Here is a 57,671-nt window from a genome sequence, read left to right as displayed (position 1 = left end):
TTGGTGCATATTTCTTGCTTTCAGCAATCGTCATACCAAACATTGCAGGAGTATTGTCTAAAACTCAAAGTCCTATTACATTGGGTTCTCCTCAGGATATCCTGATGGTCATATTGGCCTTTGCCATTTTGATTGTTGGCGGTATCGTTTTAAATAAAAGAGGCAGAAATATTTTAAGATAAAGGTGAAAAAATATGGTTTTAAACATTCCGGGTGGAGAGTTTTTAACAGGTTCTCTTGATGTAATTTCACAAAGCTTGACAATACCTGTATTGATTATTCTGCTTGTCATTGTAATCATTACAATAATTACATTGGGTGGAGTTATAGCCGAGTATACTTCAAGGCGTAAGGTTCCTGTTGGAACAATCAGGGATTTGATTTATGAAATTAATCGTGCACCGTCAATTGATGCATTAAAAAGCGTAATCGAAAATGCTAAGATTCCCAAATCACAAAAGAAGGTTTTGGCGGAAATCGCATCATCCAGTGAACTGGGAAATTCCTCAAGAGAAGCCCTCGCACGTAAGTTATTCGAGTTTGAGGAAGAAAAGACAATGAGTAATTTACAGAGAACAGACATAATTACCCGTATCGGACCGACCTTAGGGTTAATGGGTACATTGATTCCAATGGGTCCTGGTTTGGCTGCATTGGGTGCCGGAGACATCAATACATTGGCATCATCTCTTACCGTTGCATTCAACACAACCATTGTTGGTATCGGTTCCGGTGCATTGTGTTATGTGATGGGTAAAATTCGTTCCGGATGGTATGACAGATACCTGTCCGATTTGGATGCATTGATTGATGCAACACTTGATAAAATGAATAATCAGTGATTCTTATGGTAAGAAAAGGCGGAAGACGCAGATCAAAACGTGTCGAAGAAGACCCGATGGCCGGTACATCCAACCTTGTGGATGCGATGCTGGTCATTGCCGTTGGCTTTCTGGTTTTTGTTATCATAAGCTGGAACATGCAGGCGATGATTGACCCTAGTGAGAATGTTCATGAACAGATGCAGCAGAAAATGACGGAAGTGGATCAAGGCCAACAGTTGAACGACACTCCTGACACTTCAAATTCGTCAGGTCAGGGATATACCGAGATGGGTAAGGTTTACAAGGATCCTTCTACGGGCAAACTGATAATGGTGGAAGGTTGACCCTTTCACGAAAAACTTTTTTTTTAAAACTTTTTTATATGTTGACAACTAATATATTAATTAATGTTGGACAGTCACTTATCAAGGGTCATAATAATAAATTTTATTTCGGCACTAATCATTTCATTGGTGGGATGTTATTTTTTAATGACTATAACTCTCACAGATGTAATGCACATTGCCAATCTATTCGGTTTATATTTCCTGGTTATCTTTGGAATTGACATTCTGATAGAATCAAGAGACATAAGAAATGACAGCCAGAGGTTTATTCTAGCCATTGCTCTGATCTTGATATTTGATTTGGTCTTTTTGATTGTTGTGCCATTGTTCTTCGGCAATGTTCTTGGCGTAACTGATTCGATGATTTTTGTTTTCAATGGCGCAAGATTCGATTTCTCGTTCAATGTCTATACATATCTGGCGATTTATGCAATACTTATGATAATATTCAACATATTGCTGTATCTAAAGGATAGGCAAAAGGCATAGTATGGATAATTTTATATAACATTTGGATTAAATTAATATTTTTACGAATTTTTAAGGTGTTTTTTTATGGAATTCTGTCCAGATTGCGGTAAGATGTTGATGCCTAACAAGGGCAAGATTAAATGCAGATGCGGTTATGAAAAGGACCTCTCGAAAGAGGATATTGAAGAGCAGTATCATATGGAAGGCGAAAAGAATCCTGAAATGAAGGTCATTGTAAAAGAAGGCAATGATGTTGCATTGCCTACTACAACAATCACCTGCTATAAGTGCGGCCACACCAAGGGCTACTGGTGGACAGTCCAGACAAGATCTGCAGATGAGGCACCTACCAATTTTATACGCTGCGCCAAATGCGGCAACACATGGAGAAGCTCAAACTAGAACATAAGCTTCCCTAAAAAATATTATATTACTGTCAAATATATTTTTCAAAAATCACCGGCTATTTTCACATCTTTGTCAAATTAATCGTTATTTTGACACTATCATTTCTAAATGGTGATATATTATTTTGATATATTTAATTTTAATTTATTTATGAAAATATTCTTTTTAAATTAGTGTTTTAAGAACATATATATATTATGTATAACATAAACGATATATGAGTTAAATATTTGATAGTATTTAATTCAATGACGAATTGTTATTCGGAGAATCTCCGAGCAACTATTTTGTCATGGAATAAAGTTGAATAATTTTGTTATTTGGTGGGGGAAGGTAGTGGAAGGTGAAAATCTTCTATTATTTTCTTTAAATAATAAGATTATGTGAAAATGAACGACAGATAGATTAAAAGAGGTAAAAGATGAATAATAAAGTTAAACAAGTTTTAGTTTTATTATTTGTTGTAAGTACTTTGTTAATAATGATCGGATCTGTCAGTGCGAATACTGACAATTTGAACGAAAATTTAGAAGCTTCAAATACATTGAATGATGATTTGTCCGCTGTTCCGGATGTTGATTCCGGTGCGGATAAAGATGTTTCTAATCAACTTACAATAAGTAATATTGATGAAAAAACAAACGGTTCTTCCAGTTTGGGAGAATCCAATTCAGAAAATGTGGTTTCTAATTATGAAGATACCACTATCGATGCAAAAGATAGTGATAACAATATTATCAAAGCAAGTAATGAAGGCAATGATGTTTTATCAGCCGCTAATTTGGTCGTAAAAAATACAGCATCAAATTCTATTGTAGGTCCTGGTGATATTGTCACTTTTGAAGTGTTTGTTAAAAATAACGGTGATACCTATATTGGTTATGATTGGGGTAATCTTAAATTTATCGGTATAAATTTCGACTATATGTAAGTTATTCTTATGATAATCCAGGAAATTATCTTGATGCAAGGATAAATCCTGATGGTAATAAAGATTTCCTGCAATTTGCTTATAATACTGGTAAAAATCCTTTTAATTATGGAGATAGTTTTAAATTCAATGTCAATTTCAAAGTTAGAGACAATTGTTATGGAACATTTGAAACTACTGCATCCATTACAGATAATGGCCAGTTCCGTTCAAAAGGTCAAACCACTTCAAAAAGGCCCGAGTTGATTATAACAAATACAGCATTGAATCCTATTTCAGGTCCTGGTGATTTTGTCACTTTTGAAGTGTTTGTTAAAAGCAACGGTAGTACCTATATTGGTTATGATTGGGGTTGGGTTAAATTTACTGGTATAGATTTCGACTATTGTAAGTTATTCTTATGATAATCCAGGAAATTATCTTGATGCAAGGATAAATCCTGATGGTAATAAAGATTTCCTGCAATTTGCTTATAATACTGGTAATGATCCTTTTAATTATGGTGACAGTTTTAAATTCAATGTCACTTTTAAAGTTAGAGATAATTCTTATGGAACATTTAGTACTAAGGCATCCATTACAGAATCTAATGGTAATGTCAAATCAACTGCAAGTATTATATCAAAGGATTCTGAACTTGTTATAACCAATACTGCTGTATATCCTAATATAAATAAGGGTAATGAGGCAATTTTTGAGATTTCCGTCAAAAATAATGGTGGTACCTATAAAGGTCTGCAAGATAGAGCAACATACTTTTTGCCTGTGCAAGTAAATTATGATACCAATCAATTAGAGTATACTGGTGTTTCTTATGATACTCCTAACAGGTATCTTGATGTAAGAGACAACAAGCAGGGTAATAATGTACAGTTTGCTTATAATACTACTGGTGCATTTAGAAACGGAGAATCTATCAAATTCAACGTTTCCTTCAAAGTCAAAACCACCGGTGCATTAAATACTAATGCGTTTGTAGTATTGTATAATGGTCAAGGTTCACAAGCATCTGTTAATGCGGTAAATCCTCCTGAGTTTGAGATAACCAATGTTGCTTCACTTCCTATTTCCAATACTGGAGACCAGATCTCCTTTGAGCTCACCGTAAAAAATAATGGGGATACTTTCTATCCTACACATATTTTAGGTGAGCGTTTTGTGGGCGTGAACTTCTGGTATGATAATAACGGATTATATTATACTAATGTTACAAGCAGCAATCCTGATATGTATCTCACACCAAGGGTAAACCCTGACAATAACAAAAGACTTGTGCAGTTCGCTTACAAAGTCGGCGACGCAGGTTTTGCTAAGGGTGACAGTTTCAAATTAAATGTTATTTTCAATGTCCTAGCACATGGAACATTTGAAACTAATGCACAAATTACCCAATACACTCAGGTTTCATCAAGAGCTTCTACCACTTCAATGGCTCCAGTGTTTGAGATAACCAATACATTATCAAATTCATATGTAAACATTAATGATAATGTATCCTTTGAGGTTTCCGGTAAAAACGTGGGAGGAACATTCAGAGATAATATTTTAGGAGTAGGTTTTGAGTACAATGATACCCAATTGGAATATCAGTCATTAACTCCAAATGCTGATTCTGAAAAGTATAATCTCAATCCGAATCCAAATCCAAGTTTTGACTTGTATGAAAATGGTCTTGTAGTTGGATATAATTCCAGTCAAATGTTCTATCATGGTGATACATTTAACTTTACACTCACCTTTAAAGTTTTACAACATGGTAAATTTGAAACCACCGCATTCTGGTGGCAAGGATGGGGTGTCAGGTCCGTAGTTAGACTCATATCAAATGATACAAACTTATTAATGTCCGAAATTCCTAACGCTTTAACAATGAAAGTAGGTGATACTGTATTTTTCACCTATGTCGTTAAAAATGAAGGTGCCGGATATAAAGGAAGTGACATCACTCTTAACATATATTTCGATGCGGATAAAATGGAATACCTAGGTATCAGTGAAGTTGAAAATCTAAACGTTGAATTATTGGAATACATTTCAACCCACAATTCAGACAATTCTGTATTGGGAGCTACTTACGGTAGTCTTTTAGGTGCTGATTCAAGTGTTGGACATTTGAAACTTTCCTATACTCCTGAAGACGGTTTTGCTGGAGGGGATTCATTCAACTTTGATGTTCAATTCAATTCTTTAACTGATGGAAAACTTCAGGCCAACTCAGTTCTCGAATGGGATCATTCAAAATACTCAACCATGGTTTCCGCTTACACTTTTGCAGGAGACCCTAGTTTCAAGTTAACCAAGACTGCCGATAATCAGTTTGTAAATATAGGCGACCATGTTGCCTATGAGATAATCCTTGAAAACAACGGTACCCTTCAGTACACAGATAACGGTATGATTATATATATCAATGACTGGTATCCTGAAGGATTAAAGTATGAAGGTTATCAAATCAATCCGGGCAGTGATGGGGTTGTACCTATCATTGAAATCAATGACCGAGAAAGCGGTCATGTCCAATTAAAGTATGACCTATACAAAAATAACTTGAAAGAAGGTTGGGCTCCAGGTTCCAAATTGAACATAACTCTGTTCTTTGAAGTTGTAAAAGATGGTATCATATGTAACTTTGTGTTCAGTGAGTGGAATACAAGTGATGTGTCCAGTGTAGTTTCTGGAGAGCCGGAAATAAACCTGACCAAAAAATGTCTCAATTCAACAGTGGATGTAGGCGATTTGGTCTATTATGAAATATATCTTGAAAATACCGGTGACTTCGACTACTTTGACCATGCTACAGGTGGAGTAGTGGGAACTAATTACTTCATTATCGAAGATATCTATCCTGAAGGATTGGATTATGTTGGTTACTTAGTTAATCCTGATAAGAATGGAAACATGTGGAAAGATAACTTCGAATTTGTTGGAAAAGATGGCGACAATCGTGTAATCATCAAGTATAAGATATGGGATCAACGTTGGAGACCAGGTGACTCTTTAAATGTCACTCTTATATTCAATGCTACCCAAATCGGAAAATTGACCAACCAAGCTAATTTCTATTGGCTTTGGGATGACACTATCACTGGTAGTGGAACTTCCATCAATTTAACTGAAGAGGCAGACGTTATTGTAGGTCCGCCAACATTCAGCATTGATAAGATTTCCAACTATCAGGAAGCTAAGGTCGGAGATGTAGTGAGTTTTTCCATTGTCTATTCCAACACTGGTAATCGTACCATAACCGGAGCTTATATTAAGGATAGTACCTATTCTCAAGGTTTGGAGTTCTATGATTTCTCAGATAAGGAATTATGGACCTTCGATGGTAAGGACACCTGGTATTACAACAACAAACTTGGAGCTGGCGAATCAGCTACATTGGAATTGTTCTTCAAGGCATTGACTGCTGGTAGAAAATCCAATACTGCTACTGCCGGACACAATATCAACAATGAAACTTTGGAAGATACAGACACTGTTTTGATAAAAGAAGGAGTTAATGGAACAGCAGAAACTGAAGGAACAGGAATCAGTCCTGACGAACCTGAAGATGAACCGGATGAAGAACCTGAAGAGGAGCCTGTTGAAAAACACAATGAATCAGATACTGTCAAAGTAAAAGATTCAGTTGCTGCTAAAAACACTCTTCACGAAACCGGTAATCCGTTGTTTGTTTTATTGCTCTCTTTGTTAACACTATGTTTTGTTCAAAGAAAAGGTAAAAAATAATTCATGAATTTCATGCAATTATCTTTTTCCTTTATTTTTTTATTTTTTAAACAAAATTCTTTTTTTATTAATTTTTCTTAAAATTTTTCCCGTTATATCTTATTTTTTCCATTATATTCAATTATTTTCCCATTTCAATGCTGTTCTGGCAAATTATCACGATTATTTTATATACTATTAGATAAATATGTTAATATAATAATGATAAATTTTGGAGGAAATTATGATAAATGAACGAAAATTATTGGTGTTACTTTTATTTTCAATTATTTTAATATCTTCAGTTTCGGCCATAAGCGCTGCAGATTCAAACGTGACTGATGTGCAGACTGCCGACAGTGAAGAAATTGAAGTGGAACAAAGTGATTCAAATCAAGACGAAATACAGGAAAGTGATTCAAGTGATGAAAAGATTTCAGCGGGCAATCCCAAATCGTTTTCTGAGCTTAATCGCACGATAAACAATAATACGGATTCCTTGATTGTATTGGATGATGACTATTCCTATAACGGAGATACCGATTCCGCATTCCTGATGGGGATTACAATCAATCGTGCCGTTACGATAGATGGAAACGGCCATACAATTGACGGATGCAGCAATTCCGCTAAAGGATTTAGAGCATACAATTATGATATTTTGTTTAAGAACATCAAATTTGTAAATCTAGGCAAAACCACTAATTATGATTATTATGGCGGAGCCATTTACGGCAGTTCATACAATGGCATTGTTAAAGCGCAGAATTGTGAATTTATCGGATGTCAAGGATATCAGGGCGGTGCACTTTATTATGTGAGTGCGGATAACTGTACTTTCAAAGACTGCAAATGCGCTTATGTTTATCAGCGTGGTGGAGCTGCAATGTATTCGGGAATTGCTACCAACTGCCTTTTTGAAAATAACGGTGAGTCCTCATCCAATGGAGTAATGGATGGAGGCACTGCCATAAATTGTACATTTAAAAACAATCGGGGATCTGATTCAGGAGCCCTATATGGAGGTACTGCCATAAATTGCACATTCATAGGAAATAGGGCATATTCCGGTGGAGCAATTGGAGGTTATGACTGGAAAGCTTTCAATTGTACTTTTATAAATAACACTGCAACTTATGGTGGTGCGGTTTATGCAAACCAATTTAGTTCAGGTACTAGGAGGGGTTATGCAGTTGATTGTCATTTTGAAAACAACACCGCATCTTATGGTGGAGCCGCATATCGTCCGGTCATAGTTGTTTGCACATTCAAAGGCAATTCTGCATCTAATGGTGCGGATTGTTATAATGTCCAGTTCCCAACAGTATCCATGGCAACAACAACAGTTTATGGCAATTATCCTTCTGCTTCATTGCCTTTGGATTTATATTATTATAACTCATATGTCCCTTCCAATTACTATCCGGGCAGCTATTATCACTTCAAGGGCGCTCAACTTAACCTTGTAGTAAACAATAACAGCCAGTATGTTGGAACTTATCAAGGGATATCAGGCAGTTCCTATGATTTTGACTTGGAGCCTGGAACCTACACTGTGAGGGTCTCATTTACAAATTCAGCAAACAGCAATTCGATTTCTCCAAACACATACACCCTGGTTATCAAGGGATATAAGACTGCCATAAACGCTACGGATTTGGAGATTGAGTATAACAATACTTCAAACTTGACTGTAACTTTGGTAGCGGATTATGATGGAACTTCGTTGGCCAACAAGACTTTGACCGTAATCTTTAATGGAAATTCCTCTTATGCAAAGACTAACGAAAAGGGCCAAATCACTATTGATATTCCTAAGCTGCCTGCAGAAACCTATCCTGTAGACATTTCTTTCGGGGGGGATGATGTCTATGAGCCTTTCTTCAAGACAGTTTATGTAACAGTCGATAAGATCGCCACCCAATTGTCCTCAGCAAATGTAACCGCATTTTTCAATGAGGGAAAAGTCGTGGCCAGGCTGACAGATAAGGACGGCAAGCCTTTGGCCGATTCAAACGTGTCCCTGCATCTGGCCTATATCCACAGGACTTTCAAGACCAATCAGAGCGGTGAAGTCGAATTTGAAATTCAAGGTTTGGCTGAAGGAAACCACACCGGTCAAATCGTATTTGAAAATGATCCGGTTTATGCGGATTCGAATATTTCCATTAACGTATATCTATACAGGCTGGTTTCAAACCTTACTGCGGATAATCTCACATTCGTCTTTGGGGAATCCGGCATATTAACCGCATATCTAAAGGATTCGGATGGAAAACCTATTGGAAATGCTACAATTGATCTTGTCATCGATAGGATTTATGAAACATTGAAAACCAACTCTGATGGTCAGGTGGGCTTTGATTTATCTAATAAATTATCTGTCGGCACATTTAATGGATATCTTTACTTTGATATGACTAACAGATATGCAGATTCCAGTATTCCTGTGAATGTTACTGTAAATAAGATTTCTACTTCCATATCTGCGCCTGACGTGACCTGCACCTATGGAGAGGACAAATATGTTGTCGTAACCCTAAAGGACAAGTACGGCAATCCTTTGGCAAATGGGACAGTTTCAGTCAAGTTGGCTTTCAAAACATTGACAGGAAAAACCGATGCTGACGGTCAGGCCAAATTCAAAATTGATCTGGCTCCTAAGGAATATGTTGCCGCAATCAGTTTTGTAGGAAATGGCACTCATCTGTCAAGCTCTTCCAGTTTAAATATAGTGGTGAATCAAATCAATAATAAGGTATCCACTGAAATAACCGGATATAATTTGACAAGCGTTTATAATGAAGGAAAATATATGACTGTAACTTTGAAGGATGATTACGGAAATCTGATGGGCAACAGGCCATTGACCATTAATTTCAATGGCAAGACCAGGACATATATGACTGACGGCAGCGGCCAGGTCAAACTGTCGACCGCATCATTGATTCCAAACACTTATGTGGCTAATGTGAACTTTGCGGGAGACAGCAAGTATGGGAATTCATCATTCAGCATAAATCTGGTTGTCAAAAAGGCAAATCCATATCTTTTCGCTTCCAAAAAGAAGCTCAAGGTGAAGTCTGCTAAAAAATTCAAGGTCACTTTGAAAACCAATAGGAATGCAGCTATGAAAAAGGTCAAGATTTATCTTAAGGTCAAGGGAAAGACTTACGCTGCCAAAACCAACAGTAAGGGCCAGGCCATATTCAAGCTTAAGAAATTGACCAAAAAGGGAACCTATAATGCAGTTGTCACCTACAAAGGCAACAATTGCTATAATAAGGTTACCAAAAATGTAAAGATAACAATTAAATAATAATTTGGAGGAAAACTATGATAACTAAACGAAAATTGGCAATATTGCTTTTATTTTCAATTATTCTTGTGTTTTCAGTTTCACTCATCAGTGCTGCGGATTCGAATGCAACTGATGTTCAATCATCCGCTGGTGAAATAGAACTTGAAGGAAGCGATTCGAATGTTGCCGATATTCAAATGTCTGATGATGCAGAATTTGAATTGGGCGATTCAAATCAGGAAAAAATATTGGCTGATGGTGTCAAATCATTTTATGACCTGAATCGTACAATAAACGGCAATAACGATTCGTTGATTGTATTGGAAGACAATTATACATATGATGAGAGTACGGATTCCTCATTTTTAAGGGGAATTACAATTAATCATAATGTCACTATAGATGGAAACGGCCATACAATCAGCGGCGACAGCAAGGCAGCGGGATTCTACACTGTTCAAAAGGTGCTTCTGAAAAACATTAAATTCATAAACTGCGGCAATCCAAATAATGCCAGTTCAAATATAGACTATTACGGTCAGGCCGTACGTTCAGGTTTTGATATTGATTATGGTTACGCTCCGGTTGATGTGGTTAACTGTACTTTTGACAATTGCCAATCCGGTGAGGGCGGTGCCGTTTATGGGGTCACTACCAGAAACTGCACTTTCAGCAATTGCCGCGCACAATACGGCGGAGCTTCATTTGATACAGATGCATATAACTGCAGATTTTTAAATAATCATGCAAGATATAGTGGTGGTGCAATGGAATATGGTGGGGCATATGATTGCTATTTTGAAGGAAATGTCGCTGAAGGAACCAGTTCCGGTTCATACAAGGATGGTGGAGGTGCCATGTTATATGGATCATGCCATAACTGTACTTTTGTTGGCAATTCCGCAAGATACGGCGGTGCATTTTATTCTGACAATTCATATATGGAAATTTTAAATTGCACTTTCAAAAGCAATTCTGCCTATCAGGGAGGAGCCATATATGTAACAAACAATCCTGCCACTATAATTGATTGTGTTTTTCAGAACAACAAGGCTACAAATTATGGAGGTGCCATATACAGTGCCTCTTCTTCATACAGTAAAACTATCTGGTGCAGATACTCCGGCAATACAGCTTCCTCCTCATCTTATGCCAACACATACAAATGCAGTTCATATTCACCAAGCTTTACCTTTGCAAGCAATCCTCTGGAAGTCCACTATCCAAATGTTGCAGTTCCTATAAACATATCATACTCCTATACTTATTACCAGTATCAGAGAGTTTACAATTTCAATGGGATTGACGTTACCCTAAAGATATTTAATTACACAAACTACAACCAAATTGGGACTGATTATGCAGTATCAGGTTCACTGTGGAACAATTCACTTGATTTGGGAAAGTATTCCATCTCACTTTCCGCCACAGCATATGGATTTTCAGTCAGTTCAAGTTTCACCTATATAAAAATGGGTTATCTGACTGTAATTAACCTGTCTTCACAGACATTGAACGTATCCTCCAGTGTTTTTTATGTCGTGAAAGGCAATGAAACATATTTGGCTGCCACTTTAACTGATGAAGAAGGCCATCCATTGGGAGGAAAGTACATCAAGCTGACAAGAACCAATTATTATACAAAACGTTATCAGACAGATGAAAACGGTACTGTCATGCTTCCTCTTCATACTTTTGAGCTGCCGGAATATTCTGGAAGCACTTATTACCTGGCCCTTCAGTCTGAACAGTCAGGACTCTATGACCCAAGTTCGCCTGTCGGCTTCAACTTATGTATCAGAAAGGCTGATGTGAATATAGACTTGATACAGTCAGCCAGCATCTTCTTTTATGAAACACTTAACATAACTGCAGAAATATCAGATGAGCTTGGAAATGTCCTTAACAATACCGCCGTTGAAGTGTCATTCAATGGTGATGACAAACAGATTACTACAGATAAAAACGGTCGGATAACAATTGAGATTCCAAATATGGAACCTGACAGATATGTCTTAAGCATCACCTGCCCTGAAAGTGATTCATACAGGCATTCAACAAAAAAGATTGATATAAATGTCATGAAGCATGAGGCAACATTCACTTCAAGCAATGTCACTGCCTTTTGCAATGAGGGCAAAATCGTTGCCAGTCTGGCTGATGAATTGGGCAATCCGGTAGCCGATTGCAATGTAACTTTGATTATTGCCGATTTCAACGAGACCTTGAAAACCAATGGAAATGGACAAGTTGAATTTGATTTAGATGGTTTGGACGAAGGAAACTACACCGCTGAAATCAGCTTCAAAGGGGATGGAACCCATGTGGGTTCGGCATTAAATATCAATGTAAACATATACAGGCTGAATTCCACAATCAATTCTAACAATATTACATTCATTTATGGTCAGTCCGGAATTCTGACTGCTTATCTAAAGGATTCCAATGGAAATCCTATTGAAAACGCAACTGTTGAACTTGTCATTGGTTCTGTTCATGAAACATTGAAAACCGATGAGGCAGGAGGTGTGAACTTCGATTTGTCCACCAAACTGTTGCCGGACAACTATGAGGTGTCCCTCCACTTTAACTTAACCAACAGATACAGGGCTTCAGGTATTGCGGTAAACGTCACAGTAGATAAGGTGCCAACAGCAATATCTGCTCCCGATGTGTCATGCATTTATGGAGAGGATAAATATCTGGTCGTGACCTTAAAAGATAAATTCGGCAACCCTATATCAAATGAGGATGTTGCAGTCGACTTTAAAGTCACTACATGGGTTGGCAAAACTGATGACAGCGGTCAGGCAATATTCCTGGTAAATCTGGCTCCTAAATCCTATAACGCTTCAGTTGGTTTTTCAGGAAGCGACATTCTTCAGGCAAGCTCTTCTACCATAAATGTGGTTGTAACTCAAATCATCGAAAAGATCACTACTAAAATTGAGGCATATGATTTGAAATGCGTCTACAATGAGGGCAAATACGCCACTGTAACATTGAAGGATTCCTATGGCAATGCAATCGTGGACGTACCGATTAGCATCAGCATCAACGGCAAAAGCAGTGGATATCTTACAGATTCCAATGGGCAGGTAAAAATGGCCACAGATTCACTGGTTCCAGGCACCTATTCTCTTAAGGTTTCATTTGCCGGTGTCGACAACTTCAAAGGCACCTCTTCTGAGTTTAAACTTGTTGTCAATAAGGCAAAGCCTAAGCTGACTGCCTCCAAAGCGAAATTTAAGGTAAAATCTGCCAAAAAGTATAGGGTAACTCTGAAAAACAACATGAATGCTGCCATAAAAAACGTTAAAGTTTTCCTTAAGGTCAAGGGCAAGACTTACAGTGCCAAAACCAACAAGAAGGGTCAAGCTATATTCAAGCTTAAGAAACTGACTAAAAAGGGAACCTATAAGGCAGTTGTCACATACAAGGGCAATAACTGCTATAATAAGATTAGCAAAACCGTAAAAATTAGCATTAAGTAGATGATTTTTCATCTACATTTTCCTATTTTTTAATCTTTAAATTCTCTAATTTGATTTTTCTAAACTATTTTTTTGAAATTAAATGAAATTAGGGATATTTTATATACTATGAAAAAAATAATTTAACACACTAATTTATAATTTTGGAGGAAATCATGATTAATAAACGAAAATTATTAATTTTACTTTTATTTTCAATAGTTTTGCTTTCTTCAGTTTCGGCAATCAGCGCTGCGGATTCAAATGCAACAGATGTGCAGACGGATGACGGTGAAGAAATCGAATTGGAGCAAGCCGACTCTAATGTTGGGACTGTTGCTGATGATGAAGTGGAGCCGGTTCAAAGCGATTCACAGGATGTCCTGACTCATGCAGATGGAATGGATTCTTTGAGTGATGGTGAAAGCAAAAAAAATACCACAATCATTGCGGACAACATCACCACATTTCCCAGGGAAGGCAAGATACTTTTCAAATTGACTGACTTAGACGGAAGCCCTTTGGAAGGCTGTAACGTAACTCTTGATGTGAAGTTTATCCACAGGAATTTCGTCACCAATGCTACAGGTGAGGGATATTTTGACATTAACGGTACCGGCGCAAACCTCGAAGAGGGAAACTATACCGGTGTAATTAAATTCCTGGGCAATGAAAATTATAATGCATCAAGCTTGAATATTAGCATTAGGATACGCACACTGAATTCCACCATTTCCTGTGATAATCTCACATTCATTTATAACGAATCCGGAATTTTAATTGCATGTCTAAAGGACTCTGAAGGAACTCCTATCGAAAATGCCACTTTGGATCTTGTTCTTGGCAAGGTTTACGATTCACTTAAAACCAATGTCAGCGGCGAAGTGGGCTTCAATATGACTCGCTTGTCTGTAGGCACTTATACAGGCAATATTTACTTTGAAAAGACAAACAGGTATAACAGTTCCGCCATTCCCGTAAAGGTAATTGTCAGGGCGATTCCAACTGAAATCAATGCGTCCGATATGAACTATACATATGGCGATGAGACATATCTGACTGTAACCCTAAAGGACAAATACGGAAATCCTTTGGTAAATGAAAGTGTGGCATTTACGACAAGTGGCAATCCGATATTCGAAAAGACCAATGCCAGCGGTCAGGCAAAATTCCTTATGATGTTGGTTCCTGGATTATACAATGCTACAGTCAGCTATTCCGGCAATGAGACCCATCAGTCAAATTCCACTGTTGTGCATATCATTGTAAATGAGATTAAGGAGAAGACTCCGGTCATAGTATACAATTTTACAACAGTATACAATGAAGGAAAATATATAACCGTAACCTTGAAGGATGATTACGGAAACGTAATGGCCAATAGGCCTTTTGTCGTCAATTTCAATGGCAAAACCGGCAATTACAATACCGATGCCAAAGGCCAGATCAAATTGTCCATAGCATCACTTGTTCCAAATACATATCAGGCTGATATAGACTATTTGGGCGATTATAAATACAGACCTATTTCATTCAAGGTCAATCTTGCTGTTAAAAAGGCTAAAGCATATCTTTTTGCTTCCAAAAAGAAATTCAATGCAAAGACCTCCGTTAAGAAGTACAGGGTCACCCTGAAAAACAACAAGAATGCCGTCATGAAAAAGGTCAAGCTCTACCTTAAGGTCAAAGGCAAGACATACACTGCCAAAACCAACAATAAGGGTCAGGCAATATTCAAGCTCAAGAAATTGAACAAGAAGGGATCATACAAGGCGGTAATTACCTACAAGGGCAGCAGCTGCTATAATGAAGCTGTCAAAAAAGTTAAAATCAGAGTCAGGTAGATGATTTTCATCTACAACTTCCATTTTTTTTTGCTTAATGCGCTATTTTTTAAAGATTTTTTTTGAAAAATCACCTTATTTTTCATAAATGTTTTATAATACTATTTATAAATATATCCCATATAAACGATAATTTGGAGATATTTATGTTTAGCAAAAGAAAATTATTAGTCTTGCTCCTATTTTCAATCGTTTTAATATCTTCCGTTTCAGCCATCAGTGCTGCAGATGCCAATGCAACTGATGTTCAGACAGCTGATGATGAAAACGTTGAATTAGAGCAAGCTGATTCAAATCAGGATGTCTTGTCTGCTTCATATTCTTTTTCTACATTGAATGATTTGATAAATACCAGCACAAGTTCAGAGATTCAATTAGAAGATGATTATGAATTTAGAACAAGTTATGACGATAATTCTTTAACTGTTGATAGGGATAATGTTGTAATCGAGGGTAAGGGACATACCATTACCGGATCTACAAATTCAAGGAATCCTGCTTACGGATTTAATGTAACTTCAAAAAATGTAGTGATTAAAAATATCAATTTTGTGAATATGGGGTCTTCTCGTATGAATCAGGACGGTGGAGCGATTTCATCCTCTTCTACATTAAATAATTTAACTGTAATTAACTGTACATTTTACAATTGTTGGGGTAAATGGGGCGGCGCTATTTCATATGCTAGTCTTGTCGATAATTGTACTTTTGATTATTGTTATGGTAAAATGGGTGGTGCAATATACTCTTCATCATCAGTTAAAAATTCAAAATTCACTAATTGTAATGCAGAAGATGGAGGTGCCGTATCCGATTGTAACGCTGTCAATTGTATTTTCAAGGATAATGAGGCAGGACAGGGAGGCGCTGGTCGTACGAGTGGTTTTATAAACTGTACTTTCGATGGAAATTCTGCAAGTTATGGGGGTGCTGTTTACCAATATTTTTCAAATGATGAAATTTTTAACTGCACATTCATAAACAATCATGCTTCCGGCTCTGGTGGAGCTCTTTACAGTCCTTTTTCCTATTATTATGTTATAAACTCCACTTTTGAAAATAATACTGCTTACAATTATGCCGTTTCATATCGTGCACATTTGGTTCTTTGCAGCTTCAAAAATAATACTGCAGACAACGGTCTTCCGTATGAATCCGACGCTATAGGAAAGCCAACACTTTACAGTCCGGTTTCATCATATTCATTCACTTGCCCGGACCAGGTTGAGATTCCTATCAATTATGCGTATAAGTGGGGTACTGGAAATAATGACTATTTCAAGTATAAAGGTGAAGTTTACTTATTCAACGGCATCAATACCACTCTTGAGTTATGTGAAGGTTATTCCTATAATGTTATAGCTACATATACTGTTCTATCCGGTTCATCATTCATTGCGGATTTGGATAAGGGTGATTATAGTCTCAGGGCAAGGCAGACCAAGGGAGATTCCAGCAGAACATATTATATTCATGTCTATGGAGAAAAGACTAACATCACTGCCGAAACCAATACCGAAATGTATATCGGCGAAGACAAGCATCTGGTCGTTAATCTCACTGGAAGTAAAAACAATCCTCTTGCTGGATTCAACGTATCCTTAAAGGAAAACGGCAATGTCCTGGACATTTTGACTACCGACAGCAACGGTCAGGTCAGTTTTTCACTTAAAAATCTCACTTTCGGAAACCATAATCTTTATCTTGAATTCTCAGAGGATGCTAGACACGAAGCTTCCAGTTTGCAGGTAACGGTCAATGTTAAGAAATTCGACACCATAATCTGGGCAGACGATATTTCCGCATTTGCAAGCGAGGACATACGCCTGCCTGTTAATCTGACTGATTATAAGAATAATCCGATGGTTGGCTATTCAGTTTACCTTAAGGAAAACGGCAATGTTTTGGATAAATTGACTACTGACGGGGCAGGTCAGGTCACTTTCTCATTAAATAATCTTTCTGAAGGCAGTCACAGTCTTTCTGTTGAATTTTCAGAGGATGATGCCTATTCCTCTTCAAGCGCGCAGGTTAATGTCGTCATCAACAGGTTTTCCACTGTCATAAAGGCAGATAATGTTGATGCTTTTGTAAGCGATGATTTGAGCTTGCTTGTTAACTTGACTGATGGTGAAAACGCTCCAATGGAAGGCTATGTTGTCTATCTTAAGGAAAACGGCAATGTCTTGGATAATCTGACCACCAATTCCTCAGGTCAGGTCAGCTTCTCTTTAAGCGACATATCTGCAGGCAGCCACATTCTTTCAGTTGAATTTTCAGGAAACAGAATCTATGAAGGCTCAGCCGCACAGGTTACAGTTGCTATAGATAAATATAACTCCGTCATTAAGGCGCAGGATGTTGAAGGATACACTTATCAGGACATCAACTTGATTGTCAACCTGACTGACGGGGATAACAAAGCTATGGCGGGCTATGTTGTTTATCTTAAGGAGAATGGTGTTGTTCTGGATAATTTGACTACTGACAATGCAGGTCAGGTAAGCTTCTTATTGAATGGCCTTTCTGAAGGAAGCCATGTTCTTTATGTTGAATTTATGGAAAGCAGATTCTATAGGGGCTCATCCATGCAGGTTTCAGCAGTTATCAATAAGTTTGATTCCGTCATCAAGGCTGATGATATCACAGCATATGCCATTGAAGATATCAATCTTCTTGTCAACTTGACTGACGAGGATAACAAGCCGATGGCGGGATGTGTTGTTTATCTCAAGGAAAATGGTGCGGTTATAGCCAATTTGACTACTGACAATGCAGGTCAGGTCAGATTTTCATTGAACGGACTTTCCGCAGGAAGACACAATCTTTATGTTGAATATTTGGAAAGCATGCTCTATAAGGGTTCATCCATGCCGGTTTTAGTTGTCATCAACAGGCTGGCCAGCTCAATCAGTGCAGACAATATTATTGCATATGCAATCGATGACATAAAGTTGATTGTCAATTTGACTTACGGTGGAAATGCTGCAATAGGGGGAGCTGTGGTTTACCTTAAGGAGAACGGTGCTGTTATAGCTAATTTGACTACTGACAAGTCCGGCCAGGTTATCTTTTCCTTAAATGATCTTCCGGCAGGCAGCCATATGCTTTATATTGAATTTACAGGAAACAGGTGCTTTGAATCTTCAGGAAAGTCTGTTTCAGTCGTTATAAATAAGGTTAATACAATAATTAGGGCCGCTGATGTGGTTGCATTTCGTAATGAAGGAAAAGTCATTGCCAACTTGACTGACCAGTGGGGAAATCCATTATCTGACGCTCAGGTATACTTGAACTTGGCATATTTCAAAAATAGGATGCTTACACCAATTGGAAACGGGCAATATGAGTTTACTTTTAATGGTTTGACTATAGGAAACTTCTCCGGAAAAGTCACATTCAATGAAAATGGAACTCATAATCCTTCAACTGCCGATTTCTCACTGGAAGTATTGGATAGATTGGATTCCTACATCTATGCAGATAATATTACAGTATTTTATGATGAATATGGAATTTTAACCGCTTATCTGAAAGATGCCAATGGAAATCCTATTGAAAATGCCGATGTTAATCTTGTTGTCAATGCCAAGAAGAACACATTGAAAACCGATGCAGAAGGTAAAGTAAACTTTTATTTGTCCCTTTTCAAATTGCCGGTTGGCAGTTTTGATGCAGTAGTTTCCTTTGATTTAACTAACCACTACTTATCATCAACCCTTCATGTAAACGTAACCGTGAACAAGATTCCTACAAAAATTACTGCACCTGATGTGACCTGCACTTATGGCGACGGCGAATATCTGGTTGCAACCCTGAAGGATAAAAACGGCAGGCCTCTTAGAGGTAAGGAAATCTTGGTTAAAATAAATTCCAGATCCATACCTCAGGGCACTGATGAGTACGGTCAGGCAAAATTGGTTGTAAATCTGGTTCCTGGAAACTATACTGCTGAGGTCTGTTTTGAAGGCACCGAATTTTATGATTCAAGTTCATCCACATTAAATATTACTGTAAAAGAAGGCTCTGGAGGTCAGATTATTCCTTATCCTTCCGACGACAATGTCACTGTGGACAATGGCACTTCCGGAAATCAGAGCAGTGTAACTCCTCTGGACAATGGCACTTCCGTAAATCCTAGTGGTCAAACTCCTGTGGACAATGGCACTTCTGGAAATCCTAGTGGTCAAACTCCTGTGGACAATGGCACTTCCGGAAATCAGAAACCTGCTGAAACCACAGTTCCAACAGCTTCAGATAATCCGGGCGAATATGTGGTTGTGACTTTAAAGGACGATTCAGGAAACCTCTTGGTAAATGAGGATGTAATTATTGAATTGGACGGACAGTCAAAGCATTATAAGACCAACGGACAAGGTCAGGTCAAAATATACACTGAATCTTTGGTTCCAAAAACCTATAAGGCCAAGGTAACCGTTTTGGGAGATAATAAAACTTCATCTTTCAACATCAATATTGCCCTTAAAAAGGCAAAAGCAAAAATCGTTGCCAAAAAGAAAAAGTTCAAAGCCAAGAAAAAGGTTAAAAAATATGCCATATATTTGAAGGCAGGTAAAAAACCTATCAAAAATGCTAGGGTAACTCTTAAGATTAAAGGCAAGACCTACAAAGCCAAAACCAATAAGAAAGGTCGGGCAGTATTCAAGCTTAAGAAATTGACCAAGAAAAGAACTTACAAGGCCACCATTACCTATAAGGGCGATAAATGGTATGACAAGGCAACCAAAAAAGTAAAAATTATTGTTAGGTAGATGTTCATCATCTACTCCATCTATTTTTTTGAATTCATCATCTCGCCAAATCCGATTTTCAATCATAATTCAAATGCTATTTTAAGCAAAATTCCCTTCAAGTATTTTCATTTGAATGAAGGAGAATATCGAATAATGGATTGTTTCTTGAATTATATTAAACAATGCAAAAAATTTCATAAAATAAGATGAATATATGTAGATTCATCAATAATTTTAAAAGATTTACGTCGAAGCGCTTCCTATAATTTCAGGGCTGATGAGTTCTGGCAACTTAGATGAAAACATATTTTTTATAGTTTCAATATAGTTAATAATGTAATATGTCTAGGCGTGATTTTATGGGATTACTTGATAGAATTTTTAAACCAAAATGGCAGCATGATGACCCGAAAGTAAGACTTGAAGCGATAAAAAAGCTTGACGATCAGGAAAAATTAGGTGAAGTCGCTATAAATGACTCTGATGAAACAATTCGCCTCGCTGCTGTTGAACGCATTAGGAATGATTCTATTTTAAAGGACATTGTCAGCAATAGCGATGATGTTGATGTTCGCCGGGTCGCTGTTGACCGCATCAGCGATGATTCCATATTAAAGGAAATCGCCATAAATGATTCTGATGACGACATTTCCAACAGGGCACTGGACAGCATTACGGATGGACAGGTTCTTGCTGAAATTGCTGTAAGTGATGAGTCTTCCCGTAACCGTGTCAAATCAGTGGAGAGAATGACCGATGAAAACCTGCTGGCAGACATTGTAAAAAGTGATGAAAATGCATCTGTGCGTCTGGAGGCTGTAAAGGGAATAAATGATGAAAATCTGCTTGAGGAAATCGCCTTAAATGATAAGAGTGCCAGTGTCCGTCTGGAGGCAATCTCTGCCATAAGAAATGAGGCCGTCCTTTCGGAAATTTCAAAAACCGATAATAATGAAACAGTCCGTCTGAAGGCGTTCAAAAAAGTAAGTGAAAATGACTTGATGGAAGACATTGCAAGAAATGCCGAGGATTATCTTATTCGAGTGAATGCAGTTGAATGCATTGGCGATGAGAAAATACTGATTGACATTGTTAAAAACGATGAGGATTCATGGGTTCGTCTGGAAGCCATAAAAAAGGTTTCTCGTGAAGACTTTCTGGCTGATGTGGCAAAGCATGATGATGACACATTGGTTCGCGAACAGGCACTGAATGGCGTTAGTGATGAGGAGCTGTTGGCGGACATTGCAAAGGATGCCGAAGATTCTTGGGTTCGCCTTGAAGCAGTTAAGGGTGTTTTAAGCGAAGAGCTGCTTGAGGATGTCGCATTGTATGCACTTGATTCATGGGTTCGCCTTGAAGCCATTAAGAAGCTGGATGATGAAAGCGTTTTGATTGATGCTGTAAAAACCGATAAGGACATTTGGGTTCGCTGTGAAGCTGTTAAGGGCATAACCGATGAAGTGATTCTTGAAGACATTGCAAAAAATGACAAAAGTTATTTTGTCCGCCTTGAAGCAGTCAAAAAGATTGATGATGAAATCATCCTTGAGGATATTGCAAAAAATGACGACAATTTCAATGTGCGCCTTGAAGCCGAGAAAAAGATTTCTGATGAGGATCTCTTGACCGATTTGGCAACCGATGCTGATGATTCATGGATACGTCAAGATGCCGTTGATGGAGTTCATGATGAAAATATTCTCATTGACATTGCAAAAAATGATAAGGATGCATGGGTTCGCCTTGATGCCATCAAAAAGGTTGATGATGAGGAAATCATAGAGTATGTTTCCAAAAACGACAGGAACTATTATGTGCGTCTTGAGGCCATAAAGCGGGTGGATAATCAGGAATTGCTGGTTGACATTGCCGAAAACGATTCCCATCCTTGGGTTCGCCGTGAAGCTTCCAAAAAAATTGAAGATGCTGGTGTCCGTGAAAGGATAGAATTGGAACTGGACACAAGGGATATTGAGGAAGCCAGCAAAAACGAATATTACACAAAAGTCACAGATTACAATCTAAGCGAATTTGAGCGTGAAGAATATCTTGATGAGATAAGGGATGAAAAGATATTGAGGATGCTTGCGAAGGACAGGTCATTATATGATTTGAGGGTAAAGGCCATTGAAAAGATAACCAATCAGGAATTTCTAAAGGATCTCTACTATAATACGCCTGAAAGTCATGTAAGAAGAGCAATCGTAAATAATATAACTGATAAGGAATTTTTAAGGTTCGTATACAATAATGATGCCGATATCAGTATTTCCAAGCAGGCTTTCACATTGTTGGGTGATGATTTTTGAGCATAATTAAATATCATTAGCAATATAGAATTATATGCTTTCGATTTTTTGAGGTGAAGAAATATGGTCAATTGTCAAAATTGCGGAGAGGAAGTTGTTGAAGGAGCAAAGTTTTGCAAAAACTGCGGCTCTGAAATAGTTGTGGAACAAGCCAATGAAAAAGATACCAAATTCTGTTCCAACTGTGGATTTGAAATGCCGAAGGCATCCAAATTTTGTCCTGAGTGCGGAACCACTGCTGAAAGGGTGCCGCCGGTGATGAACACTACCACTATCGTGGTTCCCTCAAATAAGAGTTCCGGTTTGGCGGCGCTATTGTCATTTCTGATAATAGGATTGGGTCAGGTCTATTTGGGTTTGACCAAAAAGGGAATCATATTGTTTCTTCTTGCCATCATTTCAGGAGTTCTGATGATGGTTCTAATCGGATGGATTACATGGCTGCTTGTATGGGGCTATGCAATTTATGACGCGTACAACTCCTGTGAGAAAATGAAAAAAGGTATTGAAGTTGAAGATACCCTTGATTTCAATAACCTGTTTTAAAGGCATTGTGGATGTTTTTTCATCTGCATTCATTTTTTTTTAATGAATTGTTTTCCGGTTGGGGACATGTGAAAATAACTTATATGATTTTAAACAGATGGTTAAATGATGAAATCTCTTGAAAAAACCTTAAAATCTGTGAGTGAAAACCCTAGATATATCTTTAGATTGACCATTCAGGGAGTTTTGGTCGGCATATTTGCAGGGATAATGGTTTGTTTGTATAGGTTCCTGCTTGCAGGTTCGGAAAGCGTTTTAAGAGATTATTTGGGCATAATACATGGTAATGTATTGTACATTATTTTATTCTTTGTTGCATTGGCAGTGATGGGCCTTTTAATCGACCGGCTGACCAAGTGGGAAGTTGACTCTGCAGGAAGCGGAATACCTCAGGTTTATGCTGAAGTTAAGGGACATATGGAAGCCAATTGGGCAAAGGTGCTTTTCTCAAAGATAGTTGCAGGGGTTCTGACAGCTCTTGGCGGACTGTCACTTGGTCCTGAAGGTCCGTCAGTCCAAATCGGTGGTATGGCAGGAAAGGGAATTGCAAAAATATTCAAGGGATCAAAAACCGATGAGCTGAGACTGATTCTTGTGGGTTCGGCTGTCGGTATTACAGCTGCATTCAATGCGCCATTGGCAGGGGTGATTTTTGTTTTTGAAGAGATAAACCATGGCTTTGACAAGACTTTGGTTTTCATTGCACTTGTATCGGCTATAGTATCGGATTTCATTTCAAAAATGATTTTTGGCCAGTCTACAATCCTTAATTTTCCCGTCTTAACCATTCCTTTGCCGTCCTATTGGATTTTAGTTGTCTTGGGACTGGTTATAGGATTTTTGGGATATCTCTATAATGTCGGAATGATTAAATCCAGCGACATTGTTGCAAATTTAAGGATTCCGTCCTGGCTTAAGTTCGTTCTGGTGTTCATGGTGTCAGGTGTTGTGGCGCTTTTAATTCCTGAGATAAGCGATGGGGGACACTTCATGATGGACATTCTGGACATTGCTGTGCCTTCACTTGGCGTTCTTGTATTGCTTCTGATTTTAAAATACCTGTTTTCAATGTTTTCATTCTCATCAGGATCTCCTGGAGGAATTTTCCTGCCTATACTGGTATTGGGTGCATATATCGGTGCGGTATTTGGAAGCATAGTCGTTCCTGCATTCGGCTGGCAGCATGATGTGATTTATAGGTTTGTCGTAATTTCAATGGCCGGATTTTTCGCAGCCACAGTCAGGTCTCCGATAACGGGCATCGTCCTTCTGGCGGAGATGTCAGGCTCAACTGAATCTCTGGTGGCCATGATTATAGTTTCTCTCATTGCATATGTCGTTCCAACGCTTCTTGGAAACGAACCGATTTATGAATCATTGTATGACAGGTTATTGCTGAAGAAAAATCAGGAATATGTCAAAAAGCCTTCAAAGCATGTGATGTCGGAGTATCTGGTACCTCTTGACTGCAATTATATCAATTTCAAAATTAAGGACATTCCTTTCCCAAAAAATGCCATTGTGGTATCTGTAATAAGGAACGGAAAATATATAATTCCGACAGAGGATTTTAAAATAAAATATTCGGACCAGATTCAGGTTCTGACGGATTCCAATGACTATCCGTTTGTAAGAGAGGAGATTGAAGAGTTGTTCGGTGATTAGATGAGTTTGATTTTTGAAAGAAAAAGCGTACGCAAATATAAAAACGAAAAAGTTCCAGATGATGTAATTGAGAATCTTCTCAAAGCGGGTATGCAGGCACCTTCTTCCTGCAATGCGCAGCCCTGGGAGTTCATTGTCGTATCAAAGCCCGAAGACAAAAAGGCAATTTCTGAAATGCACAGGTTTGCAAAGCCTGCAGAGAATGCATCACATCTGATAGTCACTCTCGGAAATCTCAATGAGGCCAAGGTAATCGGCATGATCGAGCAGGACCTTGGGGCATGCAATGAAAACATACTGCTGCAGGCAACCCATGAGGGATTGGGTGCAGTTTGGCTTGGTTTTCATCCAATCGAAGATAGGACATTGAAATTGAAGGAGTATCTGGAAATTCCTGACCATTGCATTCCTTTTTCCGTCATCTGTGTAGGCTGGCCTGCCCAAAATGGAGAGGTTAAACTGCGATATGATGAATCGAAAGTGCATTTTGACAGGTATTGAACCGGTTTTAATTTAAACTTTAAAATTTTAATTTTTAAAATAATTCTTGATTGTAGGTAAATTTTGTGATATGGTTATATACCATATTTAACAAAGTTATAAATATCAACGAGGATTAACATGGCTAAGACAGACTTATATGATTTTGAACATCTAAACACAACAACTGAAAGTATTTATGAGTTAAGGGAATTTAACGTTTTGATTATCCTAACAAACGGCACTAACCTGACCAACTGGAAAGATGTTGAAAATCGTGAAGATATTTTATTCATCAGTGAAGATTTGTTCGGTGAAACATCCATTGAAGGCAGATACAAGGATTTGGTTAATCTAAAAGCTGTCGTCACATTCGGTGTTGGAAATATTGCCAGTACCAAGGAAATGTTTTCCGGATGCGAATCCCTGGTAGAAATCGCCGCTTTAGACAAGTGGGATGTTTCGCTTGTAACAGATACCAGCAACATGTTTGACGGATGTTCCAGCCTGGAGGACATTTCAGCATTGGAAAATTGGAACATGTCAAACGTTATCGACATGTCATGCATGTTTAGGGGATGTTCCTCACTGGAAGAGGTTTCAGCCTTGAAGGATTGGGATGTAAGCCATGTTGATGATATGCACTACCTGTTCGCCGACTGTGTTCGCCTTAAGGACATTTCAGCCTTGAAGGATTGGGATGTCAGCAATGTAAGGGATGCGGCATGTTTGTTTGAGTTTTGCACATCTCTTGAAGACATTTCCGCCTTGAAAAAATGGAATCTGGTTAATGCATTCAATGTGACCGCACTTTTTAGAAGTTGTGCAAGCCTTAAGAATATCTCTGCATTGTCCAACTGGGATTTGGGTAAAATGACCAATAATAAAAGTATTTTGTCATTATTTGCATATTGTTATTCTCTAAAAAGCATTTCTGCTCTGAAAAAATGGGATTTGTCCAACATAACCAGAATTTCAGCTCTTTTTGAAGGTTGCGTTTCCTTAAAAAGTGTTTCCGATTTGAAGAAATGGGATGTTTCGAATGTAACTTCCTTTGAATATTTGTTTAAGAACTGCTCTTCCCTGACTGACATATCCGCTTTGAAATCATGGGATATTTCAAATGTGATGTCTCTGAAAAGCATGTTTAAGCATTGTGAGGATTTGGAGGATGTTTCTGACCTGAAGGATTGGGATGTAAGCAATATAAGATCAATGGAAGGCATGTTCAAGCAGTGTGATTCTTTAGTTGACGTTTCAAGTTTGTCCCAATGGAATCTGTCTGAAAATGTGACTTTGGATCATATTTTCGATGACTGTGAACTGCTGGAAATCTATCCCGAATGGTTTAAAGTGGAAGTTATAAAAAATTCCGGCTTTGACAAGCAGTCCCGTAAGAAGGTTATTGAAAATCTGGATGAATCGTTTTTCAAGACAAACAATCTGAATGACTTCAGCAAGGAACAGCAATTATATATTGTCCAAGCAACTTCAAACCAGTCTCTTTTGGCATTTATTGTTGACAGGAGTCAGTTCAAGGAGATTTCAGGCATCGCTTTCAGTAAGATTACAGATGAAAGCGTTCTGGCAGAAATTGCGCTTCATGACCATAACTATGATGTCCTGCCTTCAAAGGACAGTTCAAATCCTTTGGATTTAAATTTCTTTTTTTATAATCGTGAAAAGGCTTTCCTGAAAATCGAAAATCAGGCAATGCTTGTAAACATTGCCAAAGAAAGCCCGCATACTTTAAATAGTATCGAATATCTTGGGGAATATGTTGACAATGAGGATATATGGGTTGACATTACTTTAAATGCAAAATCAAAGGGTGTAAGATTCTTCGCTTTTACAAAACTTCAATCTGAATCAGCCTTTCAAAGGATTATTGATGAATCATCCGATGAAAAGCTTTTAATCATATCTCATAAAAGAATTGACAATGAATAATTGTTAAAATCATTTAGTCAAGTTTAAATAAGACTAACTATAAATTTTTACACAATAACTTAATGTTTTAAGTTAAATTATTTAGAGGTTAAAACTATGGTAAGTGTAAACGTAGAAGCTAAAAAAACCGTAGATGTGATGATTGAAAAAGCAGATGAATTAAACATCGCTGTTGCAACTTTAGATAATGGTGCTACTGTTATCGACTGTGGTGTAAATGTCGATGGAAGCTTTAAAGCAGGAGAACTTTATACTAAAGTTTGTCTTGGTGGACTTGCAGATGTTGGAATTTCTATTCCTGGAGATTTGTCTGAAAAATTCGCACTTCCTTCAGTAAAAATCAAAACCGACTCACCTTCAATTTCAACCTTAGGTTCTCAAAAGGCAGGTTGGTCAGTATCTGTTGGTGATTTCTTTGCATTAGGTTCAGGACCTGCAAGAGCAATCTCATTAAAGCCTGCAGAAACCTATGAAGAAATCGGCTATGATGACAAAGGCGCAGATTTGGCTATTCTGACCCTGGAAGCTGATGTCTTGCCTGGTGATGAAGTCGCTCAATACATTGCTGATGAATGTGACGTTGACGTTAAAGATGTTTACTTGCTTGTAGCTCCTACTTCTTCTCTCGTTGGATCCATCCAAATTGCAGGAAGAGTTGTTGAAAACGGAACTTACAAAATGTTGGAATTCATTAAATTCGATGTTACCAAAGTTAAGCATGCCGCAGGTATTGCACCAATCGCACCTGTTGACCCTGACGGCTTGAAGGCAATGGGTAAAACCAACGATGCAGTACTGTTTGGTGGAAGAACCTACTACTATGTTGAATCCGAAGAAGGAGATGACATTGCTGCTGTAGCTGCTCAACTGCCATCTTCCGCTGCTGACGGATATGGTAAACCATTCTTCGATGTATTCAAAGATGCAGGATTCGACTTCTATCAAATCGATAAGGGAATGTTTGCTCCTGCAGAAGTAGTAATCAATGATTTAACTACTGGTAAAATGTATAAAGAAGGATTTGTAAACGCTGAATTGCTCAAAAAATCCTTCGGTGTAGATGAATAATTTTATTCATCATTTTTTTCTTTTTTTGCAATATTTATTTAACATTTGTTTCATTTTTTAACAACCTTAATATACAGTAATGAATATATTATTTTTGTCGACTCACTTGAGTGATTGATTTTTAAAGGTGAAAAAATGGAAATAATGGAAATAATTAAGGAAGCCATGGTATTTCCCTCAAAGGATATAGTGAAACTTGCAGTATACATTGCTCTTTCAGTTGTTTCTGTCCTGTTGGGAGCATTTGGAATTATATATTTGGCAATAGGTGTGGCATCTCAATCATTTTGGATCATTATTGGACTCATTGCATTTATCGCAGCTTTAATCTTGGGTTTTATAACTACAGGATATATTGTAAGCATTATAAGGTCCGGAATTGAACATGAGGAAAGTGCTCCTCAATTTATGTGGAAAGAAAACCTTGTAACAGGTATTAAATTTGTGGTTTTAAATATTGTCTATTTCATAATTCCGGCAATAGTCGTTTTAATCCTTGGATGGGCTACAAACTTATTTGGAATGGCTTCAATAATGTTTACTAGAATGATGTATGCATCAATGGCCGCTCCTGCAAATGCAACAGTGACAATTGCAGATGTCGTTCCACAGTCAATGATTATTAGTTTCGGAAATTCATTAATCATTGTCGGTATTGTCGCATTCATATTGTTTGTAATCTTCGGATTCCTTGAAACCATGGGTCAATGCAGGCTTGCAAAAACAGACAGCCTCGGATATGCCGTCAACATTCCCGAAGCATTCAGGGACATTGGAAGAATAGGCTTTGGAAAGGTAATTGGACTTACAGTCCTAATATTTGTAATTATTCTTGTTATCAATTGCATTATATCAGGATTAAACGCTTATATAGCAGGATTCAGTATTTTGTCCATTATAGTAACTCCATACTTGTCATTCTTCGCTGCAAGGGCATCCGGACTCCTGTATTCTGATATAGCTTAAATTTTTTTTAAGCTATCTTTTTTTTTTAAAAATTTTTCAATAAACTTTTAAATGATAATTTCCATATATTATATTATTCTATATAGAATAGATACTTCAATTATTTATAATGGAGATGTATAAAATGGCTGAATTAAAAGGTACAAAAACTGAAGCAAACTTACAAGCAGCTTTTGCTGGTGAGTCCCAAGCACATACTAAATACCAATACTTTGCTGCAAAAGCAAAAGAAGAAGGTTACGTTCAAATCCACGATATTTTCATGGAAACCTCTAAAAACGAAAGAGAACACGCTAAAATCTGGTACAAATTGTTACACGATGAAGAAATTCCAGACACAATAGCAAACCTCAACGCAGCAGCAGACGGTGAAAACGAAGAATGGACCCAAATGTACAAAGAATTCGCAGAAACCGCAAAAGAAGAAGGTTTCCCAATGATTGCATTCTTATTTGAAAAAGTGGGAGCAATCGAAAAAGAACACGAAGAAAGATACAGAACCTTACTCGCTAATGTTGAAAACGATGCTGTATTCAACAAAGAAGCAGAAATCGAATGGAAATGTGAAAACTGTGGATTCGTATTTTCAGGACCTAACGCACCTGAAAAATGTCCTGTATGTGGACTTCCAAAAGCACACTTCGAAGAAAGAGCTACCAACTTCAAATAAGCTCTTTAACTTTTTTTCTTTTTTTTAATTTTGTGATTTAATGAACAAGATGGTAGTATTTTTAATCAGACACCCTCGCCATAATGACGTATCAATCAAGGGTCTGGTTGATGGGGATTATCTGTTTGATGAGCAGGCAAAGGAGTATGCCGATGGAATAATCCAGTATTATCAGGGGGATAACCTGAGATGGGAATTTCCCGCAAACCAGTTCATGAAACATTCAATCAAATGGAATGCATATGAGGAGATGAAGGATTATATTTCAGGCGTTGAAGAGGATTTGGCACTGAAAATTTTCGAAGGCGACAGGAATGTCGGCTATATCTCATATGGTGATTTTAAAATTGATAGAGATGTTCTAACATGGTGATTTGTAACTGATTGGTAACTAAAACTATAAATATCATATGATTAATATTATACAAAAGGAGATGATAAAATGGCAGATTTAAAAGGATCTAAAACCGAAGAAAATTTGAAAGCAGCACTCGCTGGTGAATCTCAAGCTCGTGTAAAATATGAATTTTACGCATCCCAGGCTAAAAAAGATGGTTACGTTGAAATTAAAGAAATTTTCCAAGAATCATCTGACAACGAAAAGGAACATGCAAAAATTTGGTTCAAATTATTGAATGGTGGAGGAGTGCCTGACACTTTAACCAACCTTGCAGATGCAGCTGCAGGCGAAAACCACGAATGGACCGTAATGTACAAAGAATTTGCAGAAACTGCACGTGAAGAAGGCTTTGACGACATTGCAGCATTATTCGATGCAGCAGGTGCAACAGAAAAGGTTCACGAAGAAAGGTACAACGCATTGTCCGACAAAATCAAAGCTGACAAAGTATTCAAGAAAGATGAAGAAATCGCATGGAAATGTAACAACTGCGGATACATCCATTATGGAAAAGAAGCTCCGGAAGTTTGTCCATTATGTGATCACCCACAAGCACACTTCAGAAAACAAGATACTAGTTACATCTAGATTCTTTTTTTCTTTTTTCTTTTTTTCGTAACATTTATATTATTCAACTATCTAATATCTATTAAAAAGTGATATTATGATAGAAAACAACATTTGTCTTTTAACAGACAGTTATAAGGTAACTCATCACTATTTCTATCCTAAAGGCACTGAAAAGATTTATTCATACCTTGAAAGTAGAGTAGGTGCTGAGTTTAACAAAACAATTTTTTACGGACTTCAGTACATCATCAAGAAATATCTTGAAGGCCGTATTGTCACTCAGGAAAAGATTGACGAAGCAGACAACCTGATTGCTAATCATATAGGTCCTGACATCTTCAACAGGGATGGCTGGCAATACATACTGGATGAGCATGACGGCTATTTGCCGATTGAAATAAAGGCGGTCGCTGAAGGAACTCCCGTTGATGTGGGAAATGCACTGATGACAGTCGAGAATACCGATGACAGGTCATTTTGGCTGCCTAATTACCTGGAGCCATTGCTTTTGCAGGTATGGTATCCTTCAACCGTTGCAACTCTCTCTGCAGAGGTCAGAAAGCTATGCAATTTCTATCTGGAAGTGACCGGCTCTGTAAAGGATAATCTTGACTTCATGCTCCATGATTTCGGATACAGGGGAGCAACTTCAACCGAATCAGCCATGCTTTCCGGTTCAGCCCATCTGCTCAGCTTTTCAGGAACAGACACCATTGCGGCATTGACAATGCCTGAAAACTATTACAACGACTCCAACCTATACGGATTTTCCGTCCAGGCAACAGAACACAGCGTAATGACTTCCCTTGGTCCTGATGGTGAAATTTCACAGATTCTAAATGTAATTGATAATGCAAAGGACGGAGTGCTGTCAATGGTTATAGATTCATACAACTACAGGAACTTCCTTGAAGAAGCCGGAAAATCCGGAACAGAACTCAATGAGGCCATTCTGAATTTCCTGGATGGTGAGGATAACAAGATCGTATTCAGGCCGGACAGCGGTGAGCCCGTATCCACAACCATTGACTGTTTGAATCTGCTTTCAGAAGGATTTGGAAGCCATCTCACCGACAAGGGCTATAAGGTATTTGACTTGAACATCGGACTCTTATGGGGTGACGGCCTGAACTATCAAAAAATCCGTGATATCCTCTTTGCAATGAAATCCGCTGGATGGGCAGCCCAGAACATCATATTCGGTATGGGCGGAGGACTTCACACTGCCGTCAACCGTGACACCCAGAGAAACGCATTCAAATGTTCAGCCCAATTGCGTGACGGTGTCTGGCATGACATATTCAAGAATCCTCTTGATTCAAGTAAAAAGTCAAAGACAGGAAGATTCAAGCTGATAAAGGAGAACAAATCTTTTAAAACAGTTTCAATTGACAGTGAAGGTGAAAATTACCTTCAGACTGTATTTAAAGATGGGGAACTGTTGATTGATGACACCTTTGCGGATATCAAGCAAAGGGCATTGAACTATTCAAATTTCTTATAAGGTGATAAAATGTGCACAGCAAGCAATTATATAACTGATAATCATTATTTTGGCCGTAACTTTGACTATGAAATATCCTATAACGAAAGGGTAACCGTTACTCCAAGAAACTATGAGCTTAAATTCAGAAAAATAGATGATATTAAAACCCATTATGCCATGATTGGAATGGCTGCAGGCATTGACGAGTATCCTTTATATTATGATGCATGCAATGAAAAGGGATTGGCCATTGCAGGCCTTAACTTTGAGGGAAATGCAGTCTACATGGAATTTGAAGAGGATATGGTCAACATAGCTCCCTTTGAACTGATTCCATATCTGCTTGGTACCTGCTCCAGCGTGTCTGAAGCCCGTGAGGCACTGAACAAGATCAATCTTGTAAACATTAACTTTGCCGACGAGCTTCCGCTGTCTCCGCTTCACTGGATGATTTCCGATGAGGTTGAATCTATTGTCGTTGAACCGTTGGCAGACGGCCTTAAGGTCTATGACAATCCTGTAGGGGTCTTGACCAACAATCCTCCCTTTGACAAGCAGCTGTTTTACCTGAATAACTACAGGGGTTTGTCCAACAAAAATCCTGAAAACACATTTGGCGTTGATTTGGAGGAGTACTCAAGAGGAATGGGTGCAATAGGTCTTCCGGGGGACCTGTCATCTGCTTCAAGGTTTGCAAAGGTTGCATTTACCCGTGCAAACTCCTATTCTGATAATGATGAGGCAAGCAGCGTAGGCCAGTTTTTCCATATTCTGGGTTCTGTTGAACAGCAGAACGGCTGCACTTTCATAGATGACCCTGATTTGTATGAGTATACCATATACACCTCATGCTACAACACCAACAGGGCAATTCTCTATTACAGGACATATCATAACTCACAAATCACAGCAGTCGATTTGAATCGTGAAAATCTTGATTCATCCGACTTGATAAATTATATGTTAATTAATGAAGAGCAATTCAACTTCATTAATTAAAATTTCTTTTTTTTAGCAATTGATGTGACTGTCAAAATGTTAGCTCTTTGACAGAATTTTCTTAAATTTTTTTATTTTTCTTTGTTTTTGTTAAAAAGTAGTGTCCATCTTTAAAAATGTTTAAATAGTAGTTGTTGTTTGTTTTTCAAGTGGCTTTCATTTTTCTGATATTTTAGTTTTTTATTCCTTTTTAAATTCTTTGAATTTTTAATTAATTTAATATTTTTTTCTTAAACTTATTTTTTCATAGTTTTTCTTTTGTTTGATTGAAAATTAAGCCTTAATAAAGTTTATATAGGTTGGAAGACAAATATTTATATATGAAACCCAAAAATAAATGCCTTCTATTTCTTATTTTGGATGGCAAACAATATATATTTAACTATTTGAATTCTGATCCTGTTCGAAAAAATGATGAAAAATCATCAAAAAGTCATTTTGGCGAAAATACTGTTCAATTTGTTTTATATATTGATGGAATTCTCGATGAAAATTGCTTTATTAATGAAAAAGGAGTTATTGAATACCATGATCCTCATTGTAAGAATTGTTTCTCTAATGATTTAATTAAAAAATCATTTAATAAGCGTAAAATATTTTTAGAAAATGTAATAAGTGTTATAATTAAAGTTAAACGATATTTATGTAAAAAATGCAGAAAATACAGTCAAGTAAGGCTAAATGGAATTTATGAAGATTACTGCAATTTTTCAGTTAAAATGAAAAATAAAGCAGTTAAACTAAGAACTAGAGGTTGGGATTCATTAAGAAATATTACTTGGGCTTATTCTGTCTTTAATGATGTTAAAATGTCTTATGAAACCATTAGAAAATCTTTATTAATTCATGAGGGACTTTACTATTTAAACGAAGAATTAAAAATTTCAGGTTATGTTGCATACGATGTACAATGGATTAGAATCAATAGAAAATGGCATTATCGACATGTATTGTTTGATATAGTCCATAGAATGCCAATAGCAGAGTTATTGGCTAAAAAGGAAGATTCAAAAACAACTAAAAATTTTTTAAAAAACAGTATCCAACCAAAAGACTGCATTGCAATTGTTACAGATTTAAAACCAAGTTATGATAAAATAATGAGAGAATTAGGTTTTGCTCACCAACATTGTACATTTCATTTATTATTAAATATTTATGACTCAATTAGTCCAGAATTAACAAAAATGCGAAAAAAATTTGAAAGAAATTTAAAAAATAAGGAACTAAATCTCTCTGACAATCAAATCAAAGAAAAATCAAAACAATTCATAGAAGATTATAAATCAGAAATAAATGAATATTTAAGTTTAATTTACCAATTATTTAAACAACAAACATACAATAAAGCAATACAATATATAAATTTATTAAAAAGAGAATCAGTTAATTTTCCAAAGCTTTTAAAAGAATATATGAATGAAAAATTTTTCCCAGAATATAAAAAATTCATACACTTCCTTGAAAAAAGACATAAAGGAAAATTAGACAATACAAACAACCAAATAGAAAACTACATAGGCAATACAATGCCACGAGCACACAAAAAGAAGTTTAGAACAATGGAAGGCGTATTTAATCAGATAATGCTTCAAAAAAATGGATGGGTTGAAAAAAGAAAACAAGAGCTAACATTTTGACAGTCCCCAAATGATACCTATTTATATTATAAAAAACTGATATAACTATATTCTATACATTTAGCCAATTTTTTGTGTTCAAATTGGTGCGATGGGGGTAAATTGTTTGAAGAATATAAAATTTATCGCATTAACAACAATATTGATTTTGTTATTGATTGTGATTCCGACATGTTTTGCTATGGATAATGAGACCGCTTTTGCGGTAAGCGATGAAGATGCATTATCTAGTGTGGATGATGATGTCCTTAATGCAGATTACTATTTTGATGCTAACGCTCAAAATGATGATGGTGACGGTTCTCAGGACAATCCCTACAGGAACCTTACATCAAACAGGGTTAAGGACAACTCCATTATTCATCTGAAGGATGGGGAATATCCTTTGAACGCCCAGGTTGGCAGCAAAAACATAACTCTGATAGGTCAAAATCCCCAAAGCACAGTAATCAAATATAATAATCATATAGGGTTTTTTGCTGATAGCTCAATCACTCTTAAGAATTTGACCTTGGTTGGCCTGTCCATTTCAGACCGTTCCAATTCAATTATTAATGCTACAAATGTCATTTTCAAAGATTCCAAAGTAGGTTCAATAAGTGCGACTTTTTCAAATACAAAAGTATATCTTAAAAACTGTACCTTTTTGAATTGTAGTGCAACATCAGGCGGCGCAGTCAGCATTACCGGAGGCAGTCTGGAAATAGTTGACTCATTATTCATGAATAACTATGCAGAGAGGTATGGCGGAGCAATCTATCTTCGTGAAGCCGAATTTGTTTGCAGAAACATGGAAATAATCAATTCCACATCCAAAATGGGCGGAGCGATAACTGCACTATATTCAACTCTTAATATGACTAATGTGACTGCCCGAAACAACACTGCAAGGTATGGTGGAGGTGCAGTATATGCGCTTTTTGGTTCCTTTTCACTTAAAAACTCTGCTTTCTATAACAATACTGCAAAAGACGGTGGAGCACTGTTCATTGATGAGGTGAATAATTTCATACCGTTTAACAATACCTTTGCAGGTAACTCTGCTTTAAGCATTGCAGGTGCAGTCTACTCAGCAGTCAGCAGAAATCTGAATCGCACATCAATTTTGAACGAGTCATTAATGAATTCATTTTTCAACAACGCCGCTAGCCTTGAAAATGATGTTTATGAATGTGAAGCAATCAATCTTAACTATAACTCTTCTCAAAATTACCTGCTTATAAAATCCGGTTCATATTATGATTCCGATTTGCCTTCCAGTTATGATTTAAGGGATTATCATATGGTAACTCCTGTTAGGAATCAGGGTTCAAACGGGAACTGTTGGGCATTCTCTTCACTGGCTTCACTTGAGTCATGTATACTGAAGGCTACAGGAGCCACATATGATTTGTCCGAAGAGAACATGAAGGATTTGATGGCCAAATTTTCAAGCTATGGCTGTCAGATTGAAACAAACACCGGAGGGTATGACCGTATGGGTCATGCTTACCTTGCAAGTTGGCTGGGTCCGGTCAATGAAACTCAGGACCCTTATATAATCGGTGAGGTATTGTCTCCGGTCATGAACAGTATTTTCCATGTTCAAAACATTCTGTTTTTAACTAGAACAAATTATACAGATAATGATGAAATCAAAAGGGCAATAATGAGCTACGGTGCCGTTTCAACATCAATTCATATGTATCAGTCTTCGGATGGAACCGATTTATACAGAAAAGGATCAAATCTTTATTGGTATAGAACAGATAAGAGTGCAAACCATGCGGTTGCAATTGTCGGATGGGATGACAACTATTCAAAAGATAACTTCAAAACAACCCCTCCTGGTGACGGCGCCTGGATAATCAAAAACAGTTGGGGTACCGGCTCAGGCGATAAGGGTTATTATCATGTTTCATATTATGATACCAAATTGGCACAGTTAAACAGTCCATATACCACATATGTTTTCCTTTTCAATGAGTCAATAAAATACGATAAGAATTACCAGTATGACGTAAGCGGAAGGACTGACTTCTTTTTAAACGAATCAAACACTGTCTGGTACAAGAACAGATTCACAGCAACTGACAATGAATGGTTAACTGCAGTTTCAACCTATTTTGAAAAGAACACTGCATGGGACCTGTCAATATACGTAAATGATGTTTTAAGGCATGTCCAGTCAGGAACTGCAACTCCTAGCTATTCAACAATCGAGTTGAGCAGCTTCATTCCACTTGCCATTGGGGATGTCTTTGAAGTTGAATTCAAGATTACTACAGATAAGGAGGCAGGCGTTCCAATTTCTGAAGGCATAATCTCCAACGGAGTTCCAATAAATAAGAAGATGTTTTATGAAAACATTTCATTCATAAGCTATGACGGTGAAAACTGGACTGATTTCTATGGTCTTGAATGGGAATATCCAACACATTCCTATGCAACACAGGTTGCATGCATTAAGGCATTTACGGTATTCGATGTAATCAATACGACCACCAAATTGTCAGTGGATGTCACTGACGTATTTGAAGTAAGGGCTCATGTTTTAAATCAATACAATCTTCCGGTAACAGGAGGTGTCGTCACTTTCACTTTTAACAACAGCAAATATTTCGTTAATGTTGTTAACGGTTTGGCCACACTTAAAATGCCTTTAAAAATCAGTGAGTATGAAGTTTCAGCGGTATTTGATAATGAAGGTTACATTCCATCAAATGATTCAATCAGTTTCAGCACTTCCATGTTGAACACCAGCATTTCCCTTGCAATCAATGAGAACAATCCAATCAACATCACTGCATATGTATATAATGAATATGGCTATCTTATAAATTATGGAAATGTCACATTAACTGTCGATAACGTTCCCTATACTATAGATGTCATCAATGGCACTGCAACACTCAGAAAAGTGTTTGAATTAGGAAAACATAATGTTTCAGCAGTTTTCAATCCAATCTATTATTATAATTCATCAAGCGCCTATCGGGAGTTTGATGTCAGTTTGCTAAGGACAAACGTTACCATATCTGTCAGTGACGTTTACAATCCTATTTCCATCAGCGTAAATGTCACCGATGAGTTCGGCTATGCAGTAACTGCAGGAAATGTCACATTCAATCTTGATGGCGAGATTTTCACACTCAACCTGACCGATGGGGCAGTCAGCTTTACAAGGGCATTCTCCATTGCTTTGCATAATGTTTCCGTTGCCTACAATGGTGTTGAATACTATTATGATTCATCAAATGCATCTAGGGAGTTTAATGCGGTACTGGTAGGTACACAGATTAACTTGACAATTGCCAACGAGTTCAATCCTGTCATCATCACTGTTAACGTTACAGACCAATATGGAGACGCAATTGATGTGGGCAATGTCACCTTCACTGTTGACGGAACACAGCATGTTGTTAATCTCAGCAACGGAACTGCACAATGGGATTGCTTCTTTAAGAATTTAGGTATGAATAATGTCTATGTGACCTATAACGGATTGGATCGATATTATGGCTCATCAAACGCATCAGCTAATGTTTGCGTAAATACTACAATATTGTCAAATGATGCTACAATGACATACGGTTCCAAATATTCATTTGCCCTATTGGACAATTATGGAAATCCGTTGAATCATACAGCAGTTTTAGTCACTGTAGGATCTAAGAATTATAATGTAATCACCGATGAAAATGGTACAGGAATTATCGACATTACTTTAAGCCCTGCCACTTATTCGGCTAAAATCACAAATCCTATAAGCAATGAGGTTAAGGTTCAAACAATCAAGGTACTGCCAAGAATTAATGAAAACAGGGATTTGACAATGTATTACGGTGCAGGCAAATACTATACTGTTCGCGTATTTGACGATGAAGGAAACGTCGCCAAAAACGTCCAAGTGACTTTCACATTAAATAAAAAGCAATACATAAAAACAACCGATGCAAACGGTTATGCATCAATCAAGATTTCATTAAGTCCTGCCAAATATACAATAACTGCAGAATTTAAGGGATTCAAGGTATCAAATAGGATTACAGTCAAATCCACTATAATAACCAAAAACATCAAGGTCAAGAAGGGAAAGACCATCAAGTTCACTGCAAAGCTTGTAAATAAAAACGGCAAAATCCTTAAGAATAAAAAGATCACATTCAAATTCAAGGGCAAGACATATCATGTAAAAACCAATAAGAAAGGCAAGGCCACCCTGAAGATTCATAAGAAATACAGGAAGGGAAAATACACCATCACTTCCAGTTATGGTAAATTGAAAATCAAGAATACTATTAAAATTGTCAAATAGGTGATTTAATTGCGTGGGAATAAATTATTGCTATTATTTTCAATAGTTTTAATTTCTTTACTGGTTATTCCTTCAGCTTTTGGTGCGGATAATGAGACGCACAGTCTGGATTCCAGTCTGGACACTCAACCTATTTGCGATGACATTTATTTTGACTCCAATGCTTTAGATGATAAGGGAAACGGAACAATTGATAATCCATATAAAAATATAGGCAATGGAAGAATCGCCGACAACTCCGTTGTTCATCTCAAGAACGGAAACTATGACATTTTGCAATTCAGCTCCTTTAAAAACATTTCAATCATTGGTGAGGATGCGCCAGATACCGTTATCAGGGGCAGCGGCGGTGTTTTGGTTGCCAATTCACGTTTGTCTTTGGCGAATGTCACTATCTGCAACATGAATATATTGAATCAGGGAGACCTGATTGCCTCAAATGCCATTTTTGCCAACTCTTCCGCCTTATCCAACAGCCAAAAGGGCACAAGCTGCGGCGGAGCCATTTACTGTGCACGGTCTACTTACAATGTGTATCTGACAAATTGCTCTTTTGTAAATAACCGTGCGGCATGTGGAGGTGCAATCTATTTGAGCGGAGGCATTCTGGAGGCATCAGATTGCAGTTTCATTAAAAACACGGCTTCAGATTATGGAGGGGCAATTGCATGGGAATCCAATTATTTCAACGGCAACAGGATTGTGATTAAGCGTTCAAATTTCACAGAAGATGTTTCTATAAAGGATGCGGGCGGCGCAATTTATCTCAAGTACGCAGAGCTGGCCGCTGAGGATTTAAACATTTCCAATTGCCATGGCTGTTTTGGAGGAGGATTCACTCTTTTAAGCTGTAATGCTTCATTGACAAATATTTCAGCATTCAACAATTCCGCAAAATATGACGGGGGAGTCATTTATCAGTTTTACGGCAATCTGACATTGAACAATTCATTTTTATCAGGCAGTCATGCCAAAAATGGGGCGGGATTATTCGTCTGCAATTTGGATATGCTTTCTGTCAATAATGTGTCTTTTGTAAATAACACTGCCGATTTGCTTGCAGGAGCATTTTATTCTCTTGTAAATGAGTTATATGAATTTAACAATATCACATACCTGAACAATTCCGCTTTGGAGCATAATGATTTGTTCAATCAGGACAATATATCACTGATATTTTCAAGCGGCAATTATTCGATGTATTATCATGCCGGTTCCAATTCAACTCTTCCAAGCTATTACAGTTCCTTGGATGAAGGGTATGTAACTCCGGTCAGGAATCAAATGAATGGAGGCAACTGCTGGGCTTTTGCTGCATTGGCGACTCTTGAATCTGCCATATTGAAGGCTTCAGGCAGGGAGCTTGATTTGTCTGAAGAGAACATGAAGAATTTGGCATCCATCTATTCCTATTACGGATGGTCAATGGACACCAACAGGGGCGGTTATGATAATATGGCATTCGGTTATCTTACAAGCTGGCTGGGACCTGTACTTGAAACGGATGACGTATATAACGACCTGAGTGTATTGTCACCCGTATTGGACAGCATTCTGCATGTTCAAAACATGCTGTTTTTAAATAAGACTTCCAATGACGATTTGGATTCAATCAAAAGGGCAATTATGGATTATGGTGCTGTGTTTTCTAAAATTTACATGTATTCCCATTATGATTCTGCCGTTAAGAAGTATGTCCAGTACTATAATGGATTTCTGTCAGGCAATCATGCGGTTTCACTGGTTGGCTGGGACGATGATTTTTTAATTCCTGGAGCTCCGGGCAAGGGTGCATGGATAGCAAAGAACAGCTGGGGCGCAAACTGGGGAAATGACGGATACTTTTACATTTCATATTACGACAGGTCATGCCCTGCCCTTGGAGAAGGTGAAGGGGCAATCGCATTCGTATTCAATGACACCATAAGGTATGACAAGAACTATCAGTATGATTTGGCAAAAACCGATTACCTTTTTAACAACACCACCACAGTTTGGTATAAAAACGTCTTCACAGCAACGGATGATGAATATCTAGCTGCGGTTTCAACATACTTTGAAAAAAGTGCAGATTGGAATATGACAATCAGCATAAATAACGTTTCAAGGGCAATGAAGTCTGGCTTTTCACATCCGGGATACTACACATTCAATCTCGATGAGATGATTTCACTTGCTCTAGGGGATGTCTTTGAGATAATATTTAAAATTACTGTGGAGGGTGATGCGGGAGTTCCTATTTCAGAGATTATAAGCCTTAACAACATTTATTACAGTGAGAATATCTCATTCATAAGCTATGATGGCAATTCATGGACTGATCTTTTTAATTTGACTTGGGAATATCCAAACCACACTTACAACTCACAGGTTGCATGCATTAAGGCATTCACTGTCTTGAATCCAATAAACACCACATTGGAATTGTCCATTGAAAACAGAACCGACGATTGCGCAGATATAATCGCCCGTGTATTGAACCAGTGGGGATATCCGTGCTCAGGCAACGTAACCTTCAGTGTCGGAAATCAGACATATGTCGTCAAATCGGTAAACGGCATAGCTAAAAAGCACATTGATTTGGTAAATGCAAGCCTGTCTGCCGAATTTGATGCCGTCGGATATGTTTCATCAAGGGTTGACCTTGAACTTCACAATCCATTGGTTGAAACAAACATTTCCCTCATAATTGATGATTTCCTCAATCCGTTGAACGTCACTGCAGTCATACGCGATTCAAACAATGAATATGCAAGATTCGGATATGTGACTTTCATCATTGATGATGAGGAATACGTTGTAAAGGTATCAAACGGCACTGCAAAACTTGAAAACATCAATGTCTTTCCGCTAAAATTGAATGTTTCAGCATTCTACAGGGATTCTTTTTACTATGACTCATGCAATGTCACTCAATCAATCGAAATGTTGAGGATCGATACAAAAATCAAACTCAATATCACTTCACCAAGCGAAGCCAACAATCCAGTAAACATCAGGGTGGCTGTGCTTGATTCGGAAGACAATCCGGTTAGAAGCGGCTGGGTATATCTTGATATGGATGGAGACCTCTATGCAGTTGAAGCCGGTGACGGTGTGGTGGAAATCAATCATATATTCTTAAGCACAGGAATCAAGACAATCAAGGTAAGCTTTGATGATGTCTATCTCTACAATTCATCAAATGCCTCTGAAACATTTAACGTTTCAAAAATCAAGGTCGCTCCGTCATTAAATTTTGTCATCGATAAAACCCGTGTGGCTTTTGGTGTAGAGCTTGGAGATGCAGTAAAGGAATTTGAAGCCATTCTCCATGTAAACGGCACTGACTATAATGCCACATCCAAAAGGGGGCTTGCCATATTCGAGATTATAGACCTTGATTTCGGAAGCTATGACTATAGCATAAAATTCATAAGCGACATCTATGAGGCCAAAGACTTTAACGGCGTGTTTAACATTACCGTTCACAAAACCAGATTAAACGCTTCAGATGTTCATATATATTATAATGGAGGTTATGTCGTTGAGCTGAAGGACATGCTTGGCGGTGCGGTTCCGGGCAGGATACTCAATTTGACTGTAGACGGAAAAACATACAATCAGACAACTGACGATAATGGAATTGCAGTTTTCCGCCTTGCTTTGATGAGCGGAGATTATTATGCAGTAATATCATTCGGAGGGGATGACGATTACAGCAAGTCCAGGCTGACAACCACTATCCGGTCAAAATCAACAATAGATTTCACCAATAACGTTTATTCATTCAATTCAAGATATTTGGCTGTTTTGCTCGACTCCAATGGCAGCGCAATTGCAAACAGGAAGGTTCAGGTGCTTTTAAACGGAGCGATGCATGAAGTCTACAGCGACAACAACGGCCAAATCTCATTAACCATCAATTTAAATCCGGGCAGTTATGAGGTCAGGATAACTAATCCTGTTTCCGGTGAGGTCAAAACACACTCAATCAATGTCGTAAAGAGAATATCACAAAACGGCGATTTGAAAATGTATTACGGTGCAGGCAAGCTCTATAAGGTTAGGGTTTGCGATGACAACGGCAATTTCATGGCCGGACTCAATGTCAAATTTACCGTTGCCGGAAAAACCTTTTACTCAAAAACCGATAAGAACGGTTATGCATCCTTAAAGATTAATCTGAAACCCGGAACCTATAGGATTTATGCTGAATATAAATGCTTCAAGGTATCGAATAAGATTGCAGTCAAAACAACATTAATCACTAAAAACATCAAGGTCAAAAAGGGAAAGACAATCAGATTTACTGCAAAACTTCTAAACAAGAACGGAAAAATCCTTAAAAATAAAAAAGTCACATTCAAGTTTAAAGGCAAAACTTATAAACTTAAAACTAATAAAAAAGGTATTGTTACTTTAAAGATTACCAAAAAATATAAGGCTGGAAAATATTCCATCCTAACTAGTTATGGCAAATTGAAAGTTAAAAACACTATTAGAATTAAAAAATAGGATTGGTCTTTATGCTTAAACGTAAATTGCTGATATTATCGGCAATGTTCCTAATTTTGCTGGTTGTTCCATCAGTATTTGCACAGGAAAATGCTACCGATAGTCTTGAATCCAGTGCGGATGCTCAAGCACTTTCCAGTGACTTTTACTTCGACAGCAATGCCACAAACGACCACGGCGAGGGAACTGTTGACGATCCTTACAGGGAGCTGCGCGACGGCAGAATCCTTGACAACTCAGTGATTCACCTTAAAAATGGGGAATATGAATTTTCACAGATTGACACCCACACCAACGTTTCATTCATCGGTCAGGATGCAACAAAGACAATCGTCAAAGGCGATGGAGGAGCTTTAACTGTCAATTCTCCGCTTGTTTTGACAAACGTTACCATTTGTAATCTGAACATATTCGTTCAGGGGGATTTCACTGCTTCAAATGTTATTTTTGCAAACACTTCATCCGTCAAGACAAGCAAATACGGAAACGGTTTGGGTGGGGCCATCTATTGCACAAATGACAAAGCCAATGTCCATTTGACCAACTGCACATTCATCAATAACCGTGCCGGCTGTGGAGGAGCCATTTATTTTAACGGAGGAATCCTAGAAATCACTGATTCCACATTCATCAACAACACTGCCATGAATTACGGCGGGGCAATTGCCTGCGAGTCCAAATATTCCCGGGATATCAGACTGACAGTCAAACGCTCCAAATTCATCAATGACAGATGCATCAAGGATGCCGGTGGTGCTGTTTATATCAAATCAGGAACATTCACCGGTGAGGATTTGGAAATCTCCTCATGCAATGCTACTTTTGGCGGGGCATTTGCTCTTTTAAAGTCATATACAAATTTGAACAACATTAATGCCTTCGCCAATGTGGCCAAATATGACGGCGGTGTCATCTATCAGATTTACGGCAATCTGACATTAAACAATTCAATATTTTCCAACAACCATGCAAAAAACGGTGGGGGATTGTTTGTTGACGCCTCATATCTTCTTGATGCATGCAATAGTTTATTCATAAACAATTCGGCCGATTTGCTTGCAGGGGCATTCTATTCACTTTCAAACGATTATTCAGATTTCAACAATCTCACTTACATCAACAATACTGCCATGGCATATGAGGATCTTTTTAAACAGGACAACGAATCTTTAATATTCACCGGAGGCAACTACACATTATACAATCATGTGCATGATGAATCTCCGCTTCCAAGCTATTACAGCTCTGTTGATGAAGGATATGTCTCACCTGTTAAAAATCAGCAGAATGCAGGCAACTGCTGGGCATTTGCCATATTGTCAACCCTTGAATCAGCAGTGTTGAAGGCATCAGGAAATCTTGATCTGTCAGAGGAAAACATGAAGAATCTGGCGGCCCTCTACTCCCATTACGGCTGGTCAATGGACACCAATGACGGAGGATATGACGATATGGGATTCAGCTATCTGACAAGCTGGCTGGGCCCTGCTCTTGAAAAAGATGACGGATATACGGATTTTGCAGTGCTCTCCCCTATTCTGGATGATATTCTTCATGTTCAAAACATTCTGTATTTAAAAAGATCAAGCCATTCCGATTTGAATTCAGTCAAAAACGCCATCAGGGATTATGGTGGGGTATATGCTCCAATCTATATGGTTGCATATTATGATTTTGCCATTAGGAAATATGTGCAGTGCTATACCGGAGACCATATCTGCGACCATGCGGTCGTGCTGGTCGGATGGGATGACAATTTCCAAATTTCAGGAGCTCCGGGAAAGGGTGCATGGATAGCGAAGAACAGCTGGGGCAGTGAATGGGGAGATAATGGTTACTTCTACGTTTCATATTTCGACAACACATGCCTCAAACCGGGTAATGATGGCACTGCAATTGCATTCATGTTCAATGACACCATGAAATATGACAAGAACTACCAGTATGATATAGCCAAAACCGATTATTTCCTCAACACTACAAAAACCGTATGGTACAAGAACATTTTCAACGCAACAGACAATGAATATCTGGCGGCCGTCTCAACATACTTTGAAAAGAGCACTCATTGGGAGCTTACAATCAGTGTCAACGGCATTCTGAAATTGACAAGGTTGGGGGACTCTCCTGCAGGTTACCGTACCATTGATTTGGGCCAGTTGCTGCCAATCAGTGTCGGGGATGTTTTTGAGGTAATGTTTAAAATTACAGTTGACGGAGATGCGGGTGTGCCGATTTCAGAAAAAATCAGCCTGAACAATCTCTTCTACCGTGAAAACATTTCATACATCAGCTATGACGGCAGTACCTGGAGGGACCTCTTCAATATAACCTGGGATTATCCTGACCATACCTACGAGTCACAGGTGGCATGCATCAAGGCGTTTACAATTCTAAACCCTATAAATTCAACAATCTCATTGGCATTTGAAGACAGAACCTCAGACAGGATAACTATTGTTGCAGAGATATTGAATCAGTGGGGATACCCTATTAATTATGGAAAGCTTGATTTTAAGGTGGATGATGAAACCTACACTCTTGACATAGTCAATGGAGTTGCCAAAAAGCAAATAGCTCTTAAATCAGCAAATGTCACCGTTGAATTTGAAGATGTCGGCTACAGCCATTCCATGGCACATGCCGAACTGCACAATCCGCTCATCAACACAAGCATGGAGCTGAACGTTACAGGCGAGCACAATCCGGTTAATGTCACCGCAAAGGTTGTGGATGAATACGGAAATCCAGTAAAATACGGAAATGTCCTCTTTGACATTGGAGGCGTGAAATATGATGTGGATGTAGTTAACGGTACTGCAAAGCTGGAAAATATTATGGTATCACCTTTGAAATGCACAATCCATGCCCAATATGATGATTTGTTCTTCTATTGCCCTTCCCACGCAGACATGCCGGTGGAGTTGTCATTGATTAAAACAAAAATATCACTTAACATAACAACCAATGAGGCCAACAATCCGGTAAATATAGTTGCATATGTCACAGATTTGAACGGCACTCCCGTTGAAAGCGGAAGAATTGCATTTTTCATCTCCGGCGAGCTTTTCGTTTTGGATTTCACTGATGGAAGAGCATATATCAACCATACCTTCAAACAGACTGGCAACAATACCATTTCCGTAACGTTTTATGACAATGGAATTTACAATTCATCCGTTTATGCAGAAAGGATTCCTGTTTCAAAACTTAAGGTTAACATGACTTTGGACATTGCCGTCGATGAATGTGATGCCTATCTGTCCGTTGGAGTTAAGGACTCCTCCAGAGGTTTCACTGTCAATCTTAGGGTCGACGGTGAAGACCATTTTTATTCAACAACCGAATCATATGTGTTATGCGACCTCAAAGGCCTCAAAATGGGTGACTATGATTATGTCATTGAACTGATAAGCTCTATTTATGAGGCGGATGACCTGGCAGGTTCGTTCCACATCAATCATCAAAACACTCGGATTGACGCTTCGGATGCAATAATTTACTATAACGGCGCTTACTCTGTTGTATTGAAGGATGAAAATGGAAATGCCATTGCTTATAGGGATGTTTACTTAACGGTCAACGGTCAGACAATCAAAAAGAGAACTGATGGTCATGGTGTTGCTGTTTTTAATGTTGCTGCTCCTGTCGGATCTAACCAGGCAAAAATCAGTTTCATCGGGGATGATGAGTACATAAAATCATCAAAAAATGTCAATATTGTTGTCAAATCCACAATAGAATTTGATTCATATACTTATGCACTTAATTCAAGGTATCTGGCCACCTTAAGGGATTCAAACGGCAACCTGCTGATAAACAAGCAGGTAAATATGCTTTTCAATGGGGTTTCTTATAATATAATCAGTGATGGAAAAGGACAAATTTCTATAAACGTGAATCTGAATCCTGGAACATACTCTGTAAAAATAACAAATCCGGTTACCGGTGAGGTCAAAACCCAATCAGTAAGTGTGGTCAAAAGGATAACACAAAACAAGGGTCTGACAGCTTATTACGGAGCAGGCAAGTACTATAAGGTCAAGGTTGTGGACGATTACGGCAAGACAGTTAAGGGCCTGAAGGTCACATTCAAGATAAACGGCAAAAAGTACTATGTATACACCAATAAAAACGGTTATGCTTCCTTGAAAATCACCCAAAAGCCGGGTACCTACACAATAACCGCTGAATATAAGGGATATAAGGTATCAAACAAAATAAAGGTCAAATCCACAATAGTCACCAAAGACATTAAGGTCAAGAAATCAAAAACCATCAAATTCAAGGCCAAGCTTCTCAATTCCAATGGAAAAATACTGAAAAATAAAAAAATCACTTTCAAATTCAAGGGAAAGACCTATAAGGTCAAAACAAACAAGAAAGGCATTGCGGTGTTGAAAATCACCAAAAAATACAGGAAGGGAAAATACACAATCACTTCAAAATACGGAAAATTGACAATAAAAAATAAGATAAGGATAGTGTAATCCTTATTTGTTCGCTTTAATCAGTTTACGTGCAGCTTTAATGTCGGTGTTGTAGATATGTCCGGAAGTTGAGTGGTAGTGCACTCCTCCGAAGTTCAGCTTTTCACCGATTATTTCCTTGTTGACTTCCTCTTTCATCTTAAGGCCAAGATAGGCAATGAAAAACATGTTTGAGTAGAATGCTCCGAAAATGTCGTTGCTTCTGAATATGCAGTGGATTGTAAGCTCATTGTCACGGACAAGGCATTGCAGGAACTGAAGACATGGAATGTCCTCCTCTTCGGCATCCTCAATAGGGTTGATTGTAACTGCCACAGCACGGTTTGAACCTGTTGCAGTCAGGATTCTTTTTTTCATGCTTTCGAATTGGTCAACATCAAAATGAGCGAAGATACGATTTGGATATGTATATACAAACCCTTGAGTGTTGTTGATTATTGCAGGATCCTCTACAGATTGCACATAGTTGTATAATGCGTCGCTTTTGATTGGGCATCCTTCAATATCGAACTTGCCTGCCTTGATGTCTGCCAGCATCATGTCTGTGGTGTAGTTTTGATATTTTGCCCTGAACTTCAAATCCAGAGGGTCGTCAATTATATAGAAATTTCCCAAGCTTTCCAACAAGTGATGATTGGAATCCTTGTAGGTTTCCTTTCCGGTCTTTAGGATTTTATCGACAAAATCCAAATAGCATTGATTAATTGTTAACATAATAAAACAGTCCTTTAAATTATATTTTACTATGTATCGCATAATATATATTTTTAATTAATCATGATTCTACATGAATATTCACTTATCCTTCATGTTTAATGAATATAAACAATTTTTTTTATTAATTGATTTGAGTATATTCAATTATTTTTTCATGTGCATTGTAAATGTAAAGTTTATATATGTTGTTAAATAAAGAATAACATATGCTATATTTTTAGTCTTTAATATAGTTAAAAAAATTAAAAGGGGGTGAAAAACAAGTGATTAAAAAGACGAAGCTATTGATAATTGCTTTATTGCTACTGTTCGTTTCGATTGGAGCGGTCTGCGCTCAGGAAAATGTTACTGCAGATGATATTGCCGGTACTGATAATATCGATGATGTCGATGATGCTGTTGATGTTGAAACTCCCAAGTTAGGCCAAGAACAGACAGGAGAGGTTTTATCTGATGATTCTGTTGGAAATTTCACTGAATTGTCTGATTTAATTTCTAGTAGTGCTGCAGACAGCACTATTAACTTAACTAAGGATTATAAATACGTTTCAGGAGATAAGGTGTATAGTAGTGGAATTTCTATTAATAAGAAATTAACGATTAATGGTAATGGCCACACTATAAACGCTTCCGACTGTGTTGCAATTTTTAGTGTTAGTGCATCTGATGTGGTCTTGAAGAATATAACTTTCACAAATGGATATGCCAGTTATATGGGGGCAGCAATCTCAGCATCAGGAAATAATTTTAAGATAATGGATTCGGTATTCAAGGACAGTAAAACAACATTGGCTGTTGTATACACTTCTGGGAGTTATGCATCAATTATTAATTCCACATTTATCAATAATAAAGGGGAAGGTGCCGTTGCACTATATTCGTATGGATATAATCATAAGGTTATAGATTGTAAATTCATTGATAATATGGCGACTAGGCAGTATGCAGCGGCAATATTTCTACGGGGAGACCAAGGAAGGATTACCAATTCAGAATTTATCCACAATGTTGCCAATACCACTTCAGATCAAAGGTATCCTGATGGTGGAGCAATCTATATTTTTGGTAATTATGCCACAATCGATGGCTGCAATTTTACAGACAATATACAACTGAAAACCGGTGGGGGAGCTCTTTACTGTGGTGGATTTTATGGAACCTTAAAAAACTGTAATTTCATCAACAATTCCGCTCCAATGTCTCATGGAGGTGGAGTCTCTATTTTAGGTGGAGGATGGACCATTTCCAATACCTATTTTGAAAACAATACGGCCGCCACTGCCGGAGGAGGATTGTATCACAATGCAGTATGGGGAACATTATACAATTTGACATTCGTTAACAACTCCGCCCATATGGGTGGTGGAGCGCATCTTTCCTATGATTATTATCGCGTAACTGACATGAATTATGCTTATACTACCTTATCTGATTCAAGATTCATTAATAATCATGCGATATATGGTGGAGGGGCACTCAACACAATTTCCCATGTCAATGTTGACAACTGTGAATTTATAGATAATTCAGCGAATAATTATGGTGGTGCATTAAGCATTGGGTTTTCCAACATAACAAATTCAAGATTTATAAATAATACAGCCCCATATGGCGGAGCGGTATTTTCATATGCATCAGGGGTGACAGATTCCAATTTCACTGACAATAACGCCAATTTCGGAAATTCCGTTTATGTTGTTACAAAATCATATCTGAATAATAATAGTGGTGATGACGACGCTTTCAGCAAACCAGCTATCGATGGTGGTCAAATTACAGGTTCACACGATGTTGAACATATGCTTGAAACGGAAGCGGGATATTATGGATTCTGTTCTGAATTATATAATTTCAATCCTTATACCGGGGTGTATGATGATACCATGGATTTCATAAAGAATTCCATCAACGGCGAGCCTGTCAAGGAGTATCTGAAAATTTTGATCTACAGATTCCTTGATAACTTTGAAGACTTGAAGCAGACAGGATTCCACAATTACGTTTGGGCATTCACTGACAGGGAATACTGGAATTCAGATGATCCTATAGTTCAAAGCGTAATTGAGCTTTATGATTCAGGATTCAGGGTTCCTAGCGCCAATGCCTGTAAGGTTCTTCCAAACGGAACATTGATGTACATCAATTATTCCTCAATGGTTACACCGTCTTCCCAGCAGAACCTGTTCCTTTTCAAGTTTGCATACGGTGAAGAGATCAATCAGGTTTTCACTAAGGATGCAATAATCAACAAAACCATTTACATTGGAGATACGGTTGACTACAGGCTTGTTATCAACAACAAGGGTAATCTTCCGGTATATGACAACTGGGTTGAGGACAAGGAACATTCCGACGGTCTGGTCTATCAGTCATGGAGGGCAGAAGTTGGAAACTGGACTTACAACGAGCAGCTGCATCGCTGGTATCTGGACGTTCTGGAACCTGGAAGGTCAGCGTCCATTATCCTGACATTCGGTGTGACCTTGGAAGGTTTGTTAATTAACAATGCAACCTCAGGTTTAGGGGATAAGAATGTCAACAACAGCGCTGCAGGTTTGAAAGCTGAAAATCCAAACATGACAGTTAAAAAGAAGACAATTACTCCTCAAGTCAATATTAGCGATTTGGCAATATTTGAAATTGTCGTCACCAACACCGGAGATGTCGATTTGAATAATGTTTTCGTTTGTGAAAGTGAGTTTGACTCCGAGCTTGTTTATGTGGACTTTACTTCAAAGGTGGGAACCTGGAGGCATAGCGTAAATAAGGAAGGTAAGCATGTGTTTACCTTGGCCGAGGTTCTTGAACTGGAAGACAGTGCAAGTTTCAGGGTATTTTTCAATACCACTAAAGCCGGAAACTTTTCAAATACCGTTACAGCCGGTTTCAACGACACAACTCTTTCAAATTCCACTAACACGACAGAAGTTATAGGAAATGACACTCCAGTGGTTCCTTCCAACGAAACCAATGGAACTAATGGAACTAATGAAACCAAGGAAACGGTTGATATAACTCCTGTTGAACCAACAGACAACGATACAGCTGATGGGGAGGTTGATGATGAAATCTCTGAAACTCCTCCTCCTGAGGATAGGCGAAAAGCTGTTTCAAAGCATCCGGTAGATGAAAAAGCTACGGGAAATCCTTTGTTGGCTTTGATGTTGGCTCTGATATTGATACCTATTAGAAGATTTAAAAAATAAATCTTCTACTTTTTTTTATTTTTTGATATGGATGGACCCGTCCAGATTATTTGAATTTCAACCTTCTTTTAAAAATTCAACATATTGATGTTATTATTTTTATTAAAAATAAGTAACTATTGTTTTAATTGATTCTATTTTTAAGTATATTGCAGGTGATGGTAGTGGAATTTTTCATTCGATTTTTTTGATGAGTTTTGCCGGAACCCCTCCGACAACGGTTTTTGCCATGACGTCTCTGGTTACGACGGCACCTGCCGCAACGATTGCTCCCTCGCCTATTGTGACTCCTGGCAAAATTGTGGCATTGGAGCCTATCCATGCCTTGTCTTTGATATGCACAGGGCTTGGATGCAGTTCAGCTCTTTTTTCTATTTCAAAATCATGATTCAAAGTTAATAGGCAAACGTTATGTCCAATCAGAACGTCATCACCGATATATACTCCGCCCTGATCCTGCATTGTGCAGTTGGAGTTGATGAACACGTTTTCTCCGATATGTATGTTTTTTCCGCAGTCTGTATGGAATGGCGGAACGAGCCTCAATGTTTCATTAACCTCCTGTCCGGTCAGTTCGGCCATTATCTGTCTGATCTCGTCTTCGGTATGGTACTCGCAGTTCAGCTTCATCTTGATTCTTGTAGCTTCCAGGAGCAAATCATCACATAATTCCTGGGCTTCGGATGGGTAATGAATTGTTTTCCCCCTGTTTGCATGTTCCAAAAATTCTTCTAGATTCATATTTAATATTTTATCTCAATTGATTAATAATAATTATCATATTTATTATTTAAATCATGAACCGAGTTGTTTTAAGTCTCATTCCGATGGGATAAGATAGAATCCATGATATCAAAACACACCATAACCTATTTAAACAATAAAAGTTAACTATTATTCATATTATGATTTTGCCGATGGCAATTTAAACTTCTATCAATTCAAGTGGGATACTATGTTAAATTTAAGGATAAATGCCAAAAATAATGTGTTTAACTGTTATAAGCTGTTTTTCAACGTTTCTTAATATGCTATATTATTCATTTCAAACCAATTTAAAAATTGCCGTAATCTCGTTAAATTGAATATATCAATTTGAATATATTTGGAATAGATTGGGAAGACTTTTTGAAAAAAATTATTTATGATAATCATGTTTTTTTTTCAAATGCAGATATTTATATTTCTTGTTTCCGAAAATTAGGGGTTCTAATAGTCTTAAGGGATTTGTAAAATTAAAGAGGATGAATTAAATGTTATTTAATACAATTGAAGAATATAATAATGATTTAAACGATATTGAATCTCGTTTACATAGTATGGAAGAACGTATGAAACAATATCCTGAAAGAAAGGGCATTGCAATAAATTACAATAGTTTTAAACAGCTTCATGATATTATCTTAAAAGATCGTGAAGATTATGTTAAAATGCTTGGGGAAAATACAAAGGTTCATTTCAATAATGAGGCGAAACATGATTTTTCCCTTCAGTCAATGTCTGAGATATTTGGCGGAGTCAACGATTTGACTTTTTCTCTTGCGGACATATTGAAAAGTGCAAAAGGCTTGAAATCAGATCATATCCCTTCAGTCAGGAAGGTTTCAAGCGGTTCCCTTCATCTGACATTTTCAATGGGGGATGAAAAGACAGACTTGAGGGAAGTTCAGTTGAACTATGATATATTCAACACGTTATTTGATGTTTTTGAATGTGGTGAGGAGGACATTCCAAAATTAAATGACAAGTTGGGAGGTAAGTTCATATCCAGCTATCAGAACTTCCTCAATATTCTAATTAAGCATAAGCTGGACATCACTTTGGAAAATTCAGCGAGAAATGTGACACTCACTCATGAGGATGCCCTAAAGGTATATAACATATTGTCACGCTAAAAAAAGTGGGGGTAAAATATCAGCTTGTATATCTTACCATCAGACTGAATAGTTCCTTTGCCCTGTCGGTGGAATTGGCTGCGGTTATGTTTTTGGGTATTTCATATACGAATGTCGGATAGCCCGCCTTTGCAATCGGGCATGATACAAGCTGCGATGAAGTTGAATTGTATGCCTCATTGTCGGTTGTAGGATAGTTTTCAAAATCGCTTGTTGCATAGATTTTTTTGGCTATTTCCACTGACGCATCATCCATTTCGGGAGTTGCCAGATAGAATCCTTCATCATCACCCTTGTCTTGTGAATGGCTGATTATTACACAATTCGCACCGGATTTTGTAACATCAGGATTTACATAGTCATGAACGAGCTTCTCTCCGTTTGCCCTTCCCTTGTCATAGTTTTTTGCATCTTTTGTCACATTTACCTGATAATGTATGACGTTGACTTCGGAATGTCCGTTTGCATATTCCTTGGCCGCCTGAATTTCAGGACCTATTGAAACATTTTCCCGTGGATGCATTCCTGTAATCAGTGCAATTGTATCTTCTGATGTCTCGCATCCGTAAATAATTCTTTCAACACTCCCCAAATCGTTTTTTGCAAGTACCTTATAGGATACATGCTTGTCCTGATAGTTTTCAAGGGCCATAGCAGCTCCAAGGGCAATCAGGATTACAAAAATGAGAAGCACTTTTGTTCTTCTTTTCAAAGTTTCACCTTAATTTAATTTTTCGTTTATTTAATTAATAATTTTTTGGTGAAGTTCAAAATAAAAAAGAATAAGGCCGGATTGCTCCAACCCTATCCGCCAATTTTAGTTGTCTCATAACTAATATGTTTCTCATAATTCATTGTAAAGAACGGGGAAAATTCTTTACGTTATACTGTTAGTTTTCAAAATATATATTGTTTTCCTTTGTTTTGAGGTCAATTCAATTGTTTTAAAGCAATTTTACATAACCTGAATTGCTGAATTTAAATATAATGGTTTTTTCGTTGCAATTTCACAAGGCAAATGCAATCATCCTGCCCCAAAAATCCGATGATTTTTTTTGAATGAACAGCTACTTTTTTTGATTTAACTTCCCTAAAATTAAATAAACTTTCATTTTTAGGATACTTTTAAATATATTATAAAATATAATTATTAATACTTAAATCTTTTAAGTGACAATTCAAAAATGAGTGAAAAATATGACAAACGAAGACTTTGCAAAAAAGATAAAGGACATTAGAGAAAGACAGGACATGTCAATTGAAGAACTTTCCGAGAGAAGCGGAGTAAAGCTTGAAGTTTTAGAGGCTATGGAAGCCGGGGAAGTAATTCCGTCCCTCACCCCACTGACCAAAATGGCAAGGGCATTAGGCGTAAGGCTCGGAACATTTCTCGACGACACACCTGAACTGGGACCTGTAGTCACAAGAGGCGGCGTAACAGAAAACTCACTTTATTTCTCAGGAAGGGAAGACGTTACCAATGCAACCAACCTTGAGTTCCACTCCCTAGGTGCAGGAAAGATTGACAGGAACATCGATCCGTTTTTAATCGACATAGAATTTGAGGAAGGCGAAAAGGAACTTTCATCCCACGAAGGGGAAGAGTTCATATATGTTCTTGAAGGCGAAATCGAAGTGATTTATGGAAAGGACACATTCACCATCGGAGAGGGTGACACAATATTTTATGACTCAGTGGTGCCTCACCACCTCCACGCAAGCGGAAATGACAAGGCAAAGATACTTGCCGTGCTGTACACTCCATACTAATATGATTGAGGGCTTGATAATATGTTTGAAATATCACAAAAGACAGGGGACAATGCTGTAATCAAATTTTTCACTCAGGATTTGGGATTGTTGCGTTTGCAGAACTATTATTTGAGCCAAGATATGTTGAATTAAAAAAATTTTAGGAGTCATTATTATGAGTGAATTATTTACAGAACTTCCATTAGGAAAGTTTTTCGAATCAATGGTTGAAAAACAGCCTGACCATGAATTTATCGTTTATCCGGACAGAAACTTAAGATTTACATACAAGGAATTTGATGAAAGAATTGATAATCTGGCAAAAGGAATGCTGGCTATCGGAATTGAAAAGGGGGACCATGTCGGAATTTGGGCCAAAAACGTTCCGGAATGGCTGACCTACATGTTTGCAACCGCAAAAATAGGTGCGACAATAGTGACAGTCAACACAGCATACCAGTCCCATGAGCTCGAATACGTGCTCAAGCAATCAGACATGAAGGCATTGGCAATGACTGACGGGTTCAGGGACACCAGCTATTTCGACATTATAAATGAACTGGTTCCAGAGCTTAAAAGCTGTGCAAGAGGACACCTTGTCGCTGAAAAATTCCCTCGCTTAAAGTTCATTTTCCATGTCGGCCAGGAAAAGCATCGCGGAATGTACAATACCAATGAACTGATTCTGCTTGGTATGAACTATGACGACGACGAATACCAGAAGATTAAGGATTCTGTCACACAGCATGACGTAATCAACATGCAGTACACATCAGGAACTGAAGGTTTTCCAAAAGGTGTCATGCTCACCAGTCGTAACATCGTAAACGACGGATACTACATCGGGGAAAACATGAACTACACCGCCAAGGACAGACTGCTCCTGCAGGTGCCGCTGTTCCACTGTTTCGGTACAGTTTTAGGAGTGATGGCGGTCATCACCCACGGATCAACCATGGTTGTCCTTGAGGAATATGACCCGTTGCTTGCTATATCCTCAATCCAGAAGGAAAAGTGCACCTCAATCTATGGTGTTCCTACAATGTTTATCGGAATGATGAACCACCCTATGTTTGAAATGTTTGACATGAGCTCTCTTAGAACCGGTATCATGGCAGGGTCAACTTGTCCTGTTGAAACCATGAAGGATGCTATCGAAAAGATGAACATGAAGGAGATTACAAGCGTATACGGTCTTACCGAAGCCGCACCGGGCTTTACACAGACCAATGCCGCCGATTCATTCGAGAAAAAAATCAACACCGTTGGCCGCAAGTTCCCGAACATCGAAGTAAAAATCGTCGATCCCGAAACCGGCGAGGAATTGGGTCCCGGCGAAACCGGTGAGATAATGTGCAGGGGATTCAACGTCATGAAGGGATACTACAACATGCCCGAAAAGACCGCAGAGACAATCGAACCTGACGGATGGCTTCACTCAGGAGACCTTGCGACAGTCGATGAGGATGGATACTACTCCATTGTGGGCCGTATCAAGGACATGATCATCCGTGGAGGAGAAAACATATATCCTCGTGAAATCGAGGAATTCCTGTTCACCCATGAGTGCGTGCAGGATGTTCAGGTTGCAGGAATCCCTGATGAAAAGTACGGTGAGCTCGTAGGTGCATTCATTATTAAGGAAGACGGGTTTGACGATGTCACAGAAGCGGATATCCGTGACTTCTGCATAGGTTCCATTGCAAGGTACAAGGTGCCTAAATACGTGTTCTTCGTGGATGAGTTCCCGCTCACTACAAGCGGAAAAATCCAGAAGTACAAGCTGGGCGATCTGGGCCTTAAGCTATTGGATGAACGCCGTGAAAGGGGAGAATTATAGTTCTCCTAAACCATTTTTTTTTACATTGTCATATCAATATTGTTCCGATTTCATCAAAAAAACATGCACCGAAACTTAAATGATTTTGGATGAATTTTATTTTTTTCTAAATTTTTATAACATTGTTATTATCATAATAATTTTTCTGCTGAATTTCAGCT

At 37.9% G+C, this 57,671-nt stretch carries 35 protein-coding genes (1 of these 35 running past the window's edge); 32 read left to right on the top strand and 3 right to left on the bottom strand.

Features of this window, described 5'->3' with window-relative positions; all coding sequences use genetic code 11:
• From QZ138_RS01870 to QZ138_RS01735, 28 genes are all read left to right on the top strand, one after another.
• Positions 1–182, top strand: the 3' portion of a protein-coding gene (locus QZ138_RS01870) for a DUF2162 domain-containing protein (protein ID WP_292603215.1). The gene continues 529 nt to the left of window position 1, outside the view; 182 of the gene's 711 nt are visible here — the last part of the coding sequence; its start codon lies off the left edge, out of view; the stop codon is at positions 180–182.
• A gap of 12 nt (positions 183–194) precedes the next feature.
• Positions 195–842, top strand: coding sequence for a MotA/TolQ/ExbB proton channel family protein (locus QZ138_RS01865; RefSeq protein ID WP_292885524.1), 648 nt, complete (start codon positions 195–197; stop codon positions 840–842).
• A gap of 5 nt (positions 843–847) precedes the next feature.
• Positions 848–1,168, top strand: a complete 321-nt coding sequence (locus QZ138_RS01860; RefSeq protein ID WP_292885521.1) for a DUF2149 domain-containing protein — start codon at positions 848–850, stop codon at positions 1,166–1,168.
• Positions 1,169–1,315: 147 nt separating this feature from the next.
• Positions 1,316–1,660, top strand: a complete 345-nt coding sequence (locus tag QZ138_RS01855; RefSeq protein ID WP_292885518.1) for a hypothetical protein — start codon at positions 1,316–1,318, stop codon at positions 1,658–1,660.
• 66 nt (positions 1,661–1,726) lie between these two features.
• Positions 1,727–2,044, top strand: coding sequence for a transcription factor S (locus QZ138_RS01850; protein WP_292885515.1), 318 nt, complete (start codon positions 1,727–1,729; stop codon positions 2,042–2,044).
• 427 nt (positions 2,045–2,471) lie between these two features.
• Positions 2,472–2,981, top strand: a complete 510-nt coding sequence (locus QZ138_RS01845) for a hypothetical protein (protein WP_292885512.1) — start codon at positions 2,472–2,474, stop codon at positions 2,979–2,981.
• 242 nt (positions 2,982–3,223) lie between these two features.
• Complete coding sequence (locus tag QZ138_RS01840) at positions 3,224–3,385, top strand: hypothetical protein (RefSeq protein WP_292885509.1); 162 nt, start codon at positions 3,224–3,226, stop codon at positions 3,383–3,385.
• A 361-nt stretch (positions 3,386–3,746) separates the two neighbouring features.
• Positions 3,747–6,713, top strand: coding sequence for a hypothetical protein (locus tag QZ138_RS01835; RefSeq protein ID WP_292885796.1), 2,967 nt, complete (start codon positions 3,747–3,749; stop codon positions 6,711–6,713).
• A 223-nt stretch (positions 6,714–6,936) separates the two neighbouring features.
• Positions 6,937–10,011 carry an Ig-like domain-containing protein gene (locus QZ138_RS01830; protein WP_292885506.1) on the top strand — a complete coding sequence of 1,025 codons (3,075 nt, stop codon included), beginning with the start codon at positions 6,937–6,939 and terminating at the stop codon, positions 10,009–10,011.
• Positions 10,012–10,028: 17 nt separating this feature from the next.
• On the top strand, positions 10,029–13,487 hold the full coding sequence (locus QZ138_RS01825) for a hypothetical protein (protein ID WP_292885504.1): 3,459 nt from the start codon (positions 10,029–10,031) through the stop codon (positions 13,485–13,487).
• 155 nt (positions 13,488–13,642) lie between these two features.
• The gene (locus QZ138_RS01820) at positions 13,643–15,310 is read left to right on the top strand and encodes a hypothetical protein (RefSeq protein WP_292885501.1); all 1,668 of its coding nucleotides are present in this window, start codon (positions 13,643–13,645) and stop codon (positions 15,308–15,310) included.
• Between the two features lie 146 nt (positions 15,311–15,456).
• Positions 15,457–20,082: an Ig-like domain repeat protein gene (locus QZ138_RS01815; RefSeq protein ID WP_292885498.1), complete on the top strand. Its 4,626-nt coding sequence runs from the start codon at positions 15,457–15,459 to the stop codon at positions 20,080–20,082.
• Positions 20,083–20,423: 341 nt separating this feature from the next.
• Positions 20,424–22,376 carry a HEAT repeat domain-containing protein gene (locus tag QZ138_RS01810; protein WP_292885495.1) on the top strand — a complete coding sequence of 651 codons (1,953 nt, stop codon included), beginning with the start codon at positions 20,424–20,426 and terminating at the stop codon, positions 22,374–22,376.
• Between the two features lie 63 nt (positions 22,377–22,439).
• Positions 22,440–22,922: a zinc ribbon domain-containing protein gene (locus QZ138_RS01805; protein WP_292603235.1), complete on the top strand. Its 483-nt coding sequence runs from the start codon at positions 22,440–22,442 to the stop codon at positions 22,920–22,922.
• A gap of 105 nt (positions 22,923–23,027) precedes the next feature.
• Complete coding sequence (locus tag QZ138_RS01800) at positions 23,028–24,587, top strand: ClC family H(+)/Cl(-) exchange transporter (RefSeq protein WP_292885492.1); 1,560 nt, start codon at positions 23,028–23,030, stop codon at positions 24,585–24,587.
• A complete protein-coding gene (locus QZ138_RS01795; RefSeq protein WP_292885489.1) occupies positions 24,588–25,088 on the top strand; it encodes a nitroreductase family protein in 501 nt (166 codons plus the stop codon).
• Positions 25,089–25,208: 120 nt separating this feature from the next.
• Complete coding sequence (locus tag QZ138_RS01790; protein WP_292885486.1) at positions 25,209–27,017, top strand: BspA family leucine-rich repeat surface protein; 1,809 nt, start codon at positions 25,209–25,211, stop codon at positions 27,015–27,017.
• A 96-nt stretch (positions 27,018–27,113) separates the two neighbouring features.
• Positions 27,114–28,085, top strand: a complete 972-nt coding sequence (gene mch / locus QZ138_RS01785) for a methenyltetrahydromethanopterin cyclohydrolase (RefSeq protein WP_292885484.1) — start codon at positions 27,114–27,116, stop codon at positions 28,083–28,085.
• 135 nt (positions 28,086–28,220) lie between these two features.
• Positions 28,221–29,051 (top strand): DUF4013 domain-containing protein, encoded by an 831-nt coding sequence (locus QZ138_RS01780; RefSeq protein ID WP_292885481.1) that lies wholly within the window; start codon positions 28,221–28,223, stop codon positions 29,049–29,051.
• 124 nt (positions 29,052–29,175) lie between these two features.
• Positions 29,176–29,721: a rubrerythrin gene (gene rbr, locus QZ138_RS01775; RefSeq protein WP_342765662.1), complete on the top strand. Its 546-nt coding sequence runs from the start codon at positions 29,176–29,178 to the stop codon at positions 29,719–29,721.
• Positions 29,722–29,761: 40 nt separating this feature from the next.
• Positions 29,762–30,094: a hypothetical protein gene (locus QZ138_RS01770; protein ID WP_292885475.1), complete on the top strand. Its 333-nt coding sequence runs from the start codon at positions 29,762–29,764 to the stop codon at positions 30,092–30,094.
• Positions 30,095–30,163: 69 nt separating this feature from the next.
• On the top strand, positions 30,164–30,709 hold the full coding sequence (gene rbr / locus QZ138_RS01765; protein WP_292885472.1) for a rubrerythrin: 546 nt from the start codon (positions 30,164–30,166) through the stop codon (positions 30,707–30,709).
• Positions 30,710–30,785: 76 nt separating this feature from the next.
• Positions 30,786–32,195 (top strand): nicotinate phosphoribosyltransferase, encoded by a 1,410-nt coding sequence (locus QZ138_RS01760; RefSeq protein ID WP_292885469.1) that lies wholly within the window; start codon positions 30,786–30,788, stop codon positions 32,193–32,195.
• Positions 32,196–32,204: 9 nt separating this feature from the next.
• Positions 32,205–33,176: a choloylglycine hydrolase gene (gene bsh / locus QZ138_RS01755; RefSeq protein WP_292885466.1), complete on the top strand. Its 972-nt coding sequence runs from the start codon at positions 32,205–32,207 to the stop codon at positions 33,174–33,176.
• Between the two features lie 320 nt (positions 33,177–33,496).
• Positions 33,497–34,816 (top strand): hypothetical protein, encoded by a 1,320-nt coding sequence (locus QZ138_RS01750; protein ID WP_292885463.1) that lies wholly within the window; start codon positions 33,497–33,499, stop codon positions 34,814–34,816.
• A gap of 106 nt (positions 34,817–34,922) precedes the next feature.
• Positions 34,923–39,113: a C1 family peptidase gene (locus tag QZ138_RS01745; RefSeq protein WP_292885460.1), complete on the top strand. Its 4,191-nt coding sequence runs from the start codon at positions 34,923–34,925 to the stop codon at positions 39,111–39,113.
• A gap of 9 nt (positions 39,114–39,122) precedes the next feature.
• A complete protein-coding gene (locus tag QZ138_RS01740; protein WP_292885456.1) occupies positions 39,123–43,610 on the top strand; it encodes a C1 family peptidase in 4,488 nt (1,495 codons plus the stop codon).
• An 11-nt stretch (positions 43,611–43,621) separates the two neighbouring features.
• A complete protein-coding gene (locus QZ138_RS01735) occupies positions 43,622–48,100 on the top strand; it encodes a C1 family peptidase (protein WP_292885453.1) in 4,479 nt (1,492 codons plus the stop codon).
• A 3-nt stretch (positions 48,101–48,103) separates the two neighbouring features.
• Here QZ138_RS01735 and QZ138_RS01730 read toward each other — a convergent pair whose 3' ends face one another.
• Entirely contained in the window at positions 48,104–48,814 is a 711-nt protein-coding gene (locus tag QZ138_RS01730; protein WP_292885450.1) for a thymidylate synthase, read from the bottom strand.
• Between the two features lie 266 nt (positions 48,815–49,080).
• Here QZ138_RS01730 and QZ138_RS01725 point away from each other — a divergent pair, with 266 nt between their 5' ends.
• Entirely contained in the window at positions 49,081–52,023 is a 2,943-nt protein-coding gene (locus QZ138_RS01725) for a pectate lyase-like adhesive domain-containing protein (protein WP_292885447.1), read from the top strand.
• A gap of 174 nt (positions 52,024–52,197) precedes the next feature.
• On the opposite strand, the gene QZ138_RS01720 is transcribed toward QZ138_RS01725, so the two are convergent.
• Positions 52,198–52,764, bottom strand: coding sequence for a sugar O-acetyltransferase (locus tag QZ138_RS01720; protein ID WP_292885445.1), 567 nt, complete (start codon positions 52,762–52,764; stop codon positions 52,198–52,200).
• 512 nt (positions 52,765–53,276) lie between these two features.
• Between QZ138_RS01720 and QZ138_RS01715 the strand changes: the two genes are divergently transcribed.
• On the top strand, positions 53,277–53,918 hold the full coding sequence (locus QZ138_RS01715) for a hypothetical protein (protein WP_292885442.1): 642 nt from the start codon (positions 53,277–53,279) through the stop codon (positions 53,916–53,918).
• A gap of 19 nt (positions 53,919–53,937) precedes the next feature.
• On the opposite strand, the gene QZ138_RS01710 is transcribed toward QZ138_RS01715, so the two are convergent.
• Positions 53,938–54,630, bottom strand: a complete 693-nt coding sequence (locus QZ138_RS01710) for a hypothetical protein (protein WP_292885439.1) — start codon at positions 54,628–54,630, stop codon at positions 53,938–53,940.
• Positions 54,631–55,115: 485 nt separating this feature from the next.
• Here QZ138_RS01710 and QZ138_RS01705 point away from each other — a divergent pair, with 485 nt between their 5' ends.
• Both QZ138_RS01705 and QZ138_RS01700 read left to right on the top strand, forming a co-directional pair.
• A complete protein-coding gene (locus QZ138_RS01705; RefSeq protein WP_292601857.1) occupies positions 55,116–55,688 on the top strand; it encodes an XRE family transcriptional regulator in 573 nt (190 codons plus the stop codon).
• A gap of 157 nt (positions 55,689–55,845) precedes the next feature.
• The gene (locus QZ138_RS01700) at positions 55,846–57,510 is read left to right on the top strand and encodes an AMP-binding protein (protein ID WP_292885437.1); all 1,665 of its coding nucleotides are present in this window, start codon (positions 55,846–55,848) and stop codon (positions 57,508–57,510) included.
• The last annotated feature ends 161 nt before the right edge of the window (positions 57,511–57,671 follow it).

The organism is Methanobrevibacter sp. UBA212 (genome assembly GCF_905233225.1).
GTDB lineage: Archaea > Methanobacteriota > Methanobacteria > Methanobacteriales > Methanobacteriaceae > Methanocatella.
This window is presented reverse-complemented; position numbering and strand designations above follow the sequence as displayed.

Excerpts from the sequence above, each read along its gene's own strand:
- QZ138_RS01825 (WP_292885504.1), top strand. The coding sequence starts at position 10,029 with ATGATAACTAAACGAAAATTGGCAATATTGCTTTTATTTTCAATTATT.
- QZ138_RS01805 (WP_292603235.1), top strand. The coding sequence starts at position 22,440 with ATGGTCAATTGTCAAAATTGCGGAGAGGAAGTTGTTGAAGGAGCAAAG.
- QZ138_RS01705 (WP_292601857.1), top strand. The coding sequence starts at position 55,116 with ATGACAAACGAAGACTTTGCAAAAAAGATAAAGGACATTAGAGAAAGA.
- QZ138_RS01845 (WP_292885512.1), top strand. The coding sequence starts at position 2,472 with ATGAATAATAAAGTTAAACAAGTTTTAGTTTTATTATTTGTTGTAAGT.
- bsh (WP_292885466.1), top strand. The coding sequence starts at position 32,205 with ATGTGCACAGCAAGCAATTATATAACTGATAATCATTATTTTGGCCGT.
- QZ138_RS01770 (WP_292885475.1), top strand. The coding sequence starts at position 29,762 with ATGAACAAGATGGTAGTATTTTTAATCAGACACCCTCGCCATAATGAC.
- QZ138_RS01830 (WP_292885506.1), top strand. The coding sequence starts at position 6,937 with ATGATAAATGAACGAAAATTATTGGTGTTACTTTTATTTTCAATTATT.
- QZ138_RS01730 (WP_292885450.1), bottom strand. The coding sequence starts at position 48,814 with ATGTTAACAATTAATCAATGCTATTTGGATTTTGTCGATAAAATCCTA.
- QZ138_RS01850 (WP_292885515.1), top strand. The coding sequence starts at position 1,727 with ATGGAATTCTGTCCAGATTGCGGTAAGATGTTGATGCCTAACAAGGGC.
- QZ138_RS01735 (WP_292885453.1), top strand. The coding sequence starts at position 43,622 with ATGCTTAAACGTAAATTGCTGATATTATCGGCAATGTTCCTAATTTTG.
- QZ138_RS01815 (WP_292885498.1), top strand. The coding sequence starts at position 15,457 with ATGTTTAGCAAAAGAAAATTATTAGTCTTGCTCCTATTTTCAATCGTT.
- rbr (WP_292885472.1), top strand. The coding sequence starts at position 30,164 with ATGGCAGATTTAAAAGGATCTAAAACCGAAGAAAATTTGAAAGCAGCA.
- QZ138_RS01795 (WP_292885489.1), top strand. The coding sequence starts at position 24,588 with ATGAGTTTGATTTTTGAAAGAAAAAGCGTACGCAAATATAAAAACGAA.
- QZ138_RS01810 (WP_292885495.1), top strand. The coding sequence starts at position 20,424 with ATGGGATTACTTGATAGAATTTTTAAACCAAAATGGCAGCATGATGAC.
- rbr (WP_342765662.1), top strand. The coding sequence starts at position 29,176 with ATGGCTGAATTAAAAGGTACAAAAACTGAAGCAAACTTACAAGCAGCT.
- QZ138_RS01855 (WP_292885518.1), top strand. The coding sequence starts at position 1,316 with ATGACTATAACTCTCACAGATGTAATGCACATTGCCAATCTATTCGGT.
- QZ138_RS01865 (WP_292885524.1), top strand. The coding sequence starts at position 195 with ATGGTTTTAAACATTCCGGGTGGAGAGTTTTTAACAGGTTCTCTTGAT.
- QZ138_RS01780 (WP_292885481.1), top strand. The coding sequence starts at position 28,221 with ATGGAAATAATGGAAATAATTAAGGAAGCCATGGTATTTCCCTCAAAG.
- QZ138_RS01820 (WP_292885501.1), top strand. The coding sequence starts at position 13,643 with ATGATTAATAAACGAAAATTATTAATTTTACTTTTATTTTCAATAGTT.
- QZ138_RS01750 (WP_292885463.1), top strand. The coding sequence starts at position 33,497 with ATGAAACCCAAAAATAAATGCCTTCTATTTCTTATTTTGGATGGCAAA.
- QZ138_RS01790 (WP_292885486.1), top strand. The coding sequence starts at position 25,209 with ATGGCTAAGACAGACTTATATGATTTTGAACATCTAAACACAACAACT.
- QZ138_RS01860 (WP_292885521.1), top strand. The coding sequence starts at position 848 with ATGGTAAGAAAAGGCGGAAGACGCAGATCAAAACGTGTCGAAGAAGAC.
- QZ138_RS01800 (WP_292885492.1), top strand. The coding sequence starts at position 23,028 with ATGATGAAATCTCTTGAAAAAACCTTAAAATCTGTGAGTGAAAACCCT.
- mch (WP_292885484.1), top strand. The coding sequence starts at position 27,114 with ATGGTAAGTGTAAACGTAGAAGCTAAAAAAACCGTAGATGTGATGATT.
- QZ138_RS01715 (WP_292885442.1), top strand. The coding sequence starts at position 53,277 with ATGTTATTTAATACAATTGAAGAATATAATAATGATTTAAACGATATT.
- QZ138_RS01700 (WP_292885437.1), top strand. The coding sequence starts at position 55,846 with ATGAGTGAATTATTTACAGAACTTCCATTAGGAAAGTTTTTCGAATCA.
- QZ138_RS01760 (WP_292885469.1), top strand. The coding sequence starts at position 30,786 with ATGATAGAAAACAACATTTGTCTTTTAACAGACAGTTATAAGGTAACT.
- QZ138_RS01720 (WP_292885445.1), bottom strand. The coding sequence starts at position 52,764 with ATGAATCTAGAAGAATTTTTGGAACATGCAAACAGGGGGAAAACAATT.